Source organism: Nocardioides albus (genome assembly GCF_014648255.1).
Taxonomy (GTDB): domain Bacteria; phylum Actinomycetota; class Actinomycetes; order Propionibacteriales; family Nocardioidaceae; genus Nocardioides; species Nocardioides albus.
In genome coordinates this window covers 1-55931 of sequence record NZ_BMQT01000015.1, presented here as the reverse complement: position 1 = coordinate 55931, position 55931 = coordinate 1, and the positions used below count along the sequence as shown (strand labels likewise).

Annotated in this window: 61 protein-coding genes (1 of these 61 running past the window's edge); 33 read left to right on the top strand and 28 right to left on the bottom strand. The window is 67.9% G+C overall.

Annotated features, from left to right (window positions below):
* From typA to thpD, 11 genes are all read left to right on the top strand, one after another.
* Nucleotides 1-142, top strand: the 3' end of a protein-coding gene (gene typA / locus IEY84_RS24890; protein WP_183550268.1) for a translational GTPase TypA. It extends 1751 nt beyond the left edge of the window; only the last 142 of its 1893 coding nucleotides appear in the window; its start codon lies beyond the left edge, outside the window; the stop codon is at nt 140-142.
* Between the two features lie 75 nt (nt 143-217).
* Nucleotides 218-1096, top strand: a complete 879-nt coding sequence (locus IEY84_RS24885; protein ID WP_183550271.1) for an SIS domain-containing protein — start codon at nt 218-220, stop codon at nt 1094-1096.
* Nucleotides 1097-1133: 37 nt separating this feature from the next.
* Nucleotides 1134-1967, top strand: a complete 834-nt coding sequence (locus tag IEY84_RS24880; RefSeq protein ID WP_183550273.1) for a class II fructose-bisphosphate aldolase — start codon at nt 1134-1136, stop codon at nt 1965-1967.
* Nucleotides 1968-2125: 158 nt separating this feature from the next.
* Nucleotides 2126-3418: an ABC transporter substrate-binding protein gene (locus IEY84_RS24875; RefSeq protein ID WP_183550277.1), complete on the top strand. Its 1293-nt coding sequence runs from the start codon at nt 2126-2128 to the stop codon at nt 3416-3418.
* A 3-nt stretch (nt 3419-3421) separates the two neighbouring features.
* Nucleotides 3422-4414, top strand: a complete 993-nt coding sequence (locus IEY84_RS24870) for a carbohydrate ABC transporter permease (protein ID WP_189129323.1) — start codon at nt 3422-3424, stop codon at nt 4412-4414.
* The gene (locus IEY84_RS24865) at nt 4411-5241 is read left to right on the top strand and encodes a carbohydrate ABC transporter permease (RefSeq protein ID WP_183550282.1); all 831 of its coding nucleotides are present in this window, start codon (nt 4411-4413) and stop codon (nt 5239-5241) included. Before IEY84_RS24870 ends, IEY84_RS24865 begins: the two co-directional genes overlap by 4 nt.
* The gene (locus IEY84_RS24860; protein WP_183550285.1) at nt 5238-6707 is read left to right on the top strand and encodes a glycoside hydrolase family 1 protein; all 1470 of its coding nucleotides are present in this window, start codon (nt 5238-5240) and stop codon (nt 6705-6707) included. The genes IEY84_RS24865 and IEY84_RS24860 overlap by 4 nt, the downstream gene beginning before the upstream one ends.
* 2 nt (nt 6708-6709) lie before the next feature.
* Complete coding sequence (locus IEY84_RS24855) at nt 6710-7708, top strand: LacI family DNA-binding transcriptional regulator (RefSeq protein WP_183550288.1); 999 nt, start codon at nt 6710-6712, stop codon at nt 7706-7708.
* Nucleotides 7709-7825: 117 nt separating this feature from the next.
* Nucleotides 7826-9673 (top strand): diaminobutyrate--2-oxoglutarate transaminase, encoded by a 1848-nt coding sequence (ectB, locus tag IEY84_RS24850; protein ID WP_229788987.1) that lies wholly within the window; start codon nt 7826-7828, stop codon nt 9671-9673.
* 30 nt (nt 9674-9703) lie between these two features.
* Nucleotides 9704-10114 carry an ectoine synthase gene (locus IEY84_RS24845; protein WP_183550294.1) on the top strand — a complete coding sequence of 137 codons (411 nt, stop codon included), beginning with the start codon at nt 9704-9706 and terminating at the stop codon, nt 10112-10114.
* A complete protein-coding gene (thpD, locus tag IEY84_RS24840; protein ID WP_183550297.1) occupies nt 10111-11010 on the top strand; it encodes an ectoine hydroxylase in 900 nt (299 codons plus the stop codon). The genes IEY84_RS24845 and thpD overlap by 4 nt, the downstream gene beginning before the upstream one ends.
* On the opposite strand, the gene IEY84_RS26970 is transcribed toward thpD, so the two are convergent.
* Nucleotides 10994-11122, bottom strand: coding sequence for a hypothetical protein (locus IEY84_RS26970; RefSeq protein ID WP_260174006.1), 129 nt, complete (start codon nt 11120-11122; stop codon nt 10994-10996). The genes thpD and IEY84_RS26970 overlap by 17 nt on opposite strands.
* Here IEY84_RS26970 and IEY84_RS24835 point away from each other — a divergent pair.
* The 5 genes from IEY84_RS24835 (at nt 11121) to IEY84_RS24815 (ending at nt 16680) form a co-directional block, all read left to right on the top strand.
* Nucleotides 11121-11447 (top strand): DUF4333 domain-containing protein, encoded by a 327-nt coding sequence (locus tag IEY84_RS24835; RefSeq protein ID WP_183550300.1) that lies wholly within the window; start codon nt 11121-11123, stop codon nt 11445-11447. The genes IEY84_RS26970 and IEY84_RS24835 overlap by 2 nt on opposite strands.
* Nucleotides 11448-11526: 79 nt before the next feature.
* Nucleotides 11527-12036, top strand: coding sequence for a hypothetical protein (locus tag IEY84_RS24830; protein ID WP_183550304.1), 510 nt, complete (start codon nt 11527-11529; stop codon nt 12034-12036).
* 35 nt (nt 12037-12071) lie between these two features.
* Complete coding sequence (locus tag IEY84_RS24825) at nt 12072-12554, top strand: MarR family winged helix-turn-helix transcriptional regulator (RefSeq protein ID WP_183550307.1); 483 nt, start codon at nt 12072-12074, stop codon at nt 12552-12554.
* Between the two features lie 101 nt (nt 12555-12655).
* A complete protein-coding gene (icmF, locus tag IEY84_RS24820) occupies nt 12656-15772 on the top strand; it encodes a fused isobutyryl-CoA mutase/GTPase IcmF (RefSeq protein WP_183550310.1) in 3117 nt (1038 codons plus the stop codon).
* A 173-nt stretch (nt 15773-15945) separates the two neighbouring features.
* Nucleotides 15946-16680: a helical backbone metal receptor gene (locus IEY84_RS24815; RefSeq protein ID WP_183550313.1), complete on the top strand. Its 735-nt coding sequence runs from the start codon at nt 15946-15948 to the stop codon at nt 16678-16680.
* Here IEY84_RS24815 and IEY84_RS24810 read toward each other — a convergent pair.
* The 7 genes from IEY84_RS24810 to IEY84_RS24780 form a co-directional block, all read right to left on the bottom strand.
* A complete protein-coding gene (locus IEY84_RS24810) occupies nt 16628-16999 on the bottom strand; it encodes a YrdB family protein (protein ID WP_221209195.1) in 372 nt (123 codons plus the stop codon). The two genes, IEY84_RS24815 and IEY84_RS24810, sit on opposite strands and share 53 nt — an antisense overlap.
* Before the next feature lie 100 nt (nt 17000-17099).
* Nucleotides 17100-17879 carry a DinB family protein gene (locus IEY84_RS24805; protein WP_183550316.1) on the bottom strand — a complete coding sequence of 260 codons (780 nt, stop codon included), beginning with the start codon at nt 17877-17879 and terminating at the stop codon, nt 17100-17102.
* 30 nt (nt 17880-17909) lie between these two features.
* On the bottom strand, nt 17910-18668 hold the full coding sequence (locus IEY84_RS24800; RefSeq protein ID WP_183550319.1) for an enoyl-CoA hydratase-related protein: 759 nt from the start codon (nt 18666-18668) through the stop codon (nt 17910-17912).
* A gap of 48 nt (nt 18669-18716) precedes the next feature.
* On the bottom strand, nt 18717-20093 hold the full coding sequence (locus tag IEY84_RS24795; protein WP_183550322.1) for an ABC transporter substrate-binding protein: 1377 nt from the start codon (nt 20091-20093) through the stop codon (nt 18717-18719).
* A gap of 42 nt (nt 20094-20135) precedes the next feature.
* On the bottom strand, nt 20136-20990 hold the full coding sequence (locus IEY84_RS24790; RefSeq protein WP_183550325.1) for a carbohydrate ABC transporter permease: 855 nt from the start codon (nt 20988-20990) through the stop codon (nt 20136-20138).
* On the bottom strand, nt 20987-21820 hold the full coding sequence (locus tag IEY84_RS24785; RefSeq protein ID WP_229788985.1) for a carbohydrate ABC transporter permease: 834 nt from the start codon (nt 21818-21820) through the stop codon (nt 20987-20989). Before IEY84_RS24785 ends, IEY84_RS24790 begins: the two co-directional genes overlap by 4 nt.
* Nucleotides 21821-22046: 226 nt before the next feature.
* On the bottom strand, nt 22047-22715 hold the full coding sequence (locus tag IEY84_RS24780; RefSeq protein WP_183550331.1) for a dihydrofolate reductase family protein: 669 nt from the start codon (nt 22713-22715) through the stop codon (nt 22047-22049).
* Between the two features lie 43 nt (nt 22716-22758).
* Here IEY84_RS24780 and galE point away from each other — a divergent pair, with 43 nt between their 5' ends.
* Nucleotides 22759-23736, top strand: a complete 978-nt coding sequence (galE, locus tag IEY84_RS24775) for a UDP-glucose 4-epimerase GalE (protein ID WP_183550336.1) — start codon at nt 22759-22761, stop codon at nt 23734-23736.
* Between the two features lie 177 nt (nt 23737-23913).
* Here the strand turns inward: galE and IEY84_RS24770 are convergent, their stop codons facing one another.
* The 3 genes from IEY84_RS24770 to IEY84_RS24760 all read right to left on the bottom strand — a co-directional run bounded on the left by IEY84_RS24770 (nt 23914) and on the right by IEY84_RS24760 (nt 25983).
* Complete coding sequence (locus IEY84_RS24770; RefSeq protein WP_183550339.1) at nt 23914-24465, bottom strand: hypothetical protein; 552 nt, start codon at nt 24463-24465, stop codon at nt 23914-23916.
* Nucleotides 24443-24886, bottom strand: coding sequence for a helix-turn-helix domain-containing protein (locus tag IEY84_RS24765; RefSeq protein WP_183550342.1), 444 nt, complete (start codon nt 24884-24886; stop codon nt 24443-24445). Before IEY84_RS24765 ends, IEY84_RS24770 begins: the two co-directional genes overlap by 23 nt.
* A gap of 140 nt (nt 24887-25026) precedes the next feature.
* Nucleotides 25027-25983 carry an asparaginase gene (locus IEY84_RS24760; RefSeq protein ID WP_183550345.1) on the bottom strand — a complete coding sequence of 319 codons (957 nt, stop codon included), beginning with the start codon at nt 25981-25983 and terminating at the stop codon, nt 25027-25029.
* 28 nt (nt 25984-26011) lie between these two features.
* On the opposite strand from IEY84_RS24760, the gene IEY84_RS24755 reads away from it, so the two are divergent.
* Nucleotides 26012-26947 carry a sulfite exporter TauE/SafE family protein gene (locus tag IEY84_RS24755; RefSeq protein ID WP_183550348.1) on the top strand — a complete coding sequence of 312 codons (936 nt, stop codon included), beginning with the start codon at nt 26012-26014 and terminating at the stop codon, nt 26945-26947.
* Between the two features lie 138 nt (nt 26948-27085).
* Here the strand turns inward: IEY84_RS24755 and IEY84_RS24750 are convergent, their stop codons facing one another.
* Together IEY84_RS24750 and rfbB are read right to left on the bottom strand one after the other, a co-directional pair.
* Nucleotides 27086-28468, bottom strand: a complete 1383-nt coding sequence (locus IEY84_RS24750) for a sugar nucleotide-binding protein (RefSeq protein ID WP_183550351.1) — start codon at nt 28466-28468, stop codon at nt 27086-27088.
* Nucleotides 28469-28472: 4 nt separating this feature from the next.
* Entirely contained in the window at nt 28473-29471 is a 999-nt protein-coding gene (gene rfbB, locus IEY84_RS24745; protein ID WP_183550354.1) for a dTDP-glucose 4,6-dehydratase, read from the bottom strand.
* 94 nt (nt 29472-29565) lie between these two features.
* Here rfbB and rfbA point away from each other — a divergent pair, with 94 nt between their 5' ends.
* Nucleotides 29566-30438, top strand: a complete 873-nt coding sequence (gene rfbA / locus IEY84_RS24740; RefSeq protein ID WP_183550357.1) for a glucose-1-phosphate thymidylyltransferase RfbA — start codon at nt 29566-29568, stop codon at nt 30436-30438.
* 85 nt (nt 30439-30523) lie between these two features.
* On the opposite strand, the gene IEY84_RS24735 is transcribed toward rfbA, so the two are convergent.
* Nucleotides 30524-30901 carry a phosphomannose isomerase type II C-terminal cupin domain gene (locus IEY84_RS24735; protein ID WP_183550360.1) on the bottom strand — a complete coding sequence of 126 codons (378 nt, stop codon included), beginning with the start codon at nt 30899-30901 and terminating at the stop codon, nt 30524-30526.
* 164 nt (nt 30902-31065) lie between these two features.
* On the bottom strand, nt 31066-32232 hold the full coding sequence (locus IEY84_RS24730; RefSeq protein WP_183550375.1) for a nucleotide sugar dehydrogenase: 1167 nt from the start codon (nt 32230-32232) through the stop codon (nt 31066-31068).
* An 89-nt stretch (nt 32233-32321) separates the two neighbouring features.
* Between IEY84_RS24730 and IEY84_RS24725 the strand changes: the two genes are divergently transcribed.
* The 5 genes from IEY84_RS24725 to cysC all read left to right on the top strand — a co-directional run bounded on the left by IEY84_RS24725 (nt 32322) and on the right by cysC (nt 37158).
* The gene (locus tag IEY84_RS24725; RefSeq protein ID WP_183550378.1) at nt 32322-32609 is read left to right on the top strand and encodes a helix-turn-helix transcriptional regulator; all 288 of its coding nucleotides are present in this window, start codon (nt 32322-32324) and stop codon (nt 32607-32609) included.
* Nucleotides 32609-33457, top strand: a complete 849-nt coding sequence (locus IEY84_RS24720) for a HipA N-terminal domain-containing protein (protein ID WP_183550381.1) — start codon at nt 32609-32611, stop codon at nt 33455-33457. The genes IEY84_RS24725 and IEY84_RS24720 overlap by 1 nt, the downstream gene beginning before the upstream one ends.
* Nucleotides 33458-33625: 168 nt before the next feature.
* Nucleotides 33626-34540 (top strand): sulfate adenylyltransferase subunit CysD, encoded by a 915-nt coding sequence (cysD, locus tag IEY84_RS24715; protein ID WP_183550384.1) that lies wholly within the window; start codon nt 33626-33628, stop codon nt 34538-34540.
* Nucleotides 34540-35790, top strand: a complete 1251-nt coding sequence (locus tag IEY84_RS24710; protein ID WP_221209197.1) for a sulfate adenylyltransferase subunit 1 — start codon at nt 34540-34542, stop codon at nt 35788-35790. Before cysD ends, IEY84_RS24710 begins: the two co-directional genes overlap by 1 nt.
* A gap of 132 nt (nt 35791-35922) precedes the next feature.
* The gene (gene cysC, locus IEY84_RS24705; RefSeq protein ID WP_183550387.1) at nt 35923-37158 is read left to right on the top strand and encodes an adenylyl-sulfate kinase; all 1236 of its coding nucleotides are present in this window, start codon (nt 35923-35925) and stop codon (nt 37156-37158) included.
* A 51-nt stretch (nt 37159-37209) separates the two neighbouring features.
* Here cysC and IEY84_RS24700 read toward each other — a convergent pair whose 3' ends face one another.
* From IEY84_RS24700 to IEY84_RS24670, 7 genes are all read right to left on the bottom strand, one after another.
* Nucleotides 37210-38034, bottom strand: a complete 825-nt coding sequence (locus IEY84_RS24700; protein WP_183550390.1) for a beta-keto acid cleavage family enzyme — start codon at nt 38032-38034, stop codon at nt 37210-37212.
* Between the two features lie 225 nt (nt 38035-38259).
* Entirely contained in the window at nt 38260-38559 is a 300-nt protein-coding gene (locus IEY84_RS24695) for a DUF1416 domain-containing protein (protein WP_183550393.1), read from the bottom strand.
* A 2-nt stretch (nt 38560-38561) separates the two neighbouring features.
* Nucleotides 38562-39410 carry a sulfurtransferase gene (locus IEY84_RS24690; RefSeq protein ID WP_183550396.1) on the bottom strand — a complete coding sequence of 283 codons (849 nt, stop codon included), beginning with the start codon at nt 39408-39410 and terminating at the stop codon, nt 38562-38564.
* Nucleotides 39411-39444: 34 nt separating this feature from the next.
* The gene (locus tag IEY84_RS24685) at nt 39445-39891 is read right to left on the bottom strand and encodes a DUF4395 domain-containing protein (protein ID WP_183550426.1); all 447 of its coding nucleotides are present in this window, start codon (nt 39889-39891) and stop codon (nt 39445-39447) included.
* A gap of 240 nt (nt 39892-40131) precedes the next feature.
* Complete coding sequence (locus IEY84_RS24680; RefSeq protein ID WP_183550429.1) at nt 40132-40593, bottom strand: thioredoxin family protein; 462 nt, start codon at nt 40591-40593, stop codon at nt 40132-40134.
* Between the two features lie 29 nt (nt 40594-40622).
* Nucleotides 40623-40913, bottom strand: coding sequence for a MerR family transcriptional regulator (locus tag IEY84_RS24675; protein WP_229788983.1), 291 nt, complete (start codon nt 40911-40913; stop codon nt 40623-40625).
* Between the two features lie 162 nt (nt 40914-41075).
* Nucleotides 41076-41345, bottom strand: coding sequence for a MoaD/ThiS family protein (locus tag IEY84_RS24670; RefSeq protein WP_183550435.1), 270 nt, complete (start codon nt 41343-41345; stop codon nt 41076-41078).
* A gap of 118 nt (nt 41346-41463) precedes the next feature.
* Here IEY84_RS24670 and IEY84_RS24665 point away from each other — a divergent pair, with 118 nt between their 5' ends.
* The 7 genes from IEY84_RS24665 (at nt 41464) to IEY84_RS24635 (ending at nt 49882) form a co-directional block, all read left to right on the top strand.
* A complete protein-coding gene (locus IEY84_RS24665) occupies nt 41464-42210 on the top strand; it encodes a response regulator transcription factor (RefSeq protein WP_183550438.1) in 747 nt (248 codons plus the stop codon).
* 9 nt (nt 42211-42219) lie between these two features.
* Nucleotides 42220-43038, top strand: a complete 819-nt coding sequence (gene mshD, locus IEY84_RS24660) for a mycothiol synthase (protein ID WP_183550442.1) — start codon at nt 42220-42222, stop codon at nt 43036-43038.
* A gap of 11 nt (nt 43039-43049) precedes the next feature.
* A complete protein-coding gene (locus IEY84_RS24655; RefSeq protein WP_183550445.1) occupies nt 43050-44027 on the top strand; it encodes an ADP-ribosylglycohydrolase family protein in 978 nt (325 codons plus the stop codon).
* Nucleotides 44028-44114: 87 nt separating this feature from the next.
* The gene (locus tag IEY84_RS24650; RefSeq protein WP_183550448.1) at nt 44115-44441 is read left to right on the top strand and encodes a hypothetical protein; all 327 of its coding nucleotides are present in this window, start codon (nt 44115-44117) and stop codon (nt 44439-44441) included.
* Nucleotides 44434-47850: a putative T7SS-secreted protein gene (locus IEY84_RS24645; protein WP_183550451.1), complete on the top strand. Its 3417-nt coding sequence runs from the start codon at nt 44434-44436 to the stop codon at nt 47848-47850. The genes IEY84_RS24650 and IEY84_RS24645 overlap by 8 nt, the downstream gene beginning before the upstream one ends.
* A gap of 2 nt (nt 47851-47852) precedes the next feature.
* The gene (locus tag IEY84_RS24640; RefSeq protein WP_183550454.1) at nt 47853-48749 is read left to right on the top strand and encodes a hypothetical protein; all 897 of its coding nucleotides are present in this window, start codon (nt 47853-47855) and stop codon (nt 48747-48749) included.
* Between the two features lie 56 nt (nt 48750-48805).
* The gene (locus IEY84_RS24635; RefSeq protein ID WP_183550457.1) at nt 48806-49882 is read left to right on the top strand and encodes a hypothetical protein; all 1077 of its coding nucleotides are present in this window, start codon (nt 48806-48808) and stop codon (nt 49880-49882) included.
* Between the two features lie 102 nt (nt 49883-49984).
* On the opposite strand, the gene IEY84_RS24630 is transcribed toward IEY84_RS24635, so the two are convergent.
* Genes IEY84_RS24630 through IEY84_RS24610 form a run of 5 tightly spaced genes read right to left on the bottom strand, consistent with a single transcriptional unit; the run spans nt 49985 to nt 52574 of the window.
* The gene (locus IEY84_RS24630) at nt 49985-50293 is read right to left on the bottom strand and encodes a hypothetical protein (protein WP_183550460.1); all 309 of its coding nucleotides are present in this window, start codon (nt 50291-50293) and stop codon (nt 49985-49987) included.
* Nucleotides 50293-50634, bottom strand: a complete 342-nt coding sequence (locus IEY84_RS24625) for a WXG100 family type VII secretion target (protein WP_183550464.1) — start codon at nt 50632-50634, stop codon at nt 50293-50295. The genes IEY84_RS24630 and IEY84_RS24625 overlap by 1 nt, the downstream gene beginning before the upstream one ends.
* A gap of 40 nt (nt 50635-50674) precedes the next feature.
* Nucleotides 50675-51634, bottom strand: a complete 960-nt coding sequence (ygfZ, locus tag IEY84_RS24620; protein WP_183550468.1) for a CAF17-like 4Fe-4S cluster assembly/insertion protein YgfZ — start codon at nt 51632-51634, stop codon at nt 50675-50677.
* Nucleotides 51634-52065 carry a Fur family transcriptional regulator gene (locus IEY84_RS24615; protein ID WP_183550471.1) on the bottom strand — a complete coding sequence of 144 codons (432 nt, stop codon included), beginning with the start codon at nt 52063-52065 and terminating at the stop codon, nt 51634-51636. The genes ygfZ and IEY84_RS24615 overlap by 1 nt, the downstream gene beginning before the upstream one ends.
* A 5-nt stretch (nt 52066-52070) precedes the next feature.
* Complete coding sequence (locus tag IEY84_RS24610; protein ID WP_183550474.1) at nt 52071-52574, bottom strand: heme-binding beta-barrel domain-containing protein; 504 nt, start codon at nt 52572-52574, stop codon at nt 52071-52073.
* A 60-nt stretch (nt 52575-52634) separates the two neighbouring features.
* Between IEY84_RS24610 and IEY84_RS24605 the strand changes: the two genes are divergently transcribed.
* Both IEY84_RS24605 and IEY84_RS24600 read left to right on the top strand, forming a co-directional pair.
* Nucleotides 52635-52994: a DsrE family protein gene (locus tag IEY84_RS24605; RefSeq protein WP_183550477.1), complete on the top strand. Its 360-nt coding sequence runs from the start codon at nt 52635-52637 to the stop codon at nt 52992-52994.
* 103 nt (nt 52995-53097) lie between these two features.
* Nucleotides 53098-55731, top strand: a complete 2634-nt coding sequence (locus IEY84_RS24600; RefSeq protein ID WP_189129322.1) for a coiled-coil domain-containing protein — start codon at nt 53098-53100, stop codon at nt 55729-55731.
* 13 nt (nt 55732-55744) lie between these two features.
* Here the strand turns inward: IEY84_RS24600 and IEY84_RS24595 are convergent.
* Nucleotides 55745-55931 (bottom strand): integrase core domain-containing protein (locus tag IEY84_RS24595; RefSeq protein WP_189129321.1); only part of this gene is annotated, 187 nt, incomplete at its 5' end.

The following is a 55931-nucleotide window of genomic DNA, read 5'->3' as shown; positions in this document are numbered from 1 at the left end:
CCTCGAGCAGTGCCTGGAGTTCTGCCGCGAGGACGAGTGCGTCGAGGTCACCCCCGACATGGTCCGCATCCGCAAGGTCGTCCTCGACGCCAACGACCGCGGGAAGATCGCTTCGCGCGCTCGCAAGGCCAACAAGTCCTGACCGACTCCTCGTGACGGCCGCCGACCCCATGGGTCGGCGGCCGTTTCGTTGTCATCTGCCTGCGACACTTCCCCCATGACGCGTACGCATGTGGAGGCCGAGATCGCGACCCAGCCGTCGACGTGGCGGCAGGCGGCGGCGCTGCTGCCGGAGGTCGCCGGGCTGCTGCCGCGGCCGGGCGAGCGGGTGGCCGTGGTCGGCTGCGGGACGTCGTGGTTCATGGCGATGGCCTACGCCGGCCTCCGCGAGGCCGCAGGACAGGGCGAGACCGACGCGTTCACCGCCTCGGAGGTTCCGACGGGGCGCCGCTACGACCGGGTCGTGGCGATCACCAGGTCCGGGACGACGACCGAGGTGCTACGGCTCCTCGCCGCGGTGGAGGCCCCGACCGTGGCCATCACCGGCGTGCCGGAGGAGCAGGTCAAGGACGTCGCCGACAAGATCATCGGGCTGCCCTTCGCCGATGAGGAGTCGGTCGTGCAGACCCGATTCGCAACCACGACGCTGGCGCTCCTGCGGGCCCACCTCGGGCACGACCTGGAGACGCTGGCGGTCGACGCGGAGCGAGCCCTGGACGCCGACATCGCGCCGCACCTCAGCGCCGGCCAGATCAGCTTCGTCGGGCAGGGCTGGACCATCGGCCTGGCCCAGGAGGCGGCGCTGAAGACCCGCGAGGCGGCTCAGTTCTGGGCCGAGGCCCACCCCGCCATGGACTACCGCCACGGCCCCATCTCGATCGCCGAGCCCGGCCGCGAGGTCTGGTCCTTCGGGGAGGCCCCGGACGGTCTGCGGGAACAGGTCACCGCCACCGGCGCACGGTTCGTGACCAGCGAGCTCGATCCGATGGCGCAGCTCGTCCTCGCCCAGCGGGTGGCCGTCGGTCTGGCGCTCGGCCGCGGCCTCGATCCCGACCGGCCGCGCCACCTGACCCGAGCCGTCGAGCTTCCGGACTGATGTCTCCCTTCCGCTCCTCCACCCCCAAGGAACACCAGTGACCCTCACCACCACCGCCGCCCTCGTCGACGCGGCTTACGCCGAAGGCCGCGGTGTCGCCGCCTTCAACGCGATCAACCTGGAGACGGTCGAGGCCATCGCCGCGGGAGCCGAGTCCGCCAACCGGCCGGTCATCGTGCAGATCAGCGAGAACGCCGTGCGCTACCACGGCGGCCTGGCACCGCTGGCACACGCCGCGATCGCCGCCGCCACCCAGGCCACGATGCCGATCTCGCTCCACCTGGACCATGCGACCGACGAGCGCCTGGTCGGGGTCGCGGTCGACCTCGGCTTCTCGTCGGTGATGTACGACGCCTCCCAGCTGCCCTACGAGGAGAACCTCACTCGTACCGCTGCCGTCGTCCGCCGCTGTCACGACCGCGGCGCGCACGTGGAGGCCGAGCTCGGCGAGGTCGGCGGTAAAGATGGTGTCCACGCACCGGGCGTACGCACCGACCCGGAGGAGGCGGCCGCGTTCGTCGCCAGCACGGGTGTCGACGCTCTCGCCGTCGCGGTCGGCTCGAGCCACAAGATGACCACCCGGGACGCGTCGCTGGACGAGGCGCTGATCGCAGCGCTCCGGCGGGCCGTCGACGTCCCGCTGGTCCTGCACGGGTCCTCCGGGGTCAGCGACGACGGGCTCAGGGCCGCGATCGCCGCCGGGATGACCAAGATCAACGTCGCCACCCAGCTCAACAAGGCCTTCACCACCGCGGTCCGCGACACTCTCGAGGCCGACCCGACCCTGGTCGACCAACGCCGATACCTCGGCGCGGGCCGCGACGCGATGGCCGCCGAGACCGCTCGGTTGCTCACCGTCATCTCGGGCTGATCACCCCATCGCTTCCCCATTTTTGTGGAAGCGCTCCCACAAACACGAAATCGTTACTCACGAGCCACTTGACAGCGGCTTGTGAGCGCGATCACACTCTCCCTAGTCCCGAGAGTGGAAGCGCTCTCACTCCCCACACAGACGTGCAGGAGCACCCCGTGTCCAAGATCTCCAAGTCCTGGCGCCGCGGTCTAGCCGCTGGCGCGGTCGCCACTCTCGTCGCTGGCCTCGTCGGGGCCTGCGGCGGCAGCGACGACACCGGCGAGCAGGCCAAGCTCGGCAAAGATGACACCCTGACCATCACGACGTTCAGCGAATTCGGCTACGGCGACCTCATCGACAAGTGGAACGCCGACCCTGAACGCCCCTTCAAGGTCAAGCAGACCGTCGTCGCCGAGTGGGACACCTGGAAGCAGAGCCTCACCACCGGCCTGCAGTCCGGCGAGGGTCTCACCGACATCGTCGGCATCGAGGGCGACATGATGCCCGCCCTCGTCGCCGAGGGCGCCTCCGAGCAGTTCGTCGACCTCACCGACAAGGAGCTCGACAGCCGCTGGATGGAGTCGAAGTACCTCGAGGGCCAGACCGCCGACGGCAAGCAGATCGGCTACCCGACCGACGCCGGCCCCGAGGCGTTCTGCTACCGCGCCGACCTCTTCGAGAAGGCCGGGCTCCCGAGCGACCGCGAGGCGGTGAAGGAGCTCTTCGCGGACTGGGACACCTACTTCGCCACCGGCGACAAGTTCAAGGCGAAGATGCCGAAGACGGCTTGGTACGACTCCAGCGGCGCGATCGCCCAGGCGATGCTCAACCAGGTCGAGTTCCCCTTCCAGACCAAGGACCAGAAGGTCGACGTGGACAACCCGGAGCTCCGGAAGGTCTACGACACGGTCGCACAGCACGCCGCCACCCAGTCGACGAAGGTCGAGCAGTGGGGCGAGGACTGGACGGCCAACTTCACCAACGACGGGTTCGCCACCATCCCCTGCCCGGGCTGGATGTTCGCCAACATCAAGGACTCCGCGCCTGACGTGAAGGGCTGGGACATCGTCGACGCCTTCCCGGGCGGCGGCGGCAACTGGGGCGGCTCCTACCTCGCCGTCCCGGCGCAGTCGGAGCACCAGGAGGAGGCCAAGGAGTTCGCCAACTACCTGACCACGGCCGACTCCCAGGTGGCCGCCTCGAAGGTGGCCGGCAACTTCCCGGCCAACCTGGAGGCGCAGACGGTCCTCGCCGAGGAGAACGCCACGGACACCTACTTCAACGACGCCCCGACCTCGCAGATCCTCGCCAACCGCGCGGACGCCGTCCCGGCGGGTGTCCCGTTCAAGGGTGACAAGTACTCCGACATCCTCGGCCTCTTCCAGCAGGCGATCCGACGCGTGGACGAGGGCACCGACCCCGAGAAGTCGTGGGCGACCTTCCTCGAGGGCGTCGAAGGAATGTCCTGATCGATGCCGACCACCACATCCGCCCCGGTCGAGAACGCCACCTCGGCGACCTCGACCGGGGCGTCCCCCCGCCGCCAGACCTGGCGCGACCGGCTCTCCCGGTGGGACCTGAAGCTCTCGCCGTACCTGTACATCGCGCCGTTCTTCCTGGTCTTCGCCGCCATCGGGCTCTACCCGATGCTCTACACCGGCTACCTGTCCTTCTTCTCCTGGCCCGCCTACGGGTCCGAGGTCGGCCCCTGGGTCGGCTGGGACAACTACGCCCACGTGCTCGGTGACTCGGTCTTCCGCAAGGCCTTCTGGAACACCATCGGGATCTTCCTGCTCTCCTCGGTGCCGCAGATCATCGTGGCGACGATCCTCGCCGCCCTGCTCGACACCCGGCTCCGGGGCCGCACCTTGTGGCGGATGAGCATCCTGCTGCCCTTCGTGGTCGCTCCGGCAGCCTCCGCGATGATCTTCGGCTCGATCTTCGCCGACAACACGGGCCTGATCAACCAGATGCTCGACGGCTTCGGCCTCTCCAAGGTGCCGTGGCACGCCGACCGGTTCGCGAGCTGGACCGCGATCGCAACCATGGTCAACTGGCGCTGGACCGGCTACAACGCGCTGATCATCCTCGCCGCCATGCAGGCGATCCCGCGGGACCTCTACGAGGCCGCCGACATCGACGGCGCCTCCAAGGTGAAGCAGTTCTTCCACGTCACCCTGCCCTCGATCCGGCCGACGATGATCTTCGTCATCGTCACCTCGACCATCGGTGGCCTGCAGATCTTCACCGAGCCCCGGATCTTCGACACCAACCTGCGTTTCCAGGGCGGCTCGGACTTCCAGTACACGACCTTGACGATGTACGTCTTCAACACCGCCCAGACCACGACCAACCCGTATCCACGTGCGGCCGCCGCCGCCTGGGTGCTGTTCCTCATCATCGTGGGGATCGCGCTGGTCAACTTCCTGGTCACCCGGGCCGTCCAGCGTAGGAGCCTTCGATGAGTAGACGACCTGGATTCCTTGTGTACGGCCTGCTCACGGCATTCCTGCTGGGCTCGGCCTTCCCCCTCTACTGGTCGTTCGTGATCGGCTCGGTCACCCGGCATCGGGCGATCCAGTCGCCCCCGCCGCTGATCCCGGGCGGACACTTCTTCGACAACGCAGCCCGGGTCTTCGACCGGATCGACTTCTGGTCGGCGCTGCTCAACTCGATCATCGTCTCCGGAGTCTCGGCGATCTCGGTCGTGCTCTTCTCGACCCTGGCCGGCTACGCCTTCGCCAAGCTCCGCTTCCGCGGTTCCCAGGTGGGCATGGTCTTCGTCGTCGCCACCATGGCGGTGCCGACCCAGCTGGCCCTGGTGCCGATGCTGAAGCAGTTCTCCAACCTCGGCCTGACCGGCACCCTCCCCGCCGTGATCCTGCCGTGGCTGGTGACCGCGTTCGGGGTCTTCTTCATGAGGCAGTACCTCCTCGACGCGATCCCCGACGAGCTCATCGACGCGGCCCGTGTCGATGGGGCGTCCATGATCCGTACGTTCTGGACCGTCGCCATCCCGGCGGCGAGACCGGCGATGGCGATCCTGGCTCTGTTCACCTTCATGCAGGTGTGGACGGACTTCATGTGGCCGTTGATCGTGCTGCAGGGCTCGGACGTCCAGACCCTGCAGACCGCGCTCGACGCGCTCAAGGTCGCACCCGGCCAAGGACATGCCGACATGGCTCTGGTCCAGGCCGGAACGATCCTCGCGACCATCCCCCTACTTCTGTTGTTCATCGCCACCGGACGCCACCTGGTGTCCGGCATCATGCAAGGAGCCGTCAAAGGATGACCAGTTCGATCTACCAGGCCCGTACGTTCCCCAAGGACTTCCTCTGGGGCGCGGCCACCGCGTCCTACCAGATCGAGGGCGCTATCGACGAGGACGGCCGCACTCCCAGCAACTGGGACACCTTCTCCAAGGTCCCGGGAGCGATCCTGAACGGCGACACCGGCGAGGTCGCCTGCGACCACTACCACCGGGTCCCCGAGGACGTCGCGCTGATGAAGCGCCTCAACCTGGCTTCGTACCGCTTCTCGACGGCGTGGCCGCGGATCCGGCCCGACGGCGGGAAGGTCAACCAGGCGGGACTCGACTTCTACAGCCGTCTCGTCGACGAGCTGCTCGAGGCCGACATCGCCCCGTGGATCACGCTCTACCACTGGGACCTGCCGCAGGCCCTCGAGGGCCAGGGCGGCTGGACCAGCCGGGACACCGCCTACCGGTTCGTGGAGTACGCCACCACTGTCTATGACGAGCTCTCCGACCGCGTCGACAACTGGACGACGCTGAACGAGCCGTGGTGCTCGGCGTTCCTCGGCTACTCCGGCGGCCAGCACGCGCCGGGTCGCCAGGAGGGTGTCGCCGGGATCGTCGCTGCCCACCACCTGATGCTCGCTCACGGCCTGGTGGTCAACGAGCTGCGCGGCCGCGGCGCGACGCCGGAGAACGGGAAGTCCCTCGGCATCACCCTCAACCCGACGGTCGTCGACCCCTACGACGCCGACCGTCCCGAGGACGTCGACATGACCCGGCGGATCGACGGGCTGCACAACCGGGTGTTCTTCGAGCCGCTGTTCCGAGGCAAGTACGCCGACGACCTGGCCGCCGACACCGAGGGGCTCACCTTCCAGGGCCGACCGTGGCAGGACTGGGTGCTCGAGGGCGATCTGGAGGTCATCTCCGCGCCGCTCGACGTGCTCGGGATCAACTTCTACTTCGGCAACGCGATCGCCGCGAAGCCGTTCGAGATCGATCCCGACCAGGTGCTGGGCAGCCGGCTGGTCCACTCCGACCTGCCGCGGGGGAACCCCTACCCCGGTGCCGAGTTCGTGACCCCGCGTACGGGCCGCCCGACCACCGCCCGCGACTGGGAGATCGACCCGGTCTGGCTGACCAGGCTGCTGACCCGGCTCAACGACGAGTACGGTGCCCCGCCCGTCTACATCACCGAGAACGGGGCTTACTACGATGATGTGGTGGAGGATGGCGCCGTGCACGACACCGCCCGCCTCGACTACATCGACAAGCACCTGCGCGCGACCCTCGACGCGATGGAGCAGGGTGCGGACGTACGCGGCTACTTCGCCTGGTCGCTGCTCGACAACTTCGAGTGGAGCTACGGCTACGCCCACCGGTTCGGGATCGTGCACGTCGACTTCGAGACCCAGGAGCGCACCGTGAAGGACAGCGGCCTCTGGTTCGCCGATGTCGCCGCCGACAACCGGCTGCCGGCCCGGAATCAAGCCCTGTCGTGAACATGCCCACGCTCGATGAGGTCGCCCGGCTGGCTGGTGTCAGCCGGGCGACCGCGTCGCGCGCCATCAACGGCGGCTCGCGCGTCTCCGCAAAGGCCGCCGAGGCGGTCGCCGAGGCCGTGCAGACACTGGGCTACGTCCCCAACCCGGCTGCCCGCTCACTGGTGACACGGCGGACCGACACGGTCGCGATGGTCGTGCCGGAGTCGGACGAGCGCGTCTTCGCCGACCCGTTCTTCGCCCGCACCATGCACGTGGTGACGCAGGCTCTCGCCCAGCGTGACCTGCAGGTCGTGCTGCTGATCGCCCAGCCGGGCCAGGAGATGCAGCGGACGCTGCGCTATCTGCGTGGCGGGCACGTCGACGGCGCGATCGTCGTCTCTCACCACCGCAATGACGCTCTCGCCGACCACCTCGCCGGCATCGGGCTGCCGGCCTCGTTCATCGGCCGGCCGTTGGCCGGCGCGGAGAAGGTCTTCTACACCGACCCCGACAACGTCGCCGGCGCTCGCGAGGTCACCAACATCCTGATCGACCGCGGCTGCCGCCGCGTCGGCACCATCACCGGGCCCGTCGACATGAGCGCCGGCATCGACCGGGCCACCGGCTGGCGGGCCGCTCTCGACGCTGCCGGGCTCGCCACCGACGCGCTCGTCGAGGGCGACTTCACCGAGGACGGCGGCGAGGTCGCCTGCGAGACCCTGCTGCGCGACCATCCCGACATCGACGGTCTGATGGTCGCCTCCGACCTCATGGCCGCGGGCGCGCTCCGCGCGCTCGCCCGGGCGGGCCGGCGCATCCCCGACGACATCGCGGTCGTCGGTTACGACGACCTCGGCATCGCCGAGCGCACCGCTCCCCCGCTCACCACGGTCAAGAACCCGATAGGAGACATGGCGAGAGAGGCCGTCCGGCTCCTCCTCTCCCAGCTCGACGGAACCACCACCCACCCGCGACGGGTCGTCTTCGCGCCCGAGCTGGTGCGGCGTACGTCTGCGTGAGCTGAGCGTCGCGCGACTCATCCGCCTGCATATCGGAGTGCGGACTCGTCCCGGGCACGTGTGCCGCAGGGCTGTTAGCGTCGTGAAGCGATGCCACATCGCAACTCGACTGGCAGCGTGCCCCGCCTGAAGTCGGCTTCCCGAGTCGACTTCCGCTCACCGGACCTCGAGGACGGTCAGCATCTGTGGCGGATGGCACGGGAATCTCGGGTACTCGACGTAAACGCTTCGTACGCCTACCTCTTGTGGGCTCGCGACTTCGCGGAGACATCGATCATCGCGACCGTCGACGACGATCCAGGAGGATTCGTCACCGGCTATCTACGGCCGGACGAGCCGGAGACCTTGATGATCTGGCAGGTCGCCGTCGACGAGGCGCACCGCGGCCAGGGCCTGGCCCGCCGCATGCTCGACGATCTCGTCGACCGTCTCACCGCCGACCAGGGCATACGCCACCTGGAGACGACCATCACCGCGGACAACAGCGCCTCCATCGCCCTGTTCACCTCGTTCGCGAACGCACGCGGCGCACCGATCGAGCGCAGACCGCTCTTCGACGCCGCGATGTTCCCCGACGGGCACGACGCGGAGCTGCTGTTCCGCATCGGCCCGTTCTCACCCGCACGACCCGATCACGGAGGTGTCATGTCCATGACTACGACCACCGAACCCGCCATCGCCGAGACTCCCCGGGCCGATGGCGACACCGCGATCTTCGACTCTCTGGAGTCGCAGGTCCGCAGCTACTGCCGCAGCTGGCCCGCTGTGATGACCCACTCCCAGGGCGCGACCGTCACCAGCGAGGACGGGACCGAGTACCTGGACTTCTTCTCCGGGGCCGGCGCTCTCAACTACGGGCACAACAACCCCGTGCTGCTGGAGCCGCTGCTCGACTACCTGCGCGAGGGCCGCATCCTGCACTCGCTGGACATGCACACCAGCGCGAAGCGCGACTTCCTGCAGACCTTCTCGGACCTGATCCTCGAGCCGCGCGACCTCGACTACAAGGTGATGTTCCCCGGTCCGACCGGGACCAACTCCGTCGAGGCCGCGCTCAAGCTGGCCCGCAAGGTGACCGGACGCCAGCACGTCCTGTCCTTCACCAACGCCTTCCACGGGATGACGCTCGGTTCGCTGGCCGTGACCGGCAACTCGATGAAGCGCAAGGGCGCAGGCATCCCGCTGACCAACAGCTCGAAGATCCCCTACGACGACTACTTCAACGGCGCCGTCGACGACTTCATGTGGCTGGAGCGGGTGCTCCAGGACAGCGGCTCGGGCGTCGACAAGCCGGCCGCGATCATCGTGGAGTCCGTCCAGGGCGAAGGCGGTCTCAACGCCGCCCGGCTGGAGTGGCTCAAGGCGCTCTCGGACCTGTGCCGTGAGCACGACATCCTCCTGATCGTCGATGACGTCCAGGCCGGCTGCGGGCGTACCGGCACCTTCTTCAGCTTCGAGGAGGCCGGGTTCGCCCCCGACATCGTCTGCCTCTCGAAGTCGATCTCCGGCTTCGGCCTGCCGATGGCGCTGACCCTGTTCCGGCCCGATCTGGACCAGTTCGAGCCGGGCGAGCACAACGGCACGTTCCGCGGTCACAACCTGGCCTTCGTCACCGGGCGGGCGGCGTTGGAGACGTACTGGGCTGATGACTCCTTCCAGAAGGACGTCCAGGCGAAGGCCGCCACGTTCCGAGAGGGGCTGACGGAGATCGCCACTCGGTACGAAGGCGCGGCCGTCCGCGGCCGTGGCTTCCTGACCGGCATCGCCTTCGCGGACGCCAGTGCGGCATCGAAGATCGCGGCAGCGGCGTACGAGCGCGGGCTGCTGGTCGAGACCTCCGGGCCGGAGGACGAGGTGCTCAAGACGATGCCGCCGCTGACCGTCACCTCCGAGGAGCTCGCCCGCGGTCTCGCCGTCCTCGAGGAGGCCACCGCGTCCGTCCTCGGTGACGGTGTCCCCGCCTGACCTCCCCCGACAGCTGAAACGAGAGAGAACATGCGCGTCACCTATCTGGAAGACCTCGACGAGACCGACCGAGACGTACGCGTCGAGTCCGAGCACGGCACCTGGCGAAGCCGCCGGATCGTGCTGGCCCGCGAGGGCGTCGGCTTCTCCTTCCACGAGACCAACATCCCCGCCGGGACGACGAACGAGTTCTGGTACGCCAACCACATCGAGTGCGTCTACTGCGTCGGCGGTGAGGGCGAGCTCCTCGACCGCGAGACCGGCGAGACGTACGAGATCCGCGACGGGATGTGCTACCTGCTCGACAAGCACGACAAGCACACCGTCACCGCCACGACCGACCTGCGTCTGATCTGCACCTTCAACCCGCCGGTCACCGGTCGCGAGGTGCACGACGACAACGGCGTCTACCCGCTCCTGACCGAGGAGGTAACTGCATGACCGCTGCAATCGAACACGTCGACGACGTGTACCCCACCCGTCTCGAGGAGGGCTTCAGCACGCTCCCCCGCCAGGACAAGGTCGTCTGGGGCACCGCGGCCGACGGGCCGATGGACCAGCCGACGCTCGACTCCTACGACGAGCGCGGCTACCTGACCGTCCCCGACCTGATCACGCCCGAGGAGGTCGCGGAGCTGCGTGCCGAGCTGCACCGGCTCAGCAACGACCCCGAGACCCGGGCCGATGAGCGCACCATCATCGAGCCCGCCTCCAAGGAGGTGCGCTCGATCTTCGAGGTGCACAGGACCAGCGACCTCATCGCCCGGCTGGCGGCCGACCCGCGCGTGGTCGGCCGGGCCCGGCAGGTCCTGGGCTCGGACGTCTACATCCACCAGAGCCGGATCAACTTCAAACCCGGCTTCGGCGGCGGTGACTTCTACTGGCACTCCGACTTCGAGACCTGGCACGCCGAGGACGGCCTGCCCCGGATGCGGACCGTCAGCATCTCGATCTCGCTGACCGACAACCACTCGTTCAACGGGCCGCTGATGATCATGCCGGGCACGCACCGGACGTACGTCTCGTGCGGTGGCGCCACCCCTGAGGACAACTACAAGTCCTCGCTGGTGATGCAGGGCGCGGGCACGCCGGACCAGGAGACCATCACGAAGATGGCGGACACCTACGGGATCGACGTGCTCGCCGGAGCTGCCGGCAGTGCGATCATGTTCGACTGCAACTGCATGCACGGCTCCAACGGCAACATCACGCCCTATCCGCGCTCGAACGTCTTCCTGGTGTTCAACAGCGTGGAGAACACCGCGGTCGCGCCGTTCTCGGCCCCGGCTCCGCGGCCGGAGTTCATCGGGGCGCGCGACTTCACTCCGGTGGGCTGACCGCACCGCTGCCTGGCCGCCGGCCCTCGGGTCGGCGGCCGGGTGCGTCGTTGCGCCGGAGGTTGGTGCGGCGTACGTCTGCCTGATCCGGGTCGGCATACTCTGACCCCATGACACGCACTCGCGCCTTCTCGGGCGCCCTGACCGGCGCGGCGCTCCTCGCCCTGTCGCTCGCACTCACGGCCTGCGGTTCGAGCGAGGACTTCGTGCAGGAGAAGACGGTCGAGCGGATCGCGACCGAGCAGCTCACCAACGCCGTCGGCGTCACCCCCGAGGATCTCGACTGCCCCGGCGACCTCGAGGGCAAGGTCGGCACCGAGATGACCTGCGTCCTCACCTCCGAGGGCGAGAAGTACGACGCGATCATCACCGTCGACGACGTCACCGGCGGCCGGGTCCGCTTCAACATCGACGTGCCGCCCAACGCCACGGAGTGAGCCCACAGAGCCCCTTGAGCAGATAACCTGTTGAGTCGTGTCCCCTCATACGAGGCCTTTCTTCGACCATGTCGCGCGCGTGTGTGACGGAACCCCCTACAAGGCGACCGAGACGGCGCGCGGTTTCGACGTGGCTCTCGACCTGGCCAACAAGCGCTGGCACTCCAGGTTCCAGGAGGCCAAGCTGAGCTGGGTCTTCACCTACCACGTGACGATGCCGTCGCGGAAGTCGTACGCGATCATCGAGGACACCAGCAGCGTCGTCTGGTTCGCCGACGAGCCGCACACCCAGAAGACCGGCGTACGCCGCATCGAGGCCGATGACGAGCAGACCGACCAGGGCGTGTGGACCGTCCACGACCCGGAGGCGGTCCCGGACCTGGACCAGTACCGCTTCGACGCCGAGGAGGGGCGCACCCTGATCACCAGCGTCGCCCGCCTCTACGCGCTGCAGCAGCGTGGCGCCCGTCATGAGGGAAGGGCCTTCTCGCTCGCGGTGGGTCTGGTCGTCACGCTCTCCGTGATCGCGACCGTCATCGGGCTCGCGGTGATCCTCAACCTGCTCGGCACCTTCGGCACGCCCTCGTAACCAGATCGCACACGCTTTGTGTGATGCTGGCCGCCATGGACCCCATCCTCGAGGCGAAACGGCAGTGGATCGCGCACGGCTGGGCCGACGCCGCGGACGGGATGGCGCTGGTGACCTCGCTCGTGCGCGTGCACCAGCTCGTCATGGAGCGCGTCGACTCCGCTCTGCGCCCCCACGACCTCTCCTTCGCCCGCTACGAGGTGCTCCGCCTGCTCTCCTTCACCCAGGAGGGCCAGCTCCCGATGGCCAAGCTCGGCTCCCGCCTCCAGGTCCACCCCGCCTCGGTGACCAGCGCCGTCGCCCGGCTGGAGAAGCAGGGTTTCGTACGCCGCAGCCGCTCCGCCGCCGACGGGCGCGTCGTCCTCGCCGCCATCACCGATGCCGGGCTCGAGGCGGTCGAGGCGGCCACGATTTCGCTCAACAGCGAGATCTTCGAGAAGCCCGGGATCGAGGACGTACCCGGCCTGACCGGGTTGCTCACCGAGCTCCGCGCGGCTGCCGGGGACGCAGTCGGCTGACCCCGGGGCCGAGGCCTCGACGTCGCGTACTGGCGAGTATGTGACGTACGACCTATCCTAGAAATACTTGGACGTCCAACTATTCCCTGGGAGCACCGCCCATGTCCGACCTCCACATCCCCCAGAACCACGTTCGGATCGTGACCGCGAGCAGCCTGTTCGACGGTCACGACGCGGCGATCAACATCATGCGCCGGATCTTCCAGGCACAGGGATGCGAGGTGATCCACCTCGGTCACAACCGCTCGGTGACCGAGATCGCTGACGCGGCCGTCCAGGAGGACGCCCACTGCGTCGCGGTCTCGTCCTACCAGGGCGGCCACGTGGAGTTCTTCGAGTATCTGGTGAGCGCGCTCAAGGAGCGCGGCGCCGGTCACGTCAAGGTCGTGGGCGGTGGCGGCGGCGTCATCGTGCCCTACGAGATCGAGCGGCTCGCCAACTCCGGCGTCAAGATCTTCTCCCCCGAGGACGGCCAGCGCCTGGGGCTGCCGGGGATGATCAACACGGTCGTACGCGACATCGACCGCGACCTGTGGCCGACCTTCAGCGTCAGCCCCGACGGCGTGATCGCCGGCTACGGGATCGTCATCGGGCGCACGATCACCGGCGCCGAGCAGGGTCGGCTGCCCGAGGACTTCCTGGCGCGCCTGCGCGAGGCCGACCAGGCGGTCGTGCTCGGCGTCACCGGCACCGGCGGCTCCGGCAAGTCCTCCCTCACCGACGAGCTGGTGCGGCGGCTGCGGATCGACCAGGAGGACAAGATCCGCATCGGCGTGCTCGCCATCGACCCGACCCGTCGTCGCGGCGGCGGTGCTCTGCTGGGAGACCGGATCCGGATGAACTCGCTGGCCGCGATCAGCGACGGCGGCTCGACGACCTACTACCGGTCCCTGGCCACCCGCGGCGGCCACGAGGTGCCCGAGCACTTCGCCGACGTGCTCGCCGTGATGAAGGCCGCCGTCGACCTGGTCATCGTCGAGACGCCCGGCATCGGCCAGGGCGACACCGGGATCAGCGACTTCGTCGACGTCTCGCTCTACGTGATGACGCCCGAGTTCGGCGCCGCGAGCCAGCTGGAGAAGATCGACATGCTCGACTTCGCCGACGTCGTGGCGATCAACAAGTTCGAGCGGCGCGGGGCCAAGGACGCACTGCGCGACGTCTCCCGCCAGCTCGTCCGCAACCGGGAGGCGTTCACCTCCTCCCCCGACGACATGCCGGTCTTCGGCACCTCGGCCGCCGCCTTCGACGACGACGGCGTCACCGCGCTCTACCAGCACCTGCGCGGTCTTCTCGCCGACGCGGGGCTCGCGGTCGGCGAAGGCGTCCTCCCGAGCGTCTCGACCCGCCACTCGACGGGCCTCCACCCGATCATCCCCGAGAAGCGGGTGCGCTACCTGGCCGAGATCGCTGGCGACGTACGCGACTACCACGCTCGCACCGACGAGCTCATCGCCGCGGCACGGAAGGCGCAGGCCTACGAGATCGTGGCCGAGGACCACCCCGAGCTCGAGGCGCCTGCCGCCGACCTCCCCGACGATCTGCGCGAGCAGCTCTCGGCGTGGGAGGAGACCAAGGAGACGTACGCCGCTGACGAGGGTGGCCGGACGTCGCTGTCGGGCAACTACATCCCCCGGGTGGCTCTGCCTCGCTACACCGACCGCGGTGAGCTGACCCGGTTCTTGCGCAACGAGAACCTGCCCGGGTTCTTCCCGTTCACCGCGGGCGTCTTCCCCTACAAGCGGGCCAACGAGGACCCGGCGCGGATGTTCGCCGGCGAGGGCGACCCGTTCCGCACCAACCGCCGCTTCAAGCTGCTCTCCGAGGGCCAGCCGGCGACTCGGCTGTCGACCGCGTTCGACTCGGTGACGCTCTACGGCCGCGACCCCGACGTACGCCCCGACATCTACGGCAAGGTCGGCACCTCCGGTGTCTCGGTCGCAACCCTGGACGACATGAAGGCGCTCTACGACGGCTTCGACCTGCTGGCCCCGACGACCTCGGTGTCGATGACGATCAACGGACCCGCCCCGACGATCCTGGCGTTCTTCCTCAACACCGTGATCGACCAGGCCCTTGAGCGCGGCGTGGACCCTGCGAAGGCGCTGCAGACGGTCCGGGGCACGGTGCAGGCCGACATCCTCAAGGAGGACCAGGGCCAGAACACCTGCCTGTTCTCCACGGAGTTCTCGCTGCGCTGCATGGCCGACATCCAGGAGTGGTTCATCGAGCAGGGGGTTCGCAACTTCTACTCGGTGAGCATCTCCGGCTATCACATCGCCGAGGCCGGGGCGAACCCCATCTCCCAGCTCGCCTTCACGCTCGCCAACGGCTTCACCTACGTCGAGTCCTACCTCGCTCGTGGCATGTCGATCGACGACTTCGCCCCCAACCTGTCCTTCTTCTTCTCCAACGGGATGGACCCGGAGTACTCAGTCATCGGCCGCGTCGCCCGGCGCATCTGGGCGGTCGCGATGCGGGAGCGCTACGGCGCCTCGGAGCGCTCGCAGAAGCTGAAGTACCACATCCAGACGAGCGGGCGGTCCCTGCACGCGCAGGAGATGGACTTCAACGACATCCGCACCACGCTGCAGGCGCTGATCGCGATCTACGACAACGCCCAGTCGCTGCACACCAACGCCTTCGACGAGGCCGTGACGACCCCGTCCGAGGAGTCGGTGCGGCGTGCCCTGGCGATCCAGTTGATCATCAACCGCGAGTGGGGCATGGCGTTCAACGAGAACCCGCTCCAGGGCTCCTACATCATCGATGAGCTCACCGACCTCGTCGAGGAGGCCGTGCTGAAGGAGTTCGACCGGATCTCGGAGCGCGGCGGCGTGCTCGGCGCGATGGAGACCGGCTACCAGCGCGGCAAGATCCAGGACGAGTCGATGCTCTACGAGCACCGCAAGCACGACGGCACGCTGCCGATCGTCGGCGTGAACACGTTCGTCCGGGACACCAACGGCGAGCCGGCCGGGCCCGTCGAGCTCGCCCGGGCGACCGAATCGGAGAAGAAGTCCCAGCTCGACCGCGTCCACGCCTTCCAGGCTGCCCACGCGACCGAGGCGGAGGCGGCCATCGCCCGCCTCAAGCAGGCTGCCACCTCCGACGAGAACGTCTTCGCCGCGCTCATGGACGCGGCTCGGGTCTGCTCGCTGGGGCAGGTCACCGAGGCGTTCTTCGAGGTCGGGGGCCAGTACCGCAGGAACGTCTGACCAACCCCCGCTGGTCGAGCCGGAATCGTGAGGTACGAACGAATCCGTGTCGAGACCAACACAGCACCGTATGCGACTGTGTTGGTCTCGACACGCCTCCGCCTAGCGGCTCCGGCGGCTCGACCAGCGGGACGGCTCGACCAGCGGGACGGCTCGACCAGCGGAGGAGAGATATGGACGACCTTGGCACGCCTTACGACGGGCCGCGGCCGGCGACGCGGGTGGTCTCGCTGGTCCCGTCACTGACCGAGGCGCTCGTCTCGGTCGCGGCGGACCGGGTCGTCGGGGCGACGGACTGGTGCACGCATCCGGCGGACCTGGACGTGCCCCGCGTTCGCGGGACCAAGAACCCGGATCTGGCCGCGATCGCGGCGCTGGCGCCGGACGTCGTCGTGGCCAACAAGGAGGAGAACCGGGAGCTCGACGTACGCCGGCTGCGGGAGCGCGGGATCCGAGTCTGGGTCACCGACATCGAGACGGTCCCCCAGGCGGTCGCGTCGATGGAGAGCCTCCTCGACGGGCTCGGCTGGGACCGGCCAGAGTGGCTCGCCGAAGCGCGAAGGCTCTGGTGCGGGTCGCTCCCGGAGGTCACCCGCCGGGTCGCGGTGCCGATCTGGCGCGACCCGTGGATGGTGGTCGGCTCACGGACCTTCACCGGCGACCTGCTGCGGCGGCTGGGGTGGGAGAACGTCTTCGGCGAACACGAGGAGCGCTATCCGCACGTCGAGCTGGCAGAGATCGGCGACGCAGGGGCCGATGCCGTGCTGCTGCCCGACGAGCCGTACGTCTTCACGGCGGAGGACGGTCCGGAGGCCTTCACCCGGACGCCGACGGAACTGGTGAGCGGCCGGTTGATCACCTGGTACGGGCCAAGTCTGGTCGAGGCACATCGGTGTGCAGCCGGCTGATCGCCGGCACCTGAGCCAGGCCGTTGATGACGACCGAGAAGACCAGCAGAGCGAGCGCCCATCCCGGCTGACCGGCGTCCAAGAGCGCCAGCGAGGCGAGTCCGAAGACGATCACCTTCACCAGCGGCCGGACCGCCGGACCTCCGCGGGTGGCCTTGGGCGAGGCGAACATCCCCCAGACGACCGCCGCCAGCACCGGAAGAATCCAGACGAGCAGCCATCGAGGGTCGTGCTGCCAGCCCCAGACCCCGAAGGCGGCCATCGCCAACAGCTCATCGACGAACACCAGAGTCAGCACAAACCAGCCGAAGACAGTCACGGCGGCATCCTAGGGTCGGCCGACCCGTCCCGCGCCTGAATATCCGCGGCGCTGACCCGGGGAGCGTGAGGCGTGCCTGGTACGCCTCACACTCCCCAGGTCAGGTCTGCCTGAGGGCGCTTTCGTCGGCGGTGAGGGCCGCCAGGTCACGTACGGCATAGCGGTGGTGCTCGGCCTCCTCGGCGAGCACCACCTTGAGGCAGCGGCGTACGTCGTAGTCGGCGTCGGGGTCGTTGCCGACCGGCTTGCGGGCGCAGAGCCGGTCGAGGTCCTCGTCGATGACCCCCGCGACGAACTCACGCATGGTGCGCATCCGGGCGAGACGAGGCTCCAGGATCTCCTCCAGCGACGGGTCGGCGTCGACGGTGAGACCGGTGTCCGCCTCGTCGGCACCGGCGGGGCCGAAGCCGAGCGGGTGGTAGGGCTGGTCCTCCTCCAGGACCGGGTTGCCGAGCCACTTGTCGCTGGCATAGAGCAGATGGCGCTGGGTCTCGATGAACGACCACTCGTCGTCGACCCGCCGACGGTGCAGCTCTGCGGGCAGCGCTCGGACCCGCTCGAACGTGGCCGCCCATGTCGCCTCGAGCGCCGCCCAGACCGCGCGGATCTCGTCCGCCGTCTGCGCCTTGCGGGCGAGCGCCCGGTTGGGCTCGGCGCGGTCGAGCTCGGCCTCGACGTAGGCGGTCACGTCGATGTCGTTGACCACGATCCGCCCGAAGTCACCGGCGACGTAGACGTCGCGGCCCCAGCAGTCGACGATCTTGAGCCGCTCCTCGAACCAGCAGTCCCGGATCTCCAGACCGCTGACGTCGCTCTGCGTGATCAGTGCGTCGCGGAACCGGTCGCTGTCGACGTACGTCCTCGTCTGTTCGTAAGGCATAGGCCATCGTCGGCCGCTGCAGCGCGCCCGTCAACGGAAGGCGGGCTTCTCCTTGGCCAGGAACGCGCGTACGCCTTCCTTGAAGTCCGAGCCGGTGTAGACCTCGCGCAGCAGGTCCTCATCGCCTTCCGGCGAGGCCTCGGTCCGGGCGGCGAACGCGGCGAGCTGAGACTTGGTGGCTCGGACGGTGACGCCGGAGAGCGGCAGGATGCCGTCGACCAGGGCGTCGACCTCCTCGGTCAGCGAGTCGGTGACGGCGGTCAGCGCGCCGGTGGCATAGGCGCGGTCCGCGCCGACCAGCCGCGCCGCGAGGAGCATCTCGCGCACGACCGGCTCGCCGAAGACGGCCGCTGCGCGGTAGACGATGGAGGCCGCGAGCGCGTTGCCGAGCGTCTTGGCGATCGGGTAGCCGAAGCGTGAGTGCGGCGTCGCGACCCGCAGGTCGCAGTGGGTCGCGACCGCGAGCCCGCCACCGACACAGACGCCGTCGACCGCGGCGATGGTCACCTGCGGGAGCGCGAACAGCTTCTCGAGCAGCGCTCGGATCCAGTCCTCGTAGTCCACCGCGTCGCGGGAGAGGAAGTCGGAGATCTCGTTGCCGGCGGCAAACGCCCGACCGCCGGTGCCGGTCAGCACCAGCACCTTCACCGACTCGTCCGTCGCCAGCTCGTCGCACAGATCGTGCAGCGCCGCGTACATCGCGTGCGTGAAGGCATTGTGCTTCTGCGGCCGGTTGAAGGTCACCTGTACGACGCCGGGGCGCCGCTCCACTACCAAGTCGTCGCTCACGGGAACCGAGCGTAGGACACCCGTTGGGTGCCCTACGCTCGGCACTCATCAGATGAGAGGCTCGACCTGGTCGGTGTAGATCTTCTCCAGAGCGGTCTTGAGGCTGTCCATCTCCGCCTGGACGTCCTTGTTCTCGGTGAGGATCGCAGCCATGTGGTTGGCCATCTCCAGGTCGCCACCGGGCAGGAAGACGCGGGCATAGTCCTGTGAGCGGGTGTTGGGGAGCTGGTCGATCGCGACCTGGGCCTGCGGGGTCTTCTTCACGATCGTGGCGGGGTCGGCGGACTTGCGGATCGGGACGTAACCGGTCGCCTCGGAGAACTTGATCGCCTGCTCGGGCTCGGTGAGGAACTTGATGAACGTGCCGGCCGCGAGCTGCCGTTCAGGGCTGATGTCCTTCGGGATGCCGACGCCCGACCCACCTGTCGGACAGATCTTCTCGGTCTCCGCGGGACCGGCGGGCAGCGGAGCGACGCCGACGTCGAACTTCGCCGAGGTGATCGCGGTGATCAGGTCACCGGTCGACCCCACGGTCGCACTGGCGACGCCCGCCGCGAAGTCCTGGATCTGGTCGACCCCCGCGACCCCCGCGACCTTGTCCTTGTAGACCCAGTCCTTGAGGAAGGAGAGCGCCTCGACCGCCTCCGAGGAGTTGCAGGTGATGTCGAAGGAGGCCTCCTTGGACCAGCCGCCACCCCAGCCCCACAGGTTGTTCTGCAGGGTCCAGCCGGCGTAGCCCGCCAACGCGGGGAACTGGAACGCGAACTTCGCGCCGCTGGCGGAGGCGAGCTTGGTCTTCCACTCGTCGAACTCCTCCCAGCTCTCCGGACCCTGGTCCGGCAGCCCGGCCTTCTTCCAATGCTCCTTGTTGTAGTAGAAGAGCGGCGTCGAGCGAGCCCACGGCACTGCCCAATGGGCGTCGTCGTAGAGGTAGTCACCGAGCAGCGAGTCGACGTAGTCGTCGGTCTCGAACTCGAGCGCCTCGAAGAGCGAGTCGAGCGGGATGATCTGGTCGTTCATCTTGTAGCGGAACCACCACACGTCCGACAGGTTGATGATGTCGGGCAGGTCGCCGCCGGTCTGGGCCGTCTGGAACTTCTGCGCGATCTCCTCGTAGTCGGCGCCGGCGGTGACCAGCTTGACCGTGATGTCGGACTGCGAGGAGTTGAAGGCCTCGACGATCTCGGTGCTGACCTTGATCGAGTCACCGGGGTTGGAGGTCCAGAAGGTGATCTCCTTCGCCGGCTTCACACCGCTGAAGTCGATCTGTTCGACGGCACCGGCGCCGGTGCCGCCGCCGCTGGTCGAGGGACCACCTCCGCAAGCGGAGAGCGCCGCCGCGGAGATGCCGAGGGCGCTGAGGCCGAGGAACCGTCGTCGGTCCAGGATCAGACCCGAGCGATGCAGGTTGGACGAGGTGTTCATGGAGCATCCTTTCCCTGTTGTGCCAACTGTGGGCTGAGAACGTCAGCCTTTGACGCCGCCTTGGGTGAAGCCGTTGACGATGTGGCGCTGGAGGATCGCGAAGACGAGGAGGATCGGCAGCAGCACCATCACCGTGCCGGCCATCAGCACCCCGAACGAGCTGGCCGCAGACTCGCTGTTCTGCAGCAGCGTCAGGCCGCGCGGCAGCGTCATCATCTCCGGATCGGTGATGATGATCAGCGGCCACAGATAGTCGTTCCACTCGTAGACCACGCTGACCAGAGCCACGGTCGCGATCGACGGCAGCGACATCGGCACCACGCAGTGCCACAACCGCCGCCAGTGGCCGGCGCCGTCGAGATGGGCTGCCTCGATCACCTCATAGGGCAGCTGCATGAACGCCTGGCGCAGCAGGAACGTACCGAAGCCGGTGCCGAGTCCCGGCAGGATCAAGCCCCAGTAGGTGTTCTCGCCGCCGAGGCCGCTGATGAAGACGTAGTTGGGCAGGGCGGTGACCTGCGGCGGCACCATCATCGTGGCGAGCACGCCCCAGAAGACGTACTTCTTGCCGGGAAACTCGCAGAAGACCAAGCCGTACGCCGTCAGGATCGCCAGCAGCACCTTCAGTCCCGCCCCGACGACCGTGACGATGCCGGAGTTGAGGAAGAGCCGGCCGAAGGGAACCTTCTGCGCGGCCTCGGAGTAGTTCTCCGGCTTCCAGACCTCGGGGAAGACGATCAGGTCGGTCGTCGCCAGATCGCTGGGGCCCTTGAAGGACGCCAGCAACATGTAGCCCAGCGGCAGCACCACGACGAGCACCGCGAGCAGCAGCACCAGGTAGTCACGTACGGTCAACGGCGTCAGCCGCACTCGCCGCGAGGGAGCAGTTGCGTTCATCGGTAGTGGACCCGCCTCTCCACGACGATCAGCTGGATGAGCGTGAGCACGACGAGAATCGCGAAGAGCACGGTCGAGAGCATCGCGGAGTAGCCCGCCTGGCTCTGCTCCTTGAAGCCCGTCAGATAGGCATCGAAGATCAGCGTTCGGGAGCCGCGGCCGAGCTTGTCCATCGCGATCAGCAGGTCGAAGGCCTGCAGGCTGCTGAGGATCGTGGTGACCATCAGGAAGAACGTGGTCGGCGACAGCAGCGGCACCGTCACCGTGAAGAACCGCCGCACCGGTCCGGCGCCGTCGAGATCGGCCGCCTCCAGCAGCTCGGCCGGGACGGCCTGCAGGCCGGCGAGGTAGACGACCGCGGCGTACCCGAGGTTCTTCCAGACGTAGACGATGATCACCATCGTCAGCGTCCACGGGGGCGAGTTGATCCACTCCGGGCTGTTCAGTCCGATATCGCGCAGGATCGCGGAGAGCGCGCCGATGTTGGGATCGAAGATGTAGAGCCAGGCGAGCCCGACCCCGTAACCGGAGAGGATGTACGGGGCGAAGACCGTGGCCTGCGCGAAACCCGCGCCCGGGAGCTTGCGGTTGAGCGCCAGTGCCACGCCGAGACCGAGCGCGAGGGTGAAGCCGACCGTCGCGACGGTGAAGATCGCCGTCGTGGTCAGCACCTTGCTCGCCTCACCCGAGGCGAAGAACTCTCTGTAGTTGCCCAGCCCGACCGGCGTCGCGAACTTCGAGCCCAGCGTCCAGTTGAGGGTCGAGTAGTAGATGTTCTGGAAGAGCGGCCGATAGGTGAAGACCACGATCAGCGCAACGTTGGGCAGCACGAAAGCCAGAAAGGTCAGCCACTCCCGTATGCGTCTTCCCGAGAGTGCCTGACGCGGTCGCTTCACTGTGACTGCCGTCATACCTGGCACGATCGGTGAGTCAAGCCGTTGGGCCGGACCCCGTCAAGTGCAAAACTCTTGATCTCAAGATTTCGTTACCGGAAACTGATCATGAATGTCACGGGATTACCAGGTGAACGGAGCCTGACGAGATCACCCCGACTGCTCAGAGAAGCCAGCGACCGAGCAAGGTGCCGTCGTGCTCGATGAGGGACCCCAAGGACACCGGCACGTCCATGGGCGGCCCCGCCACGATCCGCGGGCCGCTGCCGGCCAGGAGCTTGGGCGTGATCGTGTGGCAGAGCTCGTCGACCAGCCCGGCCTCGATCAGCGACCCGAGGAGGGTCGGTCCGCCCTCACAGAGCACGTGCCGCAGACCCTCCTCGTGCAGGCGGGCGAGGAGCGCCGGAAGGTCGACCTCGAGAGTGCCGGTGACGTAGACGTTCTCCTCGCCGAGCTCGTCGCGGGCCGCGGCCAGGCCCGGTGCCTCGGCCACCGTGGCGAGCCGGACGGAGCCAGGCTCGCAGCCGCGGAGGTCGTCGGGGATCCGGCCGCGGCGCGAGACGATGACGATCGGCGCTCGCGCGGCTCCGTACGTCTCGGTGTTGGCGGTCCCCGCCCCGACCAGGACCACGTCGGCGAGGTCGCGCAAGGCGTGGAAGACATCGACGTCGACGGCGTTGTTGACCGTGCCGGAGCGGCCGTCGGAGCCGGTCGCCGCACCGTCGAGGGAACTGACCATGTTGACGCGCAGCCACGGGAGGCGCGGTGGCGCGTAGATGGCGCGCAAGCCGTCGGGGGTGGTCGGGTCGCCGTCACCGTGCAGGAGGATCACCCTGCCCACGTTAGGCGCTGGGTGATGCGGCTATCTTCTTCGCATGAGTTGGTTGGTTACCGGAGGCGCGGGCTACATCGGATCGCACGTCGTACAGGCGCTGCTCGACGCAGGCCTCGAGCCGGTGGTCCTCGACGACCTGTCGTCCGGGTTCGCGAAGTTCGTGCCCGACAACGTCACCCTGGTCGAGGCATCCCTGCTCGACAGGTCAGCGGTCGAGCAGGCGATCGGCGACAACGGCGTCGAGGGCGTCATCCACCTCGCCGGCTTCAAGTATGCCGGGGTGTCGGTGCAGAGGCCGCTGCACACGTACGCGCAGAACGTCACCGGCACCGCCAACCTCCTCGAGGCGATGGCGGCCACCGGTGTGGACCAGATCGTCTTCTCCTCCTCAGCCGCGACCTTCGGGACGCCCGACGTCGACCTGGTCACCGAGACCACCCCGACCAACCCGGAGAGCCCCTACGGCGAGTCGAAGCTGATCGGCGAGTGGCTGATCGCCGACGTGGCTCGCGCGGAGGGGCTCACCCACACCAGCCTGCGCTACTTCAACGTGGTCGGCTCCGGGAGCAAGGACCTCTACGACACCAGCCCCCACAACCTCTTCCCGCTGGTCTTCGACGCCCTGGCCAAGGGCAAGACGCCCCAGATCAACGGCGACGACTACCCGACGCCCGACGGCACCTGCGTACGCGACTACGTGCACGTCTCCGACCTCGCCCACTCCCACGTGGTCGCCGCCAAGCGGCTGGCGGAGGGCAAGGACCTCGAGCCGGTCTACAACCTGGGCTCGGGCGAGGGTTCCTCGGTCCGTCAGATCATGGACACGATCCGTGAGGTGACCGGCATCGAGTTCGAGCCCGTCATCAACCCGCGCCGCCCCGGTGACCCCGCTCGCATCGTCGCCACCGGCGAGCTCGCCCGTCGCGACCTGGACTGGAAGATGCGCCACGACCTGCGCTCCATGGTCGCCACCGCCTGGGAGGCCCGTCAGGCCGCAGGCGCCGACTACCCCAGCTGACCCGCTCTCGCCGAGACGTCACCCCGGTCGGCCGAGTTGGCACTCGTTTGCCGTCTCGGCCGACGTACGTGACGTCTCGGCCGACGTACGTGACGTCTCGGCCGACGTACGTGACGTCTCGGCAAATCGAAGACGGCCCGCTCTTTCGAGCGGGCCGTCTTCGGTAGAGAGCCTGGATCAGGCCTTCTTGGCAGCCGTCTTCTTGGCGGGGGCCTTCTTGGCGGGGGCCGGCTTCGCAGCCGGAGCGGCCTCGGCCTCGGGGGCCTCGGTCTTCGGAGCCTCGGCCTTGGGAGCCTCAGCCTTGGGGGTCTCAGCCTTGGGGGTCTCAGCCTTGGGGGCCTCGGCCGCCTCGGACTTCTTGAACTTCGCGACGAAGGTCTCACCGCGGGTGGCGAGCTTGTCGTAGGTGCCGGTCGCGCTGTCGGTGGTCTCGTCGAGCTTGGACTTGACGGTCACCTTGAGCTTCTCGGGAAGGACGGTGTACTGCTCCTTGGCCAGGGCCGGGAGCGTCTTCGGGTTGAAGCCGGTCACGGTGGTCTTGGCGGCGGTGGCCTTCTCGGTCGCCTTGGAGCGGGCGTCGGTCAGCTTGGTGGTCGCCTCGGAGCGGTAGCCGTCGACCCGCTTCTGGAGGTCGGTCGCGTAGCCCTTGACGGTCTCGTAGGCGAGGTCGGCGACACCGGCGACGGCGTTGAGGGGCTTGGTGGTCTCAATCTTGGGCAGGGTGGGCATCTGGGTTCTCCTCAGGATGGGGTTCTTCGGCAATTTCATCGGCGGCCGGCGCATCGTCGGTGACACGACTGTTAAGAGCGAGGAACGAGTGATAGACGTCGAGCAGCGAGTGCTTCTGCCGCTCGGTCAGGCTCGGGTCGGCGAGCACCGCGAGCTCCACAGACCCGCCGACGTTGGAGTCGGGGCTGAGGATCCCGGCACGGACATAGACCTGCTCCGCGGAGATACGCAGCGCCTTGGCGATCTGCTGGAGGACCTCAGCCGATGGCTTGCGCAGACCGCGCTCGATCTGGCTGAGGTAGGGGTTGGACACGCCTGCTTGGTCGGCGAGCTGACGCAGAGACATCTCGGCCGAGATCCGCTGTTCCCTCAGATACTCGCCGAGCGTGCCGACCGCACTCGTGACCTTGCTCTTGACCATGCCTCCAGTGTGCTAACAATTGCTAGCAAACACAAGTCCTGGGCAACCGAAGTGACACACATCACCCACTAGTTGCGTCATCAACCAGCGAAAACGTGCGCGCGACCGACTCGTCGATCTCGCTAGCAACCGCTAGCAGATCACAGCAGTGCGCGGATCTCTCCGACCCGGCGCCCGCCGCCGAGGATCGGCGCGTCACCCGTCGATCGCACCGCGTCGGCGTCGACCCCGTCGAGGTCACCGACCCCGTCCCGCAGCAGGGCAGCGGCCATCACGACCGGTCGCGCCCGGTCGCCGCCGTCGTCGGCCTTCAAGGCCCAAGCGCGGCCGTCGGGCAGTGCGACCGCGTAGACCGCCTCCGCACCCAGCTTGCCGATCAGACCGGGTACGGCCCGGTGCAGCGCCACCTCGTCGCGCGTCGTGCCCGAGACGTACTCGGGGTGGGAGCGAATCGCGTCGGCGACCCGCGCAGCCGGACCGTCGACCGCGGCGGCGATGGTCGAGAACGCCCGCGCGAGCCCGGTCAGGGACGTGGACAGCGCAGGTGCGCCGCAGCCGTCGACCGTGACGTACGCGGCCTCGCCGGTGCAGGCCTCGAACACCTCCTGGATCCCCACCTGGAGCGGGTGCTCGGGATCGAGATAGCCCTCGAGCGGCCAGCCGGCCGTGACGCAGGTGGCGAGCATCGCGGCGTGCTTGCCGGAACAGTTCATCGCCAGCCGGGTCTTCGGCTCGCCGCGACGCAACGCTTCCTCCCGCGCCTCCACCCCGAAGGGATAGTCCTCGATGTTGCCGAGCGCAGACTCGTCCAGGCCGACGGTGGCGAGGATGCGGCGTACGCCTTCTTGGTGGATCGACTCTCCCGAGTGGGAGGCACAGGCGAGGGCGAGCAGTTCGGGCGGCAGGTCGAGGCCGAGGATCGCCATCGCGAGGGCCTGGACGGGCTTGGTGGAAGACCGCGGCAGGATCTGCGAGTCGACATCACCGAGCGACCATCCGACGGTGCCGTCGGCAGCCAGGGCGACGGCGGACCCGTGGTGGTGTCCCTCGACGAAGTCGGAGCGGATGATCTCGGCGAACGGCACGGGTGCTGGCATGAGGGCGAGACTATGTGAGAGTTGCCCCGTGCTCGCCGACCTCCTCACCCAAGAAGCGCTCAGCGTGCTCGTGGTCAGCTTCGGCATCGGCATCGTCGTAGGGTTGACCGGCATGGGCGGTGGCGCCCTGATGACGCCAGCGCTGATCTTCCTCGGGGTTCCCCCGACGACGGCCGTCGCCAACGACCTCGTCGCCGCCTCGGTCAACAAGTCGGTGGGCGCTGCGGTGCACTGGCGCCACGGCTCCCCCAACATCCGGCTGGCGACGTACCTGGTCATCGGCTCGGTGCCCTTCGCCTTCCTGGGCACCTTCGTGCACAAGCTGGCGCCGGGCGACACCGACCACTTCCTCAAGCTCATCCTCGGCGGGGCGCTGCTGTTCGCGGCGGCGTCCTACATGTTCCGGATGTATCTCCAGCTGCGCCTGGTCACCGGCGGCAACGAGGCTCCCGAGGAAGATCCCCGCCTGAAGCCGCTGCTCACCATCGTCATCGGCGCGCTCGGCGGCCTTCTGGTCGGCATCACCTCGGTCGGCTCCGGCTCGGTCATCATGATCGCGTTGCTGCTGGTCTACCCGACCCTCTCCGCCGTCAAGCTGGTCGGCACCGACCTGGTCCAGGCGGTTCCTCTCGTCCTGGCCGCCGCGATCGGGCAGGTGATCAACCACGGCGTCGAGTGGGCGGTGCTGATCCCGCTCATCCTCGGCGGAACCCCGGGCACCTTCCTCGGCTCCCGGATGGCGCGCTGGGTCTCCCAGTCGGTCATCCGCCGCGGCATCGTCATCATGCTGACGCTCTCCGGCGCCAAGATGCTCGGTGCCGACGCGACGTTCCTGCTGTTCCTGGGCGGCGGGATGCTGCTCCTCGGGCCGCTCCTGTGGGGCTTCATCCGCCAGTCGCGCGGCCTGGCCGCCTTCGACAACAACGCCGCCGCCTGGCGGCTGCCGGAGCGTTCGGACAAGTAGGGCTGTCGCCGGTCGAGCCGCCGGAGCCGCTAGGCGGAGGCGTGTCGAGACCAACACAGTCCTGTCGAGCGCCGAGGGGACTGTGTTGGTCTCGACACGCTCGGCCGCAGGTGGCCTCGCGGCTCGACCAGCGGGGTGTCAGGACTTGAGGTAGCGGCGCAGGGCGTCGAGGTGGTCGTCGGGCTCGAAGCCGGTTGCGGTGAGCTTGTCGAGGGACATCACTGAGTTGAGCGGTCGCGGAGCGACGCCCTCCTTGCCCGCGAAGTAGGCCTCGGTCGAAGTGGAGCCCACATCGGCCCGGTCCCGCCCCGACAGCGAGAACACTTCGGCGGCGATGTCCCGCCACGAGCACGGGTCACCGGCGTTGGTGCAGTTGTAGACCCCGTACGCAGCCTCGGACCGCAGCAGGTGAGCGGTGGCCGCGGCGAGGGTGTCGGTGAAGGTGAGCCGGCCGATCTGGTCGTCCACCACGGTGGGCGAGACCCCCTTCTCGGCGAGAGCCGCCATGGTGCGTACGAAGTTCTTGCCGTCGCCGACGACCCAGGAGGTGCGCAGGATGTAGTGGCGAGGGGCACCGGCGACGGCGATGTCACCGGCAGCCTTGGACTGGGCGTAGACGCCGAGGGGCGAGACCGGCTCGTCCTCGGTGTGCTCGGTGGCGGTGCCGTCGAAGACGTACTCGGTGGAGTAGTGCACCAGGGTCAGCCGGTGCTCGGTCGCCACCCGGGCGAGCAGCGCGGGAGCGGTCGCGTTGGCGGCCCAGGCGGTGCGCCGGCCGTCGGCGGTCTCGGCGACGTCGACGGCGGTGTAGGCGGCGGCGTTGAGGATGAGCTGGTAGTCGGGCCAGGGCCAGGCCGCGACCGCCTTCTCGTCGGAGATGTCGAGCTCGCCGAGGTCGACCGCGTCCGCGTCCGGGAAGACCGACACGAGGGCCCGGCCGAGCTGGCCGTTGGCGCCGATGATCAGGGTCTTCTTCGGCTTCATCGGGGTGATCTCGGCCAGGCGCGGGTTGGCCCTGTCCTTCTCGGAGATCTCGGCGGAGTCCAGCGGGATCGGCCACGCGATCGCGGCGGTCTCGTCGGCGAGGTTGAGCGCCGGGTAGGCGAACCCGGGACGCCAGTGGTCGTTGACCAGGTAGGAGTAGACCGTGCGGTCCTCCAGCGCCTGGTAGGAGTTGCCCACCCCGCGCGGGACGAAGACCGCGGTCTCCGGGCCGAGCTCGATCGAGAAGGTCGTCCCGAACGACGACCCCTCACGCATGTCGACCCACGCCGCGAAGACCCGCCCGCACGCGACGGAGACGAACTTGTCCCACGGCTCGGTGTGGATGCCCCGGGTCGCGCCGCGGGAGGCGTTGAAGGACATGTTGTTCTGCACCGGCCCGAAGTCGGGGAGCCCCAGCTCCACCATCTTCTCGCGCTGCCAGTTCTCCTTGAACCAGCCGCGGGCGTCGCCGTGCACGGGCAGGTGCGCTACCAGCAGACCCGGGATCGGGGTCTGCTCGATGGTCAGATCCGGCACGAGATCACTGCCCCTTCGCGGCGTACTTGGCTTCGGTCTCGTGCTTTAGCGGCGACCACCAGGCCTCGTTCTCCTGGTACCACGAGATCGTCGCGGCCAGGCCCTTGTCGAAGTCCTGGTATTTCGGCTCCCAGCCGAGCTCGCTGCGCAGCTTGCCGGACTCGATGGCGTAGCGGCGGTCGTGGCCGGCGCGGTCGGTGACCCACTCGATGTCGTCCTCGGGACGTCCGAAGTGACGAAGGATCGCGCGGACGACGTCGACGTTGGACTTCTCGCCGTCGGCGCCGATCAGGTAGGTCTCCCCGATCCGGCCCTTCTCCAGGATCGTCCAGACCGCCGAGGAGTGATCCTCGGTGTGGATCCAGTCCCGCACGTTGAGTCCGTCCCCGTAGACGCGCGGCCGGCGCCCCTCGATCACCTCGGTGATCTGGCGCGGGATGAACTTCTCGACGTGCTGCCACGGGCCGTAGTTGTTGGAGCAGTTGGAGATCGTCGCGCGTACGCCGAAGGAGCGCACCCAGGCACGTACGAGGTGGTCGGAGCCGGCCTTGGTGGCCGAGTAGGGCGAGGACGGCTGGTAGGGCGTGTCTTCGGTGAACCGCTTCGGAGCATCGAGGTCGAGGTCGCCGTAGACCTCGTCGGTGGAGACGTGGTGGAACCGCACGTCATGCTTCCGGACCGCCTCGAGAAGGATGAAGGTGCCGACGATGTTCGTCTGCACGAACGGCGCCGGGTCGGAGAGCGAGTTGTCGTTGTGCGACTCGGCCGCGTAGTGCACCACCGCGTCCGACTCCGCCACCAGCGACTCGACCACCGCGGCGTCCGCGATGTCGCCGACCACGAGCTTCACTCGGTCTCCAGGCAGCCCCGCCAGCGACGCCTCCGAGGAGGCATAGGTCAGCTTGTCGAGCACCGTCACGTACGCATCGGTGTTGGCCACGAGGTGGTGTACGAAGTTGGAGCCGATGAACCCGGCGCCGCCCGTCACAAGAATCCGTCTCACCGGTTCATCGTAGGCAGAATTAACCACGCGGTGGTTGCCGCGCCTCGGCGGGTTCCCTAGAACGTGGGGTGAACATCCGTAGGATCAACGAACCATGAAGGGCATCATTCTTGCCGGCGGCACCGGCTCACGTCTGCACCCGATCACGCTCGCGATCAGCAAGCAGCTGATGCCGATCTACGACAAGCCGATGATCTACTACCCGCTGACCACGCTGATGCTGGCCGGGATCCGGGACATCCTGGTGATCACGACGCCGCACGAGGCCTCCGGGTTCCACCGGCTCCTGGGCGACGGCAGCCACCTCGGCGTCAACATCAGCTACGCCGAGCAGCCCTCTCCCGACGGCCTCGCCCAGGCGTTCACGATCGGTGCCGACGTCGGCTTCCTCGAGGAGTCCGAGGACGGTGTCGGTCTGGTGCTGGGCGACAACATCTTCTACGGCCCCGGCCTCGGCACCCAGCTGGCCCGGTTCAAGACGATCTCCGGTGGCGCCGTGTTCGGCTACCGCGTCGCCGACCCGCGCGCGTACGGCGTCGTCGAGTTCGACGAGAACCACAAGGCCGTCTCCTTGGAGGAGAAGCCTGCCGAGCCGAAGAGCCCGTACGCCGTCCCCGGCCTCTACTTCTACGACAGCTCGGTCATCGAGCACGCCCGCAATCTGAAGCCGTCCGCGCGAGGTGAGCTCGAGATCACCGACCTCAACCGGATCTACCTCGAGGCCGGCACCCTCTCGGTCGAGGTGCTGCCGCGCGGCACGGCCTGGCTCGACACCGGCACCCTCGAAGACCTCAACGAGGCCGCCAACTTCATCCGTGCCATCGAGCACCGCCAGGGCACCAAGATCGGCGCCCCCGAAGAGGTCGCCTGGCGCCAGGGCTGGCTCTCCGACGAGAAGCTCTCCGAGCTCGCCCAGCCGCTGCTGAAGAGCGGCTACGGGAAGTACCTGCTCGGGCTGCTGGCCTGAGGTTGGGGTGTAACACGCTGTTACAAGCACTATTCGGTCGTTGTGAACGACCGAATAGTGGGTGTAACAGCGTGTTACAGCTGGCTCAGGCCTCCGCCGCGACAGCTGCCGCCTGCTCGGCCCGGCCGAAGTCGTCCTCGAGGCGGACGATGTCGTCTTCGCCGGTGTAGCCGCCGCGCTGGACCTCGATGATCGAGAGCGGCTCGTCGGTCTCGTTGCAGATCCGGTGGGCCTGGCCGACGGCGACGTCGACCGACTCTCCCGGGCCGGCGATGGTGGTCACGCCGTCGATGACGCAGGTCGCCTTGCCGTAGATGACCACCCAGTGCTCGGAGCGGTGGGTGTGGGTCTGGTAGGAGAGGCGGCTGTGCGGGAGCACCTCGATCCGCTTGACCTTGTAGCCCGGACCGACGTCGATGACGTGCCACGAACCCCAGGGGCGGGTCTCGGAGTCACCAGCCATGATGTTGCCTCATTCCTAGACACTGAGCAGAAGACGCGACCCTAACTGTACGCATCCGCGCACGGCTCGTTGCGGGCCGATGTTCACCGCTCCGTTACTCGCAGGTCTCCCACGAGAGCCGGACACGGCACCCGAGGTGAGCGTCCCGCGAGCGGACGGAAGGTTCAGTCCCGCCCGTAGATGTCGCGGGTGTAGACCTTGTCGGCGACATCGGCGAGCACCTCGGTACGCCGGTTGGCGATGATCACGTCGGCCCGGCTCTTGAACTCCTCGAGGTCCCTGATGATCTCGGAGTGGAAGAACTCCGGCTCGTCGAGCTCGGGCTCGTAGATGATCACCTCGACGCCCTTGGCCTTGATCCGCTTCATCACTCCCTGGATCGAGGACTCGCGGAAGTTGTCCGAGCCAGACTTCATGATCAGCCGGTAGACGCCGACCACCTTCGGCTCGCGGCGCAGGACGTCGGTGGCGACGAAGTCCTTGCGCGTGGTGTTGGCCTCGACGATCGCCGAGATGAGGTTCTGCGGGACGTCTTGGTAGTTGGCCTGCAGCTGCCGGGTGTCCTTCGGCAGGCAGTAGCCGCCGTAGCCGAAGCTCGGGTTGTTGTAGTGCGACCCGATCCGCGGGTCCAGGCCGACCCCCTCGATGATCTGGGGCGTGTTGAGACCGTGGGTGGCGGCGTAGGTGTCGAGCTCGTTGAAGTAGGCGACCCGCAGCGCCAGGTAGGTGTTGGCGAACAGCTTGATCGCCTCGGCCTCCGTCGCGCCGGTCATCAGGACCGGCACGTCCGGCTCCAGGGAGCCTTCGAGCAGCAGCTCGGCGAACCCCTTCGCGGCCGCGGAGTCGTCGCCGACGACGATGCGGGAGGGGTGCAGGTTGTCGTGGAGCGCCTTGCCCTCGCGGAGGAACTCGGGGCTGAAGAAGAGCGTCGCCTCGGGGTGCTGCGCCCGCTTGGTCGCGATGTAGCCCACCGGGATCGTCGACTTCACCACGATCGCGGCCTCCGGAACATGGTTCACCGCGTCCACGATCACGCCGTCGACGGTGGAGGTGTCGAAGTAGTTCGACGCCTCGTCGTAGTTCGTCGGGGTGGCGACGATGACGTACGCGGCGCCCGCGTAGGCGTCCTCCTTGTCGAGGGTCGCTCGCAGGTCGAGCTCCTTGGTCGCCAGGAAGCTGGTGATCTCGGCGTCCTCGATCGGGGTCTTCCTCGCGTTGACCAGGTCGACCCGCTCCTGGGAGATGTCCAGGACGACGACCTCGTGCTTCTGCGCGAGCAGGACCGCGAGCGACATCCCGACGTATCCCACGCCGACAACGGTGATCTTCATATCGGCACTGTAAGCAGCGGTTGACGACGGGAAACAGCATCACCGCTCGAGCATGTTCCCGTACGGGAACATCACCTAGAGTGTTCACCATGCCGTCGCCGTACCTGACCTCACCGGCCGCCTTCGGGTCGACCGTGCGCTCGGCGCGCCGCCGCGCAGGTCTCACCCAGAGCGACCTGGCCCACCGCGCCGGCGTCGGCCGGCGGTTCGTGGTCGATGTCGAGTCCGGCCATCCACGCGCCGAGCTCGGCAAGGCCCTCGCGCTGCTGGAGGTCCTGGACGTCTATCTCGCACCCGCCCAGCTCTCCTCGATCGCGCCACCCCTGGAGGACGTCGACCTCGACGCCGTCCTGAACCGCTGCCTGACGGGCCCGTGATGCGGGAGCTGTACGCCTTCGCCGGCCGCCGTCACCTCGGCACCTTCCGTCAGGTCGGCGACCGGATCGACTTCACCTACGCCGAGACCGCCGGCCCGACGCCCATCTCGCTCTCCCTCCCCCGCACCGGCCCCGCGGCCCCAGGAGCCGCCCGCGCCTGGCTCGACAACCTGCTCCCGGCCCGGGAGGACGTACGCCGCAGATGGGCGCGCGAGCGAGGGCTCCCGGACACGGAGCCGATGACGCTGCTCGCCTCTTACGGCGACGATCTCCCCGGCGCGGTCTCGCTCACCGCCGACCCCGACCTGCCGTGGCGTCGAGCGCCCCAGCCCGTCGAGGCGCCGCAGCCCGAGATCGCGACCCGGCTCGCGGCACTGCGCAACCAGCCCACCTCGTGGCTCGACCAGCGGGCGCGGCCACGGTTCTCGCTCGGTGGCCATCAGGGCAAGTTCGCGTTGCGGCGGGCTTCGGGGAAGTGGTTCTGGCCGACGTACGAGCACCCGTCGACGCACATCCTGCGACCGACGACCCCCGAGGACGCCGCCGCGGCGATCGCGGACCTGGACCGGTCTCGCGCCGACGGGATCCCCGCCACCCGCACCGAGCCGGTCACCTTCGGCGCGCAGGCCGCCCTGGTCGCGGAGCGCTGGGACCGGCTCGGGGGCCAGCGCATCCATGCCGAGACGATCCGGCAGGCGCTCGGTCGCCGGCCGAGCGAGGACGTCGACCCCGGCGGCGTACGCGACCTGTTCGTGCACCTCGGGCTGACGCATCCGCCGGCCGGCGACCTCGACCGGATCGCCTTCCTGCTGGCCGGCGACCGGGCCGTCGTGGCGCCTCGTCACTAGGCGTCCGAGCTGTCCATCTCACCGTGCGAGTGGTGCTTCCATGGAGGGCCGAGAGGCTGCGTACACTCGCAATCCCGCCCACGCGGGGGTTGGGACATTTCGCCGTGCCGTGGAAGCCGCCACTAGCATGGGCGCCTCAACCTGACGGAGAGGTCCTCTGGTTCCGTAATGACTGCAACACACGCCGACTACCGGCTCAGCCAGCTCGACCAGCTGGAAGCCGAGTCGATCCACATCTTTCGCGAGGCCGCGGCAGAGTTCGAGAAGCCTGTCCTGATGTTCTCGGGCGGCAAGGACAGCATCGTGATGCTGCGACTTGCGGAGAAGGCTTTCTTCCCTGCCAAGATCCCGTTCCCTGTTCTTCAGATCGACAACGGTCTCGACTTCCCCGAGGTCGCCGAGACCCGTGACCGCTGGGTGCAGCGGCTCGGGGTGCGCCTGGTGATCGCCAGCATCGACGACGCCATCGCCCGCGGCATCGTCGTCGACGACGGCAAGACCTCGCGCAACCGCCTGCAGACCCCCACGCTGCTCAACGCGATCGAGGAGAACGGCTTCACCGCCGCCTTCGGTGGCGGTCGCCGCGACGAGGAGAAGGCCCGCGCCAAGGAGCGCGTCTACTCCCACCGCGACGAGTTCGGCCAGTGGGACCCGAAGATGCAGCGTCCCGAGCTCTGGTCGCTCTACAACGGCCGCCTGCACGAGGGCGAGCACATGCGGATCTTCCCGATCTCCAACTGGACCGAGCTGGACATCTGGGACTACATCGGCCGCGAGGGCATCGAGATCCCGCAGGTCTACTTCGCGCACCAGCGCCGTGTCTTCGAGCGCGACGGCATGCTGCTGACCGAGACCCCGCTCAACCCGCTGCGCGAGGGCGAGGTCGTCACCGAGCGCACCGTCCGTTACCGCACCTGCGGTGACATGACGCTGACCGGTTGCGTCGAGTCGACCGCTTCCACCATCCCCGAGATCATCGAGGAGGTCGCCGCCGCCCGGGTCACCGAGCGCGGCGCGACCCGCGGTGACGACAGGTTCTCCGAGGCAGCCATGGAGGACCGCAAGAAGGAAGGCTACTTCTGATGGCCATGGATCTGCTGCGGTTCGCGACCGCGGGCTCCGTCGACGACGGCAAGTCCACGCTCATCGGCCGGCTGCTGTTCGACTCGAAGTCGATCTTCACCGACCAGCTCGAGTCGGTCGAGAAGACCTCCCAGGACAAGGGCCACGGCTACGTGGACCTCTCGCTGCTGACCGACGGGCTGCGCTCCGAGCGCGAGCAGGGCATCACCATCGACGTGGCCTACCGCTACTTCGCGACGCCCAACCGCAAGTTCATCATCGCCGACACCCCGGGCCACGTGCAGTACACGCGCAACATGGTCACCGGTGCCTCCACCGCCGACCTCGGCCTGGTGCTCGTCGACGCTCGTCACGGCCTCACCGAGCAGTCGCGCCGCCACGCGGTGCTGCTCTCGCTGCTGCGTGTGCCCCACCTGGTCCTGTGCATCAACAAGATGGACCTCGTGGACTACTCCCAGGAGGTCTACAACAAGATCTCTGCTGAGTTCACCGCGTTCGCGACCAAGCTCAACATCCCGGACCTCGAGGTCATCCCGATCTCGGCGCTCCAGGGCGACAACGTGGTGACCCGCTCGACCAGCATGGACTGGTACTCCGGCCCGACGCTGATCCACCACCTCGAGCACGTCCACGTCGCCTCCGACCGCGACCTGGTCGACGTGCGCCTTCCGGTGCAGTACGTCATCCGGCCGAAGTCCGACGATCACCACGACTACCGCGGCTACGCGGGCCAGGTCGCCGGTGGCGTGCTCAAGCCGGGCGACGAGGTCATGGTGCTTCCCTCCGGGATGACCAGCAAGATCGCCGGGATCGACCTGTTCGACAAGGAGATCCCCGAGGCGTTCCCGCCGATGTCGGTGACCGTGCGGCTCGAGGACGACGTCGACGTCAGCCGCGGCGACATGATCTCGCGGGTCAAGAACGCGCCCGAGCCGAGCCAGGACATCGACGCGATGATCTGCTGGATGACCAACGCTCCGCTGCGTCCGCGGCAGAAGCTGGCCATCAAGCACACCTCCAACTCGGCACGAGCGCTGATCAAGGACATCCAGTACCGCCTGGACGTCAACAGCCTCCACCGCGACCTGGAGACCAAGGAGCTCGGTCTCAACGAGATCGGCCGCGTCCAGCTGCGCACCACCAAGCCGCTGCTGTGCGACCCCTACTCGAAGAACCGCACCACCGGCTCCTTCATCCTCATCGACGAGGCGACCGGCGTCACCGTCGGCGCGGGCATGATCAACGACTGATCGGTTTCGTACGAAGCGGCGGCTCCCGACTCGGGAGCCGCCGCTTCGCGTCTGGCGGCGCGCATTCAGCGGACCAGTCCACCCACGAGCGTGGTGCTGGCCGCCGCCGAGCGCGACGTTAGAGTTCGGGGCGTGCCTGTGCCGCAGTACTCTCCCTCGTCCCGTGAGCTCGACGACGTCGAGCTGATCGTCTCCGGAGCCCTTCCCGGGCCGCTCAATGCGGACGGATCGTCCCTGACCCTGCACCTGCCGGCCACCGTCGAGGAGACCGCGGTCGAGGCGGGAGCCGTCGAGATCGTCGACCCCGAGGGGCTCCCGCTGGCGCGGGTCAGCTGGCCCGACGGCGAGGTCACCGGCCTGTCCTCCCCCGCCTACGGTCCCTTCCGACGGCTCTACCTCACCCCGTCACACACCCGGAAGGCGTACGCCGGGCGGACGGTCGTCCCGGTCACCGACGCGCTCACCACCGCCGAGATCGCCGAGATCGCCGACCTCGGCCCCGTGCTGCTGCTCGCTCTCGTCGGACACGGCACCCCGGCGCTCTCCCCGGTGGCGCTGCTGCGCGCGACGCTGCTAGCCGCAGAGACGCTGCCCGACGCGGCCGTGGTCGCGGTCCCGCTGGCTTCGCACGACGACGCCGAGGCCGACCATGCGCTCGGTGTGGCCGTCGTGGAGGCGTACGCAGGTGGGGACCCGATCCACGCGCTGGTCTCCCCCGCCTCGGACGACTACCCCGCCGAGATCGCCGCCGTGATCGACTCCGACCAGCCCGCTCCCGAGGACCAGGGCCTGGTCATCTTCTTCACCGGCCTGTCCGGCTCCGGCAAGTCCACCCTCGCCCGCGCGCTGATGGACCGGATCCTCGAGCAGGGCGCGCGGACCGTCACCTCTCTGGACGGCGACGTCGTGCGCCGCAACCTCTCGGCCGGCCTGACCTTCTCCAAGGAGGACCGGGAGACCAACATCCGCCGGATCGGCTGGGTCGCCGCCGAGATCTCCCGCCACGGCGGCCTCGCCGTCTGCTCCCCCATCGCGCCCTTCGACGCGACCCGCCAGGACGTACGCCGCTACGTCGACGACGCCGGCGGCGCCTTCTTCCTGGTGCACGTGGCCACGCCGCTGGAGGAGTGCGAGCGGCGCGACCGCAAGGGCCTCTACGCCAAGGCCCGGGCCGGCGAGATCCCCGAGTTCACCGGGATCTCCTCGCCCTATGAGGAGCCGGCCGACGCCGACGTACGTGTCGACACCACCGGCCGCTCGATCGAAGAGGCCCTGGAGGACGTCGTCAACGGCCTGCGCGAGGCCGGCTACTTGACCGTCGAGTCGGCTCGTCCTGACCAAAACGAAGGCCGAGTCGGCTCGTCATAACGAGCCGACTCGGCGCGGATCTCGGTCAGGACGCGCGGACTCGGCGGATGGTTACCGCTGCAGGCCGAGGAGTGCCCAGGCTTCGTCGGTGCTCATCGGGGCCCGCTGAGCGACCGCGGCGGCCTCGACGGCTCGCTCGACGAGCTGGCGGTTGGCGTCGACGGGGACACCCTTGACGAGGGTGAGTACGTCCTCCATCCCGACCCGCAGGTGACCACCCATGGCCAGCGAGGTGAGCATGACCGGGAGGGTCGAGCGACCGATGCCGGTCGCCGACCACGAGGTCACCTCGGCCGGCAGCGCAGCGACGGCGGCGACCAGTGCCGCGGAGGTGCCGGGCATGCCACCGGGAACGCCCATGACGAAGTCGACGTGGACCTTGCCGCCCGCGGGGAGCCCGTACTTCCCCAGGAGCCGCTGCAGCGCGGTGACGTGCCCCAGGTCGAAGAGCTCGAACTCCGGCACCACGCCGCGCTCCTGGGTGAGCTGGTAGAGCTCGGTGATGAACGGCCACGGGTTGGAGAAGACGTCGTCACCGAAGTTGGTGGTGCCCATGGTCAGCGAGCACGAGTCCGGCCCCGCGTCGAGCACCTTCAGGCGCTTGTCCAACGGGTCGTGGACCGAGCCGCCGGTGGAGAGCTGCACGATCAGATCGGTCTTCTCGTGGAGCGCCTCGACCGTATCGGTCAGCCGTCCGAGGTCGAGCGTCGGCGCATGGTCGTCGTCGCGGATGTGGACGTGGATCATCCGCGCCCCGGCCTCCTCGCACTCGACGGCCGTCGCCACGAGCTCCTCGAGCGTCGTCGGCAGCTGCGGGCAGTCTTCCTTCGCAGTCTCTGCTCCGGTGGGCGCCACAGTCACAAGAAGTCCAGACATGAGGACAACCTATCGTCATATGCCACTTGGACCGCAAGATTTCCTTCGCCGAGAAGTCAGATTCTGACGCCGAACGGTCAGTTTTCGAGCGCGAGAGGTCAATTGTCGGCACCGACCCGTCAGAAATCAGACCGAGAGGCCAGCCCACCGACAGTTCGTCGGCAGAAACTGACCTCTCGGCCTCAGGAACTGACGTCTCGGCGCCAGAAACTGACGTCTCGGCGGTTAGGCGATCGGGATCGTCACCTCGGCGACGTTTCCGACTGCGGCGTGGACCTTCTTGTCCACGGGCTCCGCCTTCGGCGCGAGCGTACGCAGGGTCCACTCGCCGTCGCCGGCGAAGAACCGGAAGTGGCCGGTGGCCGAGGTGGGCACCTCGGCGGTGAACTCGCCGGTGCGGTCGAGCAGCCGGACGTAGGCACCGTGGACGGGCGAACCGTCACGGGTCACCTGACCCTGGATGACTGCTTCCTTGGCGACATCGACGCCGGCGAGCGAGAGCCCGCCCTCAGTTGCTCCGCACATGCTCAGGCCTCCCCGGGCTCGTCGCCGGTCACGACCGGGACGCCGACGAGAGAGCCGTACTCGGTCCACGAGCCGTCGTAGTTCTTCACGTTCTCCTGGCCGAGGAGCTCCTTGAGCACGAACCAGGTGTGCGAGGAGCGCTCGCCGATACGGCAGTAGGCGATGGTGTCCTTGCTCCAGTCGACGCCGGCCTCGGAGTAGATCTGCTTGAGCTCCTCGTCGGAGCGGAAGGTGCCGTCGTCGTTGGCCGCCTTGGACCACGGCACGTTGGCCGCGGTCGGGATGTGACCAGCGCGCTGGGCCTGCTCCTGCGGGAGGTGGGCCGGGGCGAGCAGACGGCCGGCGAACTCGTCGGGCGACCGCACGTCGACCAGGTTCTTGACGCCGATGGCCTCGACGGTCTCGTCGCGGAAGGCGCGGATCGAGTGGTCCTGGTCCTTGGCGGTGTAGCTGGTCGCCTCGCGGGCGACGGTCTCGTCGGTCAGCTCGCGGGAGTCGAGCTCCCACTTCTTGCGGCCACCGTCGAGGAGCTTGACGTCCTGGTGACCGTAGAGCTTGAAGTACCAGAAGGCGTACGCGGCGAACCAGTTGTTGTTACCGCCGTAGAGCACCACGGTGTCGTCGTTGGCGACGCCACGCTCGGAGAGCAGAGCGGAGAACTGGTCCTTGTTGACGAAGTCACGGCGGACCTGGTCCTGCAGGTCGGTGGTCCAGTCGAGCTTGATCGCGCCCTTGATGTGGCCCTTGTCGTAGGCGGTCGTGTCTTCGTCGACCTCGATCAGCACGACCTTCGGGTCGTCGAGGTGCTCCTCCACCCACTGGGCGGAGACGAGGGAGTTCTCGCGGGTCATCTAGGTACCTTTCGTTTGTTTCTTGCGTTCAGGGTCAGGCAAAGCGCCTGATCAGCAGGTAGATCTCGCAGCCGAGGCAGAACCGGAAGACGGCGTTGAGCACGGCTGCGACGAGCGCGAGGCCGAGGGCGATCTGCGCCACGAGCGTGGCGCCGAGGACGTACGCCGCGAGCGCGACCACCAGGAAGGCGAGGCCGACACCCTGGGCGAACCGGGGCGGTGCCGGGTCCTCGAGCTCGTCGGGAGCACCGAGGCGGGGACGTACGAACTTCTTGAACAACCAAGCGTGCGGGGTCCGCTGAACGCCGAGCCCCGTCCCGATCGCGAAGAGCACCGTCTGGATGACGGTCGCCACGAGTGCCCACGGCTGCGGCAGCAGCAGAGCCAGGAGGATGACGACGACGGTCAGCGCCGCAGCGAACTGCGGGCCGCGCGGGTCGATTCCGGTCTGCGTAGCCGTCTGGCTTGAGGTCTCGGACATAGGTGTGCTCCTGCGAGAGAGAAGGGGATCGTCAGAACGAGCCTGACAGGCGAGAGCGATCCCCGGGTCGACTCGGTCGACAAATCTCAGGGATTCAGCGGCAGGAACGACACAGCGCCGAGCGGACGCGGCAGTGGTCCACTGCGCGGCGCTTGGTCAGCATGGTCGAGAACATGGGAAGACAGTAGCGCGATGCCGATCCCGGCACGAAACGAATGTCTTGAAATATGGACAGATGTATCAGGATTCGAGATCCATGGCAGGAATCGCGCTCAGGACCTGCTCCTTGCGTGGAGCTCCGGAGGCCCGGGCGATCTCGAAACCGCCACCATCGATCACCAGCGTCGTCGGCGTACGCAGGATGTCGAGGCGGCGCACCAGGTCGAGGTGATGCTCGGCATCGACCTCGAGGTGCACCACTCCCGGCACGATCTCCGCCACGTCGGCGAGGATCCGCCGAGTCGCTCGACAAGGCGCGCAGAAGGCGCTGGAGAACTGCACGAGCGTCGCGCGCGCACCGAGCTCTGTCTCGCCGAGCGCATCGGTGACGGCATCCCATGCGTGCGGCTCGCGCGGGTGATCCTCGTGGGGCACGTGAAGCTCCTTCGTACCTCGGAAGCGGCCATCACTGAGCATCCGGAACAGGCCGAACGCGAGGGCGACGGCAATCGCGACGACGGCGACCCAGGCTCCGGTGCTCATAGGACTATTGAACCGGAGATCGGGCCCAGTCATTCCCTCGAGCCACGTCGAAGCCTCTCGTTGGCAGTCTTGAGGCGGCGTACGTCCTCCTCCAGGGCCAGGACGCGGGCGATGCCGGCCAGGTTGAGCCCCTCGGCGAGGAGGTCGCGGATGCGGACGAGGCGCTCCACGTCGGCGAGGGAGTAGAGCCGCGTGCCACCCGAGGTGCGCGCCGGGTCGACCAGGCCCCGGCGCTCGTAGACGCGGAGGTTCTGGATCTGCATGTCAGCCATCTCGGCAGCCACGGAGATGGCATAGACAGCCCTGGTTCGCTCCTTCACGCCATCAATTCTGACATGAGGGCTTGAAATCATGTGTCAGTCAGACTATATGAAAAGTGTAACCGCCAATATAGGTCGGGTGCGACACACGTGCCCGCCCCGGCAGGCCCTTACGCAGGCGAGCCGCCGGGCGCGGGCTCCCACCCTGGAGCCAGTGGCGCACTAGCCGCCCGCGAACGGGGGAAGGAACTCGACCCTGGACCCCGGCGGGACCTCGATCCCGTCGGGGTCGCCTGTGCCCGCCGGCCGATCACCGATGAGTGCTGAGCAGACCTTCAGCACCTCCGGGAGGCGGGTGTCGGCGTGCAGCGCCGCGGCCCGGCGTACGACTTCTGCCAGCGTCAACGGGCCGTCGACCTCGATCCGGTCGGACGGAGTCCCGGCCGCTGACTTGGCTGCGGCCCAATAGCGGACCTCTATAACGTTCGTCACTTTCTCGTGGACAACCTTCCTATGTCACCGAGAGGTTTCGTTAATATGGTCTAACGATCACCTCACCGAGGCTCAATGTTGCGTTTCGGTGCTCTTTCTCTGACTGAGAGGCACCCCCATGAGCTCGATTCTGTTGCTGACCAGTTCGCTCCAGCCTTCGACAGATGTCCTTCCCGGGCTCTCGCTCCTCGGCCATCAGGTGAAGATCCTTCCTGCTGAAGGTAGCGCGCTTCTCGAGGCTCCCGACTCCGACCTGCTGCTGGTGGACGGGCGACAGGAGCTCGCCCAGGCCCGCGACCTGTGTCGGCTGATCCGCACGACCGGCACAGGAATCCCCGTCCTGCTGATCGCCACGGAGGGTGGGCTCGCGGTCGTCTCCCACGACTGGGGCATGGACGATGTCGTGCTGCACACCTGCGGCCCGGCGGAGCTCGAGGCGCGGATCAAGCTGGCGATCGGCCGCAGCTCCGCGGCCCGCGACGCCTCCGACCCCGATGCCCACGTGATCCGCTCGGGTGAGGTCGTCGTCGACGACGCCACCTACACCGCCAAGATCGGCGGCCGCCCGCTCGACCTGACCTTCAAGGAGTTCGAGCTCCTCAAGTATCTCGCCCAGCACCCGGGCCGCGTCTTCTCCCGCCAGCAGCTGCTGCAGGAGGTCTGGGGCTACGACTACTTCGGCGGCACTCGCACCGTGGACGTCCACGTACGTCGCCTCCGCGCCAAGCTCGGCCCGGAGAACGAGACCCTCATCGGCACCGTCCGCAACGTCGGCTACCGCTTCGTGGTGCCGTCGAAGAACAACGAGGCCAGCGCCGACAGCGCTCGGCTGGCCTCTTCTCGTCGCCTGGGGGCCGACGCCTAGGCTGCTCCTATGGCACTCAGCGTCGAGCAGGTTCTGGCCATCGCGAAGGCGACCGAGGCGTACGACGGGGTGGCGCCGCTCGACGAAGCCACCCTGCTGACGCTGCGCAACCGTTCGGAGGACGCGACGATCTGGGGTGACGTACGCGGCTTCGGGCTCTTGATCGGCGCCGAGCTCTCCCTGGTCGTGCTGACCCAGCACCGCGGCGTCGGTCTGGGGCGCCAGCTGTTGCTGCGTGCACCTTCGCTCCCCGCCGGGACGACGGCGTGGTCGCACGGGGACAACCCGGCTGCAGCCGCGCTGGCCGCGAGGCATGGCTGGGAGCGCACCCGTGAGCTGTGGGTCATGCGACGTCCCGTCGCCGGTCTGCCGCCCGCTCCTGCAGCCCCGGATGGGATCGTCGTACGCAGCTTCGAGCCCGGCGACGAGGCCGAGCTGCTCCGGGTCAACTCCACCGCCTTCGCACACCACCCGGAGCAGGGCGGCATGACCGCCGCCGACCTCGCCGAGCGGATGGCCGAGCCGTGGTTCGACGCCGCCGGCCTGGTCACCGCTTGGGAGGGCGAGACCCTTCTCGCGTTCCACTGGACCAAACGCCACAGCGAGACCGATGGTGAGGTCTATGTCGTCGGGGTCGACCCTGCCGCGCAGTCCCGCGGCCTGGGCAAGCTGGTCACGCTCCTCGGGCTGAACCACCTGGCCTCCGCCGGCGTCAGCGAGATCCATCTCTACGTCGAGGGCGACAACACCCCGGCCGTATGTCTCTATGAAGGGCTCGGGTTCACCCGCGCCGCGGCGGACACGCACATCCAGTACACCCGCCGCTAGTCTCTGGTCGCGTGAAGCTGACCGAGTCTCAGAGTGACCGGGCCATCGGGGCCATCGTCGGAACCGCTGTCGCGGACGCGCTCGGGGCGCACTACGAGTTCGACCGTCCTCGACTCGGCGCGGACGAGAAGGCGCAGATGCTCGGCGGCGGGCTCGGCCCCTTCGCCCCCGGCGAGTGGACCGACGACACGACCATGGCGTGGTGCATCCTCGATGCCGCCGCGGGCGGTCTGGATCTGCGTACCGAGGAGGGTCTGACCGCGGTCGGCCGCAACTTCCGGGAGTGGTCGGAGTCGGGCCCCAAGGACATCGGCAACCAGACCGCACGGGTGCTCAACACCGCCGGCGAGTCCCCGACCGCCGAGCGACTGCGCTACGTCTCGGAGAAGCTGCACGAGATGACCCGGCACACCGGCGGGAACGGCTCGCTGATGCGCACCGCGCCGGTTCCGCTGCGTTACCTCGGCAACCGCCCAGCGGTCGCCGAGGCGGCGGTCGCGGTGAGCGCGCTGACCCACTGGGACGAGCATGCGCAGTCGGGGTGCGCACTGTGGTCGCTGGCGATCGAGCATGCGGTGATGCACGGGGAGCTCGACGTACGCTCCGGCCTCGCCCTCCTCTCCCCCGCCGAGGCCGACTTCTGGACCGAGAAGCTCGACGAGGCCGAGACCGAGCCGCCGGCGACGTTCAACCCCAACGGCTGGGTGGTCACCGCGCTGCAGGCGGCATGGTCAGCAATCGCTCAGACCCCGGTGCCCGAGGCCGATCCGGGCAGCCACTACGTCGAGGCCCTGAACACCGCCATCCGGATCGGCAACGACACCGACACCGTCGCCGCCATCGCCGGCGGCCTCCTCGGCGCCCGCTGGGGCGCCTCCGCGGTCCCGGCCGAGTGGCGAGCCCTCAGCCACGGCTACCCCGGCATTCCCGGCGACTTCCTCATCACCCTCACCCACGACGCCGTCCGAGCGGGTCTGCAAGGTCGCTGACCTCGTGTTCCGACCGGCCCCCGCCGTTCCTCTGAGTTAAAGTGAGGTCGCTGCACGGCGCAGCGTCAACGTGCTTTCGGGGGCATCGTGGCGTACGAGTTCGGGGTCGACTTCGAGTCGCTGATCACTGCTGCCTCGGGTCTGAACGACACGATCGAGGCGCTGAAGAAGAAGGACGTCGAGGACTTCGTGCCGACCTCGGACATGCTCGGCAGCGACGAGGTGTGGTCCGCGGTCGAGGAGTTCAAGGACCGCTGGGAGGAAGGCCTCAACAACCTCAGCGAGGACGTCTCCAACATGGCCGGGACGCTGGGAAAGGTGGCCGGCAACTACGCCGAGCTCGACAGCGAAGGCGCCGACCTGATGAAGGGCGCGCTCGCCGCGGTCCGTGACTTCGGCGGGCAGAGTGCCTGACTTCGAGATCAAGGGCGACCCGGCCGGAGTCCGCTCCCGAGCCCGCACCATGGTCACGAAGGCCGACCTCTTCAGCGACACCGGTTCCGCGTTGCGCGACCTGGACACCAAGAAGGGCTGGTACGGCCGATCAGCCGAGCGTTTCGGCGACAAGAACGATCAGGAGCCGACCCGATGGTGGGAGGCGGGTGGAGCTTTCCGGTCTGGTGGAGCAGCACTCAATGCGTACGCCGACGCTCTCGAGCACGCGCAGAACGAAGCGTCTCGGGCAAAGGCGGAGTACGAGCGCGGCGACGACGCCACCCGAGAGGCCAAAGCTGCGTACGTCGAATACGAAGGCCGATACAACAAGCTGAAGTCCCAGGCGATCTCCGACGGCCTCGCGTATCCCTGGGCGAAAGAGCCTTTCTCCGACCCCGGCGACGAGCTCCGCAAGAACGCCTTGGAGATCTTCGCCGCTGCGAAGCGGGGTCGCGAGGACGCCGCCCGCATCTGCGCTGCCGACGTACGCTCCGCCTGCCGCAACGCGCCCGAGAAGCGCAACTGGCTGGAGAACAGGATCCACTCGAACATCGAGATCCTCAAAGGCGCCGCTGAAGCGACGTGGGAGCTCGTCGAGATGGGTTTCAGCAAGTACAACCCCCAGTGGCAGATGACCAAGTCGATGCTCCGGGGGCTCGGGCTCATGGAGGAGAGCGAGCTCACGACCGAAGAGCTGAAGATGCAGTTCCAGCTCGACGGCGAGATGCTCGAGCAGGCGTGGGGGGCTGCGAAGAAGGACCCGCTCGAGTTCGGCAAGCAGCTCGGCAAAGGGATGCTCGACTGGGACACCTGGGCCGACAACCCCGCCCGTGCGGTCGGCCACCTGCTCCCCGACATCATCGCCGGAATCCTCACCGGCGGCACCGCCGGTGCCGCCAGCCGTGGCCTACGGATCGGCGCCAGCATCGCCGACACCATCGGCGACATCGGCGGATCCGCCAAAGGCCTCACCCGGGCCGCTGACGCAGTCGACGGGATCGGCGACACGTTCAACGTCGGCAAGAAGCTCTTCGGGTCGACGCCGACGCCACAGATCGACCTGCCCGGCAACGACGCACCGGGCGATGGTCCTCGCAGCGCGCCTCCCGTCCCTGACGCCGCTGGGCCACCGCCGTCAGGGGCTTCCGGGACCCCGGCTGCACACAGCCCAGCCCCGGAGACGTCCGCATCACCGACGAATCCGGCAAGCGATCCGGCGCGTCCCGAAGCGACGACACCGACAAAGCAGAGCTCTGCTTTGTCGGTAGGCGACGGCACCACTCTCGACGCATCGCCAGCGAGCCATGGCGCGACACCGATTCCAGATTCGTCACCACCTACGAACCCGCCTGGGCACGGACCGTCCGCCCCGGGCGCCGCCAACGATCCGATGAGCCGGCTCGAATCCCGCCTGGGCGCGATCTCGGACACAGGTCAGAACTTCCTGGAAAGCAGGCTCGGTGGACATGGGGACGTGAGCCCCACCCCGACACCCAGCGACTCTCCGATCTCTCGACTCGATGGCGACCCCGAACCGAAGGTTCCCGATCCCGATCTCGATGACAGGTCCGACGTCGATGGCCAGCCACCAACCGAGGATCCCCTACGTCCGGGGCCCACTCCTGACGGCGACAGCGACTCTGTGGACGAGCCCGAGGTCGATCCACAAGGTTCATCCGACAGGGAGGGAGTCGCGCCCGGCGAGGACCCCGTACAAATCGAGGACCACGCCAAACCCGAGGCGAAGCTCAATCGGGACGACTATCCCAACACACAGGACTACGCCGGAGAGGCCTACAACAGGATCAACCCCTACCTGCGGGGTGAGTACGACGCGCCGCCGTTCATGGGCGCCGACGACATGATCGACGGCGTCAAGCGAGAGCTCGACTCGCTGCCGCCAACCCAAGAGGTCAGCCACCGTGGCATGTACATGGAACGCTCGATGGTCGACCGGCTTTTCAGCGGCGAACGCTTCTCCGACCCGGCGTTCCTGAGCACAACCAAGTCCCCGGACGTCGCCAGCAACTGGATCGATGAACTCCACGACAACCGAGACCCAGATGCCGCGCCCAAGGACAAGGTACTGGTGCGAGTCGAGGGTCACACCGGCCGAGATATCAGCGACATCTCTCTCAACTCCGGCGAGAAGGAGATCCTCTTCAAGCCCGGCACGGAATTCGACGTTGTCGGAAGGCATTGGAACGATTCGGCTGGGCGTTGGGAGATCGAGCTACGCGAAGTCGGTCACCCCGACCCTGGATCTCATGCAGGAGACCGCCTCGACCCGCCGTCGGTCGACAGTCAGCACATCGACGGCCGCACGGACGACGGCTCGACAAACACATCCGATAGCGCTGACACCGTTAATGATGCGAGTGCGATTGAATCCGAAAGGTCGTACACCGACCACCCAACCGAATGGGGAAGCGGGCAGTACGACCCCCTCCTCGACGCACACCTTCCGCATCTGGACGCTCCCGAGTCAATTGGAGAATCCGTAAAGCATGTCAACGAACTCGGATTCTGGGCAGACCCGCAGAGATTCGGAAATAACTGTCATAACGTCGTCGAGGCGCTGGAGCTGCGTGCCCGTGGATACGATGTAACCGCGCAGCCTACCGTTGAAGGGGCTCAGGTCAACCTCGGCGCAGCAGCGACGCCCGGGGCTCCATCCACGTTTGAAGGAAGGCATCTGCCCAATATCGAATCCGGATGGCATGAAGCTGACGGCACAACCCGAACCTTCGAATACCTCAGCGATCACGGAACCGCAAGCCCAACGCAAGCTCTCGAAGCGTACGCAAGCGATTTTCCTGCTGGCGCTCGAGGCTTCATCACTGGCCAGTGGCAGAACGAGGGCACCGGACACATCTTCTCCTTCGTCAAAGAAGCCGACGGGTCCGTCAGGCTCATCGATGGCCAGACGAATACCCCCGACGCAGGGAATCACCTGAACGAAATGCGTTTCAACCAACGCCATCAGAATCCCTGGGATGACATTCGAGTATTGCGGGTCGATGATCTGGAACCCACTTCCGATATTTTGCAGGCTGCACGCCCGAACACCCCGGAGAATCATGCGGATACCGTGTCCTGGGCTCAGGCAATACGCAACGGCGAACCGACGCAACTCCCGGACTCCATGGTCCAGAATGAGTTGGACAGCAATACGAGATGGCGCGAACGAAACGATAGCCTGTATGAAAATCTGGAGTCCGCAAGCCGAGACCCAGAGGCCACCGCTACGGAGCGCAATCAGGCATCCCAAATGCTACGGGCGCTGCGCGAACAGAACCATCGCCTCGAGTGGGGTAGATACAATTTCGAGATGCGCATCTACGAAGCACGATTAGCGGATATAAACTCAAGCACCAGGAGAACATGACAATGATAACCTTCGACGAAGCACGCTGGATAGCGCGTCGATACCTGGAACACTATCCGCCAGCCATGTCCGGGACCCTCTATGTATCTCCCGAAGGCTTCGAAGACGATGAACACTACATGCCCGTATACGGCGCGCGGGAATACTTCATCGACGGCGTTGGGCCATACGCACGGATGGACAACACCGTTCTTTTCATCGACAAGAGAACCGGCGAGATCACGCAAGACATCCATGTAGCCGCACTGGATAAGATCCGGAGGATGACGCCGGTCAACACGACCATCGACATCGACATGTCGGAGGCGCCGTCAGATGACTTCATGAGCCTCACGCCACCTCCCGCGCGCATGCAGGTAGATCCTGGCCCTCCTCCGCCGCCCCCGCGGCCGCGCAGCAAGCAACCTCCGGTCGACCCAATGGCCGAACGAGCACGGAAGCTCATCCAGGAACTCCGCCGCGTGCCAGCCTGGTGGGGTGTGAGCTTCCGAGGATTCACCCGAGAGTCGCAATTCGGGGTGGGCACACGTAGCGCCGTGGCGAGGGGGCTGGTACCGGCGTCGCGCAATCTGCGGATGGCCACGGAGAACTTCACCTGCACCGGGGCGTACGCGATCGTCGGCCCCGATGGGCGGGCGATCGAGAGCATCGCGATCAAGGACGAACAGGAGATCGTGTTCCTGCCCGGCACGTTCTTCCAGTTCATCGGTGACTACGAAGTCGACGGGTTCCCGATCCGCTTGGTCAACCAGACCACCATCGATCCTGCCGACCGCGCCGAGGTCGACTGGGACAACATCCGCAACCGCGTCGCCGCCCTCCACGAACACGAGACCAAGAAGGTCAAAGGCACCTACCGGATCTACACCCCCGGAAAGTTCATCGGCGACATCGACTGACTTGGGCTCGCCGCTTCGCGTACATGACCAGATGCAACCCAGGAGGAGCCGTACTCGTGACGACCGACGGTGCTGACGCACTCGCAGTTCTGAACAGCTGGTTCGAAGCGCGTGGGCGCGACACGTCGGCATCGACCCTCGATGCGTGGAGCATCAGCAGGCACAAGGACGCATGGGTCTTCAGCCCAGGCGGCGGGCGGCGTACGAACCGACTCCATATGGTGCGGAATGGTCTAGTCGTCGCCTACTCGCCATCGACGGAGCCGACCGATGCTGCGTACGCGCGGATGAAACTCGAGGCGGCCAACACCTTCGGCCCGGCAGGCCCGGAGGATATCGCTGGCACGAGGCGGCATGACCTTCCCGACGGCACCTACTACTACCTAGAGGAGCGCGATCCGCCCTTGGATTTCGGGCCAGTTGTTCTACGTGCGACTGTCACCGATGGATATCCACAAGACGAACATTGGAGTCTGCAGGAGAAGACCTGGATCCCCTCCCAGCGCCTCAACCCGTATCGGACTGGCCGAGGCAGACTCCATTTGTTTCGCGCACCAAAAGACCTGGCAGAGCGATGGCGTACCGATGTCCAACGCCGCTGGGACGCGGAGAACGACGAAGCCCCTGCTCTCTCAGGTCGGACGCCAGACGAGGACGCGGCGGCGGAGCGCGCGAAGTCCCTCCTCAAGGAGCTTCAGTCGTTCCCGGGTTGGTCGGGAATCAGCTTTCGCGGCATGAGCGCCGCCGCCGAGTTCGGCAAGACCGCCAACACTGCCGTGGCCCGCGGGCTGGTGGCGACCTCCCGCGACTCCCGCGTCGCCACGGAAAACTTCACGACGCCCGGCGTCTACGCCGTCATGGGAACCGAAGGACGCGGGATCGAATCCGTCTCCCGCCACCCCAAAGAGTTCGAGGTGCTGTTCCTCCCCGGCACTGCATTCGGCATCGTCGGAACCATCGACGTCGACGGCTATCCCGTGATCCTGGTCCACCAGGCCAAACTCCCCACCGAGAACCCTGACATCGACATGGCCGACTTCAAGGCCCGTGCGCGCAACGCCGTCGCCAGCGGACGAGCAGGAGCCCAGGTCCCAATCACCTCGCCCGGCAAGTTCATCGGCGACATCGATTGAACGGGCTCAGCCTGTGACAGCGTCCCTCGGAAAAGAGGTGGTACCCGCGCGGTGAACGAACGTTCGTTCACCCGGGGAGAAACCCATCAGAACCCAGCACCCTCAGCCGATCGCGGCGACGTTACGCACCTCGGTGTCGTGGACCTTCTCGGCGTAGGACGCGACGGCTTGAGCGATCTTGTCCAGGGCATCCGCGGAGCGCCCGCCGGCGGCGACCAAGGCAGACTGGGCCTGGTCGTGCGCCTGGCGGGACTGGTCCTCGCCGGTCGTCTGCCAGCCGGCGATGAGAGCAGTGACGTCCTCGGCGATCCGGTCGAAGAAGGTACGCAGCTCCGCGGCGGTGCCCTCCAGCATCGTGGACAGCTCGAGCAGCGCCTGCTCATCGGCTTCCAGCGTGACTTCGGCGCCCATCACGACCGCCCGTCCAGCTTGGCCAGCGCCTGCGACGACAACATGTCCTCGAGCGAACGCCCGCCGGCAGCGGTGCCTTCGTCGTTGCCCTGGTGAATGAGGTCGATGGCGTAGAGACCGCCGGCGTACTCCGCCATCTGCTCGCCGAGCTTCGCGGTGTTCTCGAACCATTCGGTGATGGCTTCGCCGAACCCCTGCGCGGCGCTGCCCTTGAAGGTCTCGGTCGCCTCGTCCAGCTTCCCGCCGAGACCCGTGAGGATCCCCTGCAGCTCCTTGATACGCGCCTCAACAAGCTTGGCAGCCTGGGTCTGTTGCCCGATGACGATCCGAATCTCGCCCATGGGTGAAGCCTGCCCCAGCCAGCCCTGATTGACCAGTGGGTCAGGACCGAAGCGGACGGATGTGGAGGCCGATCTCGGGGTCGACGAGGACCTCCTGCGAGACCGGCATCCCGTCGACGACGAGCTGCGCATCCACCGGTACGTTGCGCTTGACCAGCCCCAACGCGATCGGCCCGAGCTCGTGGTGACGAGCCGACGAACCGACGAAGCCCACCGTCTTCTCCCCGAAGACCAGCTCCGAGCCGGCAGCCGGGAGGCGGTTCTCCGAGCCGTCGAGATGGAGCAGCACGAGACGACGCGGCGGGCGGCCGAGGGTGTGGACACGGGCGACCGTCTCCTGGCCGCGGTAGCAGCCCTTGTCGAGATGGACCGCGTAGTCCGGGCCGACCACGTCCGCCGCGCCCGGCACCCAGCCGACCTCGTTGGGGATCGTGCGGGCATCGGTGTCCACGCCGAACCGCGGCTCGCCGCGCTCGATCCGGAGGGCCTCGAAGGCCCAGAACCCGCAGGCAGGGCCTGCGGCAGCGGCGTACGTCTCCAGGGACTCGCGCGGGACGAACGAGTAGCCACCTCCCCGCCAGACCACCGCCTGTGACGGCTCCAGCGAGACGGTGACATCCGACCAGAACTTCATCCGCTCGAGATAGCCCGCCAGCGCCTCACCGGCACCCGGCTCGGTCCACGCCAAGAACGCGGTGCCGTCGTCGACACCGGAGAAGAAGTGCTCGACATGGCCCTGCGGCGAGAGGACCAGGGCCGAGGTCCAGACACCGGGAGCAAGCCCCTCGAAAGCCTGCGAGGTCAGCGAGTGCAGCCAGGTGAGCCGGTCGGGCCCGGCGATCCGGACCACGTCACGGTGAGAGAGGTCGACGAATCCTTCGCCGGAGGCCAAGGTCCGCTGCTCCAGGTTGAACGAGCCGTAGTGGGCGGCGACGGGTGCATCGGCACCATCGCCGGCGACGGCACCGGACAGAGACAGCAGCGGGCTGGGGGTTGTCATCAGGGCTCCTCAGAAGAACAGTCGACACACGCTCCGAAGACGGTCAGATGAGCGACATCTGCCTCGAAGGCGTACTCCTCACGCAGCCGCTCGCAGATACCGTCGGCCACAGAGGGGTCAACACTGGTGACCTTCTGACACTTCCTGCACACCGCATGAAAATGCGGACGACCGGAGACCGAGTGGTACGTCGAGGCCCGCTCGCCCAGATGGGCATGGCGCACCAGGCCGAGCTCCTCGAGCACCTCGAGGTTGCGGTAGACGGTGGAGAGGTTGATCGCCGAGGACGACTCGCGTACGACCGCGAGCACCTCCTCAGGGGTGGCGTGCCGCAGCTGCTCGACGGCACCGAGTACCAGCTCGCGCTGGGGCGTGAGGCGATAGCCCTTCGCGCGAAGGGCCTCCCGCCAGTCCTCAGCCGCTTCGGTCATCGCGACTACTTGTTGACGCGCTTGAGCCGCGCCCACAGGTGCGGCTGCAGGGCCTGGCCCATCGCCGCCATGTCGAAGGCGTAGAGCAGGTCGCCCTCGACGTTGCCGTAGAGGCGCTTGCCCGCGGTGTATTCCTTCGCGGTCTCGGTGCGGCCGACCGCGTCGGTGGTGACATCGAGCTTGGCACCCTCGGCCTTGCCGTACCAGACCTCGACGATGCCGGTGCTGTGCGTCATCACCCACTCGACGTCCCCTCCGGGACGGAAGCGGAGGAAACCGGTCTCCAGCGCCGCGTCGCGCACCTTCTCCCCCGTCTCGGGGTCGATGATCCACGAGCGCGCGAAGTAGTGGAAGAACGGTCGCCCGTCGTGGGTGAAGATCAGCTCCTGCCCGAACTCGAACTTGTCGATCGTCGGATAGTCACCGTGCCCGTTGCCCTGCCAGGTGCCGAGCATCCAGGCGCAGGGACCGGCATCGGGGTGAAGGTTCTCCGGAAGTTCGAAAGCCACACCCCGAGTTTAGGCCGTACGCGGCCCGCGACCCGAAACGCAAGCGCTAATGTGCACAGCATGCAAGAACTCGTGGTGAAGGTGACCGTCGGCGCGGAGGCGCCCGAGCGTACGAACCAGGCCTTCACGGTCGCCTCGGCGGCCGCGACAGCGGGTGCCAAGGTGTCGCTGTGGCTCACCGGTGAAGCGACGTGGTTCGCGGTGCCCGGGCGTGCGGAGGAGTTCAAGCTCGAGAACGCCGCGCCTCTCCAGGAGCTCATCGGGCTGGTCATGGAGAGCGGTCAGATCACGGTGTGCAGCCAGTGTGCCTCCCGCCGCGACCTCGCCGAGGACGACCTGATCGACGGCGTCTTCATCAAGGGCGCGTTCGTGTTCGCCGAGGAGATCCTGCGCGACGGCGTGCAGGCGATCGTCTACTGAGTCGGCACCGTGAGAATCACACGGATGTAGTTCCAGGTAGCAGCGGAGTTAATCCTCTCGGAGACTCCACACACCGCTTGGATCGCCGTTAGCATTCACCCTCGTGAGCACGCAGACCCCCAGTGGCAAGTGGTGGAGCCGTGATTCGGCCACCCAGCCGGGTGACGACGAGGACCTGACGGCGCGTGCTGCGGAGCTGGCCCGCGCCGCTGCCGCAGCCGAGTCGCTCCGCATCTCCGCCGAGCAGGCGGCCGCCGAGCAGGCGGCCGAGCGGCTGGTGGCCGAGGAGTCCGCTGCCAAGCACGCCACCGCCCGCGCACAGGCCGACGAGACCGCCAAGCTCCATGCGGAGCTCGCGGCCGACGCCCACCAGGCACGCGAGGCCGCCGAGAAGGCCGCGGAGGAGTACGCCCGCGCCCGGGTCGAGGCGGAGAAGCTCGCCGACGCCCGCACCAAGGAGCGCGTCGAGGCCGAAGAGGCCGCAGTGGCGAGGGGCAAGGAGCTGGAAGAGGCCGAACGTCGTCTTCTCGAGGCGTCTCGTGTCGCTGAGGAGCAGGCCCGCGCCCGCACCGAGGCCGAGGAGGCCGCCCGCATCACGGCCGAGGAGGCCACCGCTACTGCGGCCGCAGCCGCCGAGGCCAACACCAAGGCCGCCGAGCACGCCGAGCTGGCTCAGGCCGCCTACGCCGCACGCAGCGTCGCCGAGGCGGCCGCCGAGGACCGTCTCGAGGAGATGGACGAGCTTCGCGACGCCCTCGCCGCTGCCGAGAAGGCCGCCCGCAAGGCCGCCGACGAGGCCCGTGCCGCTCACCAGGCCCGCAGCGAGGCAGAGGCCGCGGCCGAGGCCGCCTACACCGCCCGCACCGAGGCCGACACCCGTTCCGAGGAGCTCGCGCGGATGCGCGAGGAGGCCGACGCGGCCGCCGCCGGCCGAGCCGACGAGGCGCTGGCTGCGTTCACCGCGCGCCAGGCAGCCGAGCAGGCCGCCAACGACCGCGCGGCCGAGGCCGAGCAGTCCGCTGCCGCGCGGATGGTGGCCGAGGAAGCCGCGGCCGCGATGGCGACCCAGGCCGAGCAGGCGGAGCAGGCTCGCGAGGAGGCCGAGGCTGCAGCCAAGGCTGCCTACGCCGCAGCCGAGGCCGCTGCGACCGCTCGCGCCGAGGCCGAGGAAGCGGCCAAGGAGGCCTTCGAGGAGCGCAAGTCCGCCGACGCCAACGCCGAGGACCACGCGATGACGCGGGCCGCCGCCGAGGCCGCGGCCGCCGACCAGTACGCCGTGGCCGCCGAGGCACTCGCCGCCCGCACCGAGGCGGAGGAGGCGGCGCTGCGTGCCTTCAAGGCCGCCGACGCCGCCAACGACGCGCGCCTCGAGGCCGAGAAGAGCGCGAAGCAGTACGCCGAGTTCGCTGCCGCCGCCGCCCACGAGGCCAACGAGAACGAGGAGCGCTACCGGCAGCTCACCGAGCTCGCCTCGCAGGCCGAACAGGCGGCCGAGTCCGCCAACCTGGCCCGGATGGCAGCCGACCAGCGTGCCTCCGAGCACGCCGACCTCGCCGTGCAGGCCATGGAGAGCCGGCGCGCCGCCGAGCGTGCCGCGACCGAGGCCAACGAGGGTCGTCGCGCGGCGGAGACCGCGCTGCGCGCCGCCCACGAGGCGATGACCGAGGTCGTCACCGGACAGGCCCGTGAGCGGGAAGAGGCCGAGCGCCGGATGACGGACATGATGAACCGTCTCGCCGACGTCCAGGAGCAGGCCGCCGAGGCCGTGCGCCTTCGGGTCGAGGCCGAGGAGGTGGCCGGCCAGAAGGCGATCGACCGTCAGGCCGTCGAGGCATCGATCCTGCACAACACCCAGCTGGTCGAGAAGGCCATCGTGGACCGGCAGATCGCCGAGCGTCGCAGCGCCCAGCTCGCCAAGCAGCTCGCCGACCTGCGCGAGGCCGTCATGCTCGCGGTCAAGGGCGGCAGCACCAACAAGCGTGCGATGCAGGCCCTCGAGCTCACCCTCGCCGCTACGCCGTCGCCGCCCGAGGCGAAGCTGCCCGTCCCGGACGCTCCCAGCGAGCCGCTCGTGGTCGACCCGGCCCCGGCGATCGACCTGAGCCCGGCGGCCACGACCTCCGAGCCTTCACCGGCGGTCGAGCCTGTCGAGGCCACCGCCCCTGCGCCGATCGAGTCGTCCCCACCCAAGTCCGGTCCGCCCACCGCTCCGGTGACCCTGCCCGAGCGGCAGCCTGGCAAGACACAGGGCGCCATGAGGGCGTCCGAGGACCTGCCCGACACTCCGAGCGACGCGCTGCCGCAGCGCTCCAGCGGTTGGATGGCGGCGGTCAAGCTCGCCGAGTCCGGCAAGTTCCCCAACGCCAAGATCCCCGGGGCCGGCACCGGCGTACCCGAGCCCACCCAGCCTCCCGACGACGCGGCGGCCGAGAAGATCGGGACGAAGAAGCTCACCGTCCGCACCTTCAAGCCCGAGGACGGCTCGCTCATGACCGAGAGCACCGTCACGGTCACCGAGGAGGGTGTGCTCGACGTCCGCAAGGACGAGCAGACCCACACCTACGACCTCTACGACACCCACACCGACATCACCATCAAGGGCCAGCCGACCACGGATGAGTGGGTCGTCGAGTTCAACACCGACGAGGCCGGTGCCGTCCAGATCGACAAGTCGATGGTCGACGCCGAGGCCTTCCAGCGCGAGGTGCTGCGTTGGCGCCCCGACATGGCCGGCTAGATGTACTCGGCCATCACGTTGGTGACAGTCGGCTGATCGGCGGGAGTCCTCCGAGTGCGCTGTGGCGTCGGACAGTGTTGTAGCGCTCGAGCCATGGTGCAAGCGCTGCTGTTCGGTCGGTGTTGGTGAGGTAGGCCTGGTGGTAGGCCCACTCGGTGGCCAGGGTGCGGTTGTAGCGCTCGACCTTGCCGTTCTGCCAG

Excerpts from the sequence above, each read along its gene's own strand:
- IEY84_RS24885 (WP_183550271.1), top strand. The coding sequence starts at position 218 with ATGACGCGTACGCATGTGGAGGCCGAGATCGCGACCCAGCCGTCGACG.
- IEY84_RS24870 (WP_189129323.1), top strand. The coding sequence starts at position 3,422 with ATGCCGACCACCACATCCGCCCCGGTCGAGAACGCCACCTCGGCGACC.
- IEY84_RS24865 (WP_183550282.1), top strand. The coding sequence starts at position 4,411 with ATGAGTAGACGACCTGGATTCCTTGTGTACGGCCTGCTCACGGCATTC.
- IEY84_RS24860 (WP_183550285.1), top strand. The coding sequence starts at position 5,238 with ATGACCAGTTCGATCTACCAGGCCCGTACGTTCCCCAAGGACTTCCTC.
- IEY84_RS24855 (WP_183550288.1), top strand. The coding sequence starts at position 6,710 with ATGCCCACGCTCGATGAGGTCGCCCGGCTGGCTGGTGTCAGCCGGGCG.
- IEY84_RS24845 (WP_183550294.1), top strand. The coding sequence starts at position 9,704 with ATGCGCGTCACCTATCTGGAAGACCTCGACGAGACCGACCGAGACGTA.
- thpD (WP_183550297.1), top strand. The coding sequence starts at position 10,111 with ATGACCGCTGCAATCGAACACGTCGACGACGTGTACCCCACCCGTCTC.
- IEY84_RS24835 (WP_183550300.1), top strand. The coding sequence starts at position 11,121 with ATGACACGCACTCGCGCCTTCTCGGGCGCCCTGACCGGCGCGGCGCTC.
- IEY84_RS26970 (WP_260174006.1), bottom strand. The coding sequence starts at position 11,122 with ATGGGGTCAGAGTATGCCGACCCGGATCAGGCAGACGTACGCCGCACC.
- IEY84_RS24825 (WP_183550307.1), top strand. The coding sequence starts at position 12,072 with ATGGACCCCATCCTCGAGGCGAAACGGCAGTGGATCGCGCACGGCTGG.
- icmF (WP_183550310.1), top strand. The coding sequence starts at position 12,656 with ATGTCCGACCTCCACATCCCCCAGAACCACGTTCGGATCGTGACCGCG.
- IEY84_RS24815 (WP_183550313.1), top strand. The coding sequence starts at position 15,946 with ATGGACGACCTTGGCACGCCTTACGACGGGCCGCGGCCGGCGACGCGG.
- IEY84_RS24805 (WP_183550316.1), bottom strand. The coding sequence starts at position 17,879 with ATGCCTTACGAACAGACGAGGACGTACGTCGACAGCGACCGGTTCCGC.
- IEY84_RS24795 (WP_183550322.1), bottom strand. The coding sequence starts at position 20,093 with ATGAACACCTCGTCCAACCTGCATCGCTCGGGTCTGATCCTGGACCGA.
- IEY84_RS24790 (WP_183550325.1), bottom strand. The coding sequence starts at position 20,990 with ATGAACGCAACTGCTCCCTCGCGGCGAGTGCGGCTGACGCCGTTGACC.
- galE (WP_183550336.1), top strand. The coding sequence starts at position 22,759 with ATGAGTTGGTTGGTTACCGGAGGCGCGGGCTACATCGGATCGCACGTC.
- IEY84_RS24770 (WP_183550339.1), bottom strand. The coding sequence starts at position 24,465 with ATGCCCACCCTGCCCAAGATTGAGACCACCAAGCCCCTCAACGCCGTC.
- IEY84_RS24765 (WP_183550342.1), bottom strand. The coding sequence starts at position 24,886 with ATGGTCAAGAGCAAGGTCACGAGTGCGGTCGGCACGCTCGGCGAGTAT.
- IEY84_RS24760 (WP_183550345.1), bottom strand. The coding sequence starts at position 25,983 with ATGCCAGCACCCGTGCCGTTCGCCGAGATCATCCGCTCCGACTTCGTC.
- rfbA (WP_183550357.1), top strand. The coding sequence starts at position 29,566 with ATGAAGGGCATCATTCTTGCCGGCGGCACCGGCTCACGTCTGCACCCG.
- IEY84_RS24735 (WP_183550360.1), bottom strand. The coding sequence starts at position 30,901 with ATGGCTGGTGACTCCGAGACCCGCCCCTGGGGTTCGTGGCACGTCATC.
- IEY84_RS24730 (WP_183550375.1), bottom strand. The coding sequence starts at position 32,232 with ATGAAGATCACCGTTGTCGGCGTGGGATACGTCGGGATGTCGCTCGCG.
- IEY84_RS24725 (WP_183550378.1), top strand. The coding sequence starts at position 32,322 with ATGCCGTCGCCGTACCTGACCTCACCGGCCGCCTTCGGGTCGACCGTG.
- IEY84_RS24720 (WP_183550381.1), top strand. The coding sequence starts at position 32,609 with ATGCGGGAGCTGTACGCCTTCGCCGGCCGCCGTCACCTCGGCACCTTC.
- cysD (WP_183550384.1), top strand. The coding sequence starts at position 33,626 with ATGACTGCAACACACGCCGACTACCGGCTCAGCCAGCTCGACCAGCTG.
- IEY84_RS24710 (WP_221209197.1), top strand. The coding sequence starts at position 34,540 with ATGGCCATGGATCTGCTGCGGTTCGCGACCGCGGGCTCCGTCGACGAC.
- IEY84_RS24700 (WP_183550390.1), bottom strand. The coding sequence starts at position 38,034 with ATGTCTGGACTTCTTGTGACTGTGGCGCCCACCGGAGCAGAGACTGCG.
- IEY84_RS24695 (WP_183550393.1), bottom strand. The coding sequence starts at position 38,559 with ATGTGCGGAGCAACTGAGGGCGGGCTCTCGCTCGCCGGCGTCGATGTC.
- IEY84_RS24690 (WP_183550396.1), bottom strand. The coding sequence starts at position 39,410 with ATGACCCGCGAGAACTCCCTCGTCTCCGCCCAGTGGGTGGAGGAGCAC.
- IEY84_RS24685 (WP_183550426.1), bottom strand. The coding sequence starts at position 39,891 with ATGTCCGAGACCTCAAGCCAGACGGCTACGCAGACCGGAATCGACCCG.
- IEY84_RS24680 (WP_183550429.1), bottom strand. The coding sequence starts at position 40,593 with ATGAGCACCGGAGCCTGGGTCGCCGTCGTCGCGATTGCCGTCGCCCTC.
- IEY84_RS24665 (WP_183550438.1), top strand. The coding sequence starts at position 41,464 with ATGAGCTCGATTCTGTTGCTGACCAGTTCGCTCCAGCCTTCGACAGAT.
- mshD (WP_183550442.1), top strand. The coding sequence starts at position 42,220 with ATGGCACTCAGCGTCGAGCAGGTTCTGGCCATCGCGAAGGCGACCGAG.
- IEY84_RS24640 (WP_183550454.1), top strand. The coding sequence starts at position 47,853 with ATGATAACCTTCGACGAAGCACGCTGGATAGCGCGTCGATACCTGGAA.
- IEY84_RS24630 (WP_183550460.1), bottom strand. The coding sequence starts at position 50,293 with ATGGGCGCCGAAGTCACGCTGGAAGCCGATGAGCAGGCGCTGCTCGAG.
- IEY84_RS24625 (WP_183550464.1), bottom strand. The coding sequence starts at position 50,634 with ATGGGCGAGATTCGGATCGTCATCGGGCAACAGACCCAGGCTGCCAAG.
- ygfZ (WP_183550468.1), bottom strand. The coding sequence starts at position 51,634 with ATGACAACCCCCAGCCCGCTGCTGTCTCTGTCCGGTGCCGTCGCCGGC.
- IEY84_RS24615 (WP_183550471.1), bottom strand. The coding sequence starts at position 52,065 with ATGACCGAAGCGGCTGAGGACTGGCGGGAGGCCCTTCGCGCGAAGGGC.
- IEY84_RS24605 (WP_183550477.1), top strand. The coding sequence starts at position 52,635 with ATGCAAGAACTCGTGGTGAAGGTGACCGTCGGCGCGGAGGCGCCCGAG.